General features: G+C 37.8%; 53 protein-coding genes and 1 pseudogene (2 of these 54 running past the window's edge). 31 read left to right on the top strand and 23 right to left on the bottom strand.

What is annotated here, in order from left to right:
• Positions 1–326, bottom strand: the 5' end (the start) of a protein-coding gene (gene typA, locus ND811_RS05520; protein WP_265351606.1) for a translational GTPase TypA. The gene continues 1,483 nt to the left of window position 1, outside the view; the window shows 326 of its 1,809 coding nt (coding positions 1–326); it begins with the start codon at positions 324–326; the stop codon falls past the left edge of the window.
• A 118-nt stretch (positions 327–444) separates the two neighbouring features.
• On the opposite strand from typA, the gene rplU reads away from it, so the two are divergent.
• The 10 genes from rplU (at position 445) to rsfS (ending at position 7,316) form a co-directional block, all read left to right on the top strand.
• Positions 445–753 carry a 50S ribosomal protein L21 gene (rplU, locus tag ND811_RS05515; RefSeq protein WP_135640794.1) on the top strand — a complete coding sequence of 103 codons (309 nt, stop codon included), beginning with the start codon at positions 445–447 and terminating at the stop codon, positions 751–753.
• A complete protein-coding gene (locus tag ND811_RS05510) occupies positions 754–1,083 on the top strand; it encodes a ribosomal-processing cysteine protease Prp (protein WP_265351114.1) in 330 nt (109 codons plus the stop codon). It abuts the gene before it with no gap.
• A 3-nt stretch (positions 1,084–1,086) separates the two neighbouring features.
• Complete coding sequence (gene rpmA, locus ND811_RS05505) at positions 1,087–1,344, top strand: 50S ribosomal protein L27 (protein WP_012388759.1); 258 nt, start codon at positions 1,087–1,089, stop codon at positions 1,342–1,344.
• 76 nt (positions 1,345–1,420) lie between these two features.
• Positions 1,421–2,446 carry a GTPase ObgE gene (gene obgE / locus ND811_RS05500; RefSeq protein WP_265351113.1) on the top strand — a complete coding sequence of 342 codons (1,026 nt, stop codon included), beginning with the start codon at positions 1,421–1,423 and terminating at the stop codon, positions 2,444–2,446.
• A complete protein-coding gene (gene proB / locus ND811_RS05495) occupies positions 2,433–3,299 on the top strand; it encodes a glutamate 5-kinase (protein ID WP_265351112.1) in 867 nt (288 codons plus the stop codon). Before obgE ends, proB begins: the two co-directional genes overlap by 14 nt.
• 3 nt (positions 3,300–3,302) lie before the next feature.
• Positions 3,303–4,568: a glutamate-5-semialdehyde dehydrogenase gene (locus ND811_RS05490; RefSeq protein WP_238754586.1), complete on the top strand. Its 1,266-nt coding sequence runs from the start codon at positions 3,303–3,305 to the stop codon at positions 4,566–4,568.
• A 2-nt stretch (positions 4,569–4,570) separates the two neighbouring features.
• Positions 4,571–5,179 carry a nicotinate-nicotinamide nucleotide adenylyltransferase gene (locus ND811_RS05485; RefSeq protein ID WP_265351111.1) on the top strand — a complete coding sequence of 203 codons (609 nt, stop codon included), beginning with the start codon at positions 4,571–4,573 and terminating at the stop codon, positions 5,177–5,179.
• Positions 5,179–5,802, top strand: coding sequence for a bis(5'-nucleosyl)-tetraphosphatase (symmetrical) YqeK (yqeK, locus tag ND811_RS05480; protein ID WP_265351110.1), 624 nt, complete (start codon positions 5,179–5,181; stop codon positions 5,800–5,802). The genes ND811_RS05485 and yqeK overlap by 1 nt, the downstream gene beginning before the upstream one ends.
• Positions 5,792–6,949: a LytR C-terminal domain-containing protein gene (locus ND811_RS05475; RefSeq protein WP_265351109.1), complete on the top strand. Its 1,158-nt coding sequence runs from the start codon at positions 5,792–5,794 to the stop codon at positions 6,947–6,949. The genes yqeK and ND811_RS05475 overlap by 11 nt, the downstream gene beginning before the upstream one ends.
• A gap of 1 nt (position 6,950) precedes the next feature.
• Positions 6,951–7,316, top strand: a complete 366-nt coding sequence (gene rsfS, locus ND811_RS05470) for a ribosome silencing factor (RefSeq protein ID WP_135569416.1) — start codon at positions 6,951–6,953, stop codon at positions 7,314–7,316.
• Here the strand turns inward: rsfS and ND811_RS05465 are convergent.
• On the bottom strand, positions 7,303–9,366 hold the full coding sequence (locus ND811_RS05465) for a thioredoxin domain-containing protein (RefSeq protein WP_265351108.1): 2,064 nt from the start codon (positions 9,364–9,366) through the stop codon (positions 7,303–7,305). The genes rsfS and ND811_RS05465 overlap by 14 nt on opposite strands.
• 250 nt (positions 9,367–9,616) lie before the next feature.
• Here ND811_RS05465 and ND811_RS05460 point away from each other — a divergent pair, with 250 nt between their 5' ends.
• From ND811_RS05460 to ND811_RS05450, 3 genes are all read left to right on the top strand, one after another.
• Positions 9,617–11,179 (top strand): TolC family protein, encoded by a 1,563-nt coding sequence (locus ND811_RS05460; RefSeq protein ID WP_265351605.1) that lies wholly within the window; start codon positions 9,617–9,619, stop codon positions 11,177–11,179.
• A complete protein-coding gene (locus ND811_RS05455; RefSeq protein WP_265351107.1) occupies positions 11,176–12,354 on the top strand; it encodes a M20 metallopeptidase family protein in 1,179 nt (392 codons plus the stop codon). The genes ND811_RS05460 and ND811_RS05455 overlap by 4 nt, the downstream gene beginning before the upstream one ends.
• A gap of 74 nt (positions 12,355–12,428) precedes the next feature.
• Positions 12,429–13,187 (top strand): enoyl-CoA hydratase/isomerase family protein, encoded by a 759-nt coding sequence (locus ND811_RS05450; RefSeq protein ID WP_265351106.1) that lies wholly within the window; start codon positions 12,429–12,431, stop codon positions 13,185–13,187.
• Positions 13,188–13,204: 17 nt separating this feature from the next.
• On the opposite strand, the gene ND811_RS05445 is transcribed toward ND811_RS05450, so the two are convergent.
• Genes ND811_RS05445 through ND811_RS05430 form a run of 4 tightly spaced genes read right to left on the bottom strand, consistent with a single transcriptional unit; the run spans position 13,205 to position 17,175 of the window.
• Positions 13,205–13,663 (bottom strand): MarR family winged helix-turn-helix transcriptional regulator, encoded by a 459-nt coding sequence (locus tag ND811_RS05445; RefSeq protein WP_265351105.1) that lies wholly within the window; start codon positions 13,661–13,663, stop codon positions 13,205–13,207.
• A 34-nt stretch (positions 13,664–13,697) separates the two neighbouring features.
• Positions 13,698–15,017, bottom strand: coding sequence for an aminopeptidase P N-terminal domain-containing protein (locus ND811_RS05440; RefSeq protein WP_265351104.1), 1,320 nt, complete (start codon positions 15,015–15,017; stop codon positions 13,698–13,700).
• Positions 15,014–16,075: a lipopolysaccharide heptosyltransferase II gene (gene waaF, locus ND811_RS05435; protein WP_265351103.1), complete on the bottom strand. Its 1,062-nt coding sequence runs from the start codon at positions 16,073–16,075 to the stop codon at positions 15,014–15,016. Before waaF ends, ND811_RS05440 begins: the two co-directional genes overlap by 4 nt.
• Positions 16,075–17,175: a thiolase family protein gene (locus ND811_RS05430; RefSeq protein WP_265351102.1), complete on the bottom strand. Its 1,101-nt coding sequence runs from the start codon at positions 17,173–17,175 to the stop codon at positions 16,075–16,077. Before ND811_RS05430 ends, waaF begins: the two co-directional genes overlap by 1 nt.
• 78 nt (positions 17,176–17,253) lie before the next feature.
• On the opposite strand from ND811_RS05430, the gene bfr reads away from it, so the two are divergent.
• Genes bfr through ND811_RS05410 form a run of 4 tightly spaced genes read left to right on the top strand, consistent with a single transcriptional unit; the run spans position 17,254 to position 20,366 of the window.
• A complete protein-coding gene (gene bfr / locus ND811_RS05425; RefSeq protein ID WP_100717537.1) occupies positions 17,254–17,730 on the top strand; it encodes a bacterioferritin in 477 nt (158 codons plus the stop codon).
• Positions 17,712–18,860 (top strand): THUMP domain-containing class I SAM-dependent RNA methyltransferase, encoded by a 1,149-nt coding sequence (locus ND811_RS05420; RefSeq protein WP_407658877.1) that lies wholly within the window; start codon positions 17,712–17,714, stop codon positions 18,858–18,860. Before bfr ends, ND811_RS05420 begins: the two co-directional genes overlap by 19 nt.
• Positions 18,857–20,002 (top strand): acetylglutamate kinase, encoded by a 1,146-nt coding sequence (locus tag ND811_RS05415; protein WP_265351100.1) that lies wholly within the window; start codon positions 18,857–18,859, stop codon positions 20,000–20,002. Before ND811_RS05420 ends, ND811_RS05415 begins: the two co-directional genes overlap by 4 nt.
• 10 nt (positions 20,003–20,012) lie before the next feature.
• Positions 20,013–20,366, top strand: a complete 354-nt coding sequence (locus ND811_RS05410; RefSeq protein WP_265351099.1) for a DCC1-like thiol-disulfide oxidoreductase family protein — start codon at positions 20,013–20,015, stop codon at positions 20,364–20,366.
• Here ND811_RS05410 and ND811_RS05405 read toward each other — a convergent pair.
• Genes ND811_RS05405 through ND811_RS05395 form a run of 3 tightly spaced genes read right to left on the bottom strand, consistent with a single transcriptional unit; the run spans position 20,353 to position 23,224 of the window.
• Positions 20,353–21,030, bottom strand: a complete 678-nt coding sequence (locus tag ND811_RS05405) for an iron-containing redox enzyme family protein (RefSeq protein WP_265351098.1) — start codon at positions 21,028–21,030, stop codon at positions 20,353–20,355. The two genes, ND811_RS05410 and ND811_RS05405, sit on opposite strands and share 14 nt — an antisense overlap.
• Positions 21,027–22,022: a D-alanine--D-alanine ligase family protein gene (locus tag ND811_RS05400; protein WP_265351097.1), complete on the bottom strand. Its 996-nt coding sequence runs from the start codon at positions 22,020–22,022 to the stop codon at positions 21,027–21,029. Before ND811_RS05400 ends, ND811_RS05405 begins: the two co-directional genes overlap by 4 nt.
• Positions 22,019–23,224 carry a KamA family radical SAM protein gene (locus ND811_RS05395; RefSeq protein WP_265351604.1) on the bottom strand — a complete coding sequence of 402 codons (1,206 nt, stop codon included), beginning with the start codon at positions 23,222–23,224 and terminating at the stop codon, positions 22,019–22,021. Before ND811_RS05395 ends, ND811_RS05400 begins: the two co-directional genes overlap by 4 nt.
• An 82-nt stretch (positions 23,225–23,306) precedes the next feature.
• Here ND811_RS05395 and ND811_RS05390 point away from each other — a divergent pair, with 82 nt between their 5' ends.
• The 3 genes from ND811_RS05390 to ND811_RS05380 all read left to right on the top strand — a co-directional run bounded on the left by ND811_RS05390 (position 23,307) and on the right by ND811_RS05380 (position 26,054).
• Complete coding sequence (locus tag ND811_RS05390; RefSeq protein WP_265351096.1) at positions 23,307–23,951, top strand: HAD family hydrolase; 645 nt, start codon at positions 23,307–23,309, stop codon at positions 23,949–23,951.
• A gap of 34 nt (positions 23,952–23,985) precedes the next feature.
• A complete protein-coding gene (locus ND811_RS05385) occupies positions 23,986–24,804 on the top strand; it encodes a GerMN domain-containing protein (RefSeq protein WP_265351095.1) in 819 nt (272 codons plus the stop codon).
• A gap of 101 nt (positions 24,805–24,905) precedes the next feature.
• Positions 24,906–26,054, top strand: coding sequence for a GGDEF domain-containing protein (locus ND811_RS05380; RefSeq protein WP_265351094.1), 1,149 nt, complete (start codon positions 24,906–24,908; stop codon positions 26,052–26,054).
• Between the two features lie 182 nt (positions 26,055–26,236).
• Here the strand turns inward: ND811_RS05380 and mqnC are convergent, their stop codons facing one another.
• A complete protein-coding gene (gene mqnC, locus ND811_RS05375) occupies positions 26,237–27,346 on the bottom strand; it encodes a cyclic dehypoxanthinyl futalosine synthase (protein ID WP_265351093.1) in 1,110 nt (369 codons plus the stop codon).
• Positions 27,347–27,469: 123 nt separating this feature from the next.
• Here mqnC and ND811_RS05370 point away from each other — a divergent pair, with 123 nt between their 5' ends.
• The 4 genes from ND811_RS05370 to ND811_RS05355 are packed head-to-tail and all read left to right on the top strand — an operon-like array spanning position 27,470 to position 33,346.
• Positions 27,470–29,572: a (Fe-S)-binding protein gene (locus tag ND811_RS05370; protein ID WP_265351092.1), complete on the top strand. Its 2,103-nt coding sequence runs from the start codon at positions 27,470–27,472 to the stop codon at positions 29,570–29,572.
• A gap of 22 nt (positions 29,573–29,594) precedes the next feature.
• The gene (locus tag ND811_RS05365) at positions 29,595–30,488 is read left to right on the top strand and encodes a FecR family protein (RefSeq protein ID WP_265351091.1); all 894 of its coding nucleotides are present in this window, start codon (positions 29,595–29,597) and stop codon (positions 30,486–30,488) included.
• Positions 30,485–31,429 carry an LBF_2017 N-terminal domain-containing protein gene (locus ND811_RS05360; RefSeq protein WP_265351090.1) on the top strand — a complete coding sequence of 315 codons (945 nt, stop codon included), beginning with the start codon at positions 30,485–30,487 and terminating at the stop codon, positions 31,427–31,429. The genes ND811_RS05365 and ND811_RS05360 overlap by 4 nt, the downstream gene beginning before the upstream one ends.
• Positions 31,430–31,432: 3 nt before the next feature.
• Complete coding sequence (locus tag ND811_RS05355; RefSeq protein WP_265351089.1) at positions 31,433–33,346, top strand: PP2C family protein-serine/threonine phosphatase; 1,914 nt, start codon at positions 31,433–31,435, stop codon at positions 33,344–33,346.
• Between the two features lies 1 nt (position 33,347).
• Here the strand turns inward: ND811_RS05355 and ND811_RS05350 are convergent, their stop codons facing one another.
• On the bottom strand, positions 33,348–34,937 hold the full coding sequence (locus ND811_RS05350; RefSeq protein WP_265351088.1) for a peptide chain release factor 3: 1,590 nt from the start codon (positions 34,935–34,937) through the stop codon (positions 33,348–33,350).
• Positions 34,938–35,066: 129 nt separating this feature from the next.
• Here ND811_RS05350 and ND811_RS05345 point away from each other — a divergent pair, with 129 nt between their 5' ends.
• Together ND811_RS05345 and ND811_RS05340 are read left to right on the top strand one after the other, a co-directional pair.
• The gene (locus tag ND811_RS05345) at positions 35,067–37,100 is read left to right on the top strand and encodes a 6-bladed beta-propeller (RefSeq protein ID WP_265351087.1); all 2,034 of its coding nucleotides are present in this window, start codon (positions 35,067–35,069) and stop codon (positions 37,098–37,100) included.
• The gene (locus ND811_RS05340; RefSeq protein ID WP_265351086.1) at positions 37,081–39,117 is read left to right on the top strand and encodes a tetratricopeptide repeat protein; all 2,037 of its coding nucleotides are present in this window, start codon (positions 37,081–37,083) and stop codon (positions 39,115–39,117) included. Before ND811_RS05345 ends, ND811_RS05340 begins: the two co-directional genes overlap by 20 nt.
• Here ND811_RS05340 and ND811_RS05335 read toward each other — a convergent pair.
• On the bottom strand, positions 39,074–39,670 hold the full coding sequence (locus tag ND811_RS05335) for a hypothetical protein (protein ID WP_265351085.1): 597 nt from the start codon (positions 39,668–39,670) through the stop codon (positions 39,074–39,076). The two genes, ND811_RS05340 and ND811_RS05335, sit on opposite strands and share 44 nt — an antisense overlap.
• Here ND811_RS05335 and ND811_RS05330 point away from each other — a divergent pair.
• The gene (locus ND811_RS05330; protein WP_265351084.1) at positions 39,661–40,131 is read left to right on the top strand and encodes an SRPBCC family protein; all 471 of its coding nucleotides are present in this window, start codon (positions 39,661–39,663) and stop codon (positions 40,129–40,131) included. The genes ND811_RS05335 and ND811_RS05330 overlap by 10 nt on opposite strands.
• On the opposite strand, the gene ND811_RS05325 is transcribed toward ND811_RS05330, so the two are convergent.
• Positions 40,108–40,563, bottom strand: a complete 456-nt coding sequence (locus tag ND811_RS05325) for a methylglyoxal synthase (RefSeq protein WP_265351083.1) — start codon at positions 40,561–40,563, stop codon at positions 40,108–40,110. The genes ND811_RS05330 and ND811_RS05325 overlap by 24 nt on opposite strands.
• Positions 40,564–40,614: 51 nt before the next feature.
• Between ND811_RS05325 and ND811_RS05320 the strand changes: the two genes are divergently transcribed.
• A complete protein-coding gene (locus tag ND811_RS05320) occupies positions 40,615–41,421 on the top strand; it encodes an FcpA-related putative periplasmic flagellar protein (protein ID WP_265351082.1) in 807 nt (268 codons plus the stop codon).
• Here ND811_RS05320 and ND811_RS05315 read toward each other — a convergent pair.
• The 3 genes from ND811_RS05315 to miaB form a co-directional block, all read right to left on the bottom strand.
• On the bottom strand, positions 41,418–42,248 hold the full coding sequence (locus ND811_RS05315; RefSeq protein WP_265351081.1) for a hypothetical protein: 831 nt from the start codon (positions 42,246–42,248) through the stop codon (positions 41,418–41,420). The genes ND811_RS05320 and ND811_RS05315 overlap by 4 nt on opposite strands.
• A 71-nt stretch (positions 42,249–42,319) precedes the next feature.
• Complete coding sequence (locus ND811_RS05310; RefSeq protein WP_265351080.1) at positions 42,320–43,912, bottom strand: LptF/LptG family permease; 1,593 nt, start codon at positions 43,910–43,912, stop codon at positions 42,320–42,322.
• Positions 43,905–45,281 (bottom strand): tRNA (N6-isopentenyl adenosine(37)-C2)-methylthiotransferase MiaB, encoded by a 1,377-nt coding sequence (gene miaB, locus ND811_RS05305; protein ID WP_265351079.1) that lies wholly within the window; start codon positions 45,279–45,281, stop codon positions 43,905–43,907. Before miaB ends, ND811_RS05310 begins: the two co-directional genes overlap by 8 nt.
• 63 nt (positions 45,282–45,344) lie before the next feature.
• Here miaB and ND811_RS05300 point away from each other — a divergent pair, with 63 nt between their 5' ends.
• Positions 45,345–45,944: a J domain-containing protein gene (locus ND811_RS05300; RefSeq protein WP_265351078.1), complete on the top strand. Its 600-nt coding sequence runs from the start codon at positions 45,345–45,347 to the stop codon at positions 45,942–45,944.
• Here ND811_RS05300 and ND811_RS05295 read toward each other — a convergent pair.
• The 3 genes from ND811_RS05295 to ND811_RS05285 are packed head-to-tail and all read right to left on the bottom strand — an operon-like array spanning position 45,941 to position 49,710.
• Positions 45,941–47,077, bottom strand: a complete 1,137-nt coding sequence (locus tag ND811_RS05295; RefSeq protein WP_265351077.1) for a DUF1574 domain-containing protein — start codon at positions 47,075–47,077, stop codon at positions 45,941–45,943. The two genes, ND811_RS05300 and ND811_RS05295, sit on opposite strands and share 4 nt — an antisense overlap.
• A 1-nt stretch (position 47,078) precedes the next feature.
• The gene (locus tag ND811_RS05290; protein ID WP_265351076.1) at positions 47,079–48,503 is read right to left on the bottom strand and encodes an MBOAT family O-acyltransferase; all 1,425 of its coding nucleotides are present in this window, start codon (positions 48,501–48,503) and stop codon (positions 47,079–47,081) included.
• A gap of 25 nt (positions 48,504–48,528) precedes the next feature.
• Entirely contained in the window at positions 48,529–49,710 is a 1,182-nt protein-coding gene (locus ND811_RS05285; RefSeq protein ID WP_265351075.1) for a class I SAM-dependent rRNA methyltransferase, read from the bottom strand.
• A gap of 55 nt (positions 49,711–49,765) precedes the next feature.
• Here ND811_RS05285 and ND811_RS05280 point away from each other — a divergent pair, with 55 nt between their 5' ends.
• Together ND811_RS05280 and ND811_RS19605 are read left to right on the top strand one after the other, a co-directional pair.
• Complete coding sequence (locus tag ND811_RS05280; protein WP_407658868.1) at positions 49,766–51,625, top strand: 7TM diverse intracellular signaling domain-containing protein; 1,860 nt, start codon at positions 49,766–49,768, stop codon at positions 51,623–51,625.
• A 33-nt stretch (positions 51,626–51,658) separates the two neighbouring features.
• Entirely contained in the window at positions 51,659–52,297 is a 639-nt protein-coding gene (locus tag ND811_RS19605; RefSeq protein WP_407658867.1) for a tetratricopeptide repeat protein, read from the top strand.
• Here the strand turns inward: ND811_RS19605 and ND811_RS05275 are convergent.
• The 4 genes and pseudogenes from ND811_RS05275 to panC form a co-directional block, all read right to left on the bottom strand.
• Complete coding sequence (locus tag ND811_RS05275) at positions 52,272–53,111, bottom strand: undecaprenyl-diphosphate phosphatase (protein WP_265351074.1); 840 nt, start codon at positions 53,109–53,111, stop codon at positions 52,272–52,274. The two genes, ND811_RS19605 and ND811_RS05275, sit on opposite strands and share 26 nt — an antisense overlap.
• Positions 53,112–53,117: 6 nt before the next feature.
• Entirely contained in the window at positions 53,118–53,789 is a 672-nt protein-coding gene (locus tag ND811_RS05270) for a lipoprotein LipL31 (RefSeq protein ID WP_265351073.1), read from the bottom strand.
• A gap of 100 nt (positions 53,790–53,889) precedes the next feature.
• Positions 53,890–57,240 (bottom strand): annotated as a pseudogene (gene mfd, locus ND811_RS05265) (transcription-repair coupling factor); the annotation flags it as partial.
• A gap of 78 nt (positions 57,241–57,318) precedes the next feature.
• Positions 57,319–57,671, bottom strand: partial view of a pantoate--beta-alanine ligase gene (gene panC, locus ND811_RS05260; protein ID WP_265351071.1) — the 3' portion only. It continues 502 nt past the right edge of the window; 353 of the gene's 855 nt are visible here — the last part of the coding sequence; its start codon lies beyond the right edge, outside the window; its stop codon occupies positions 57,319–57,321.

The following is a 57,671-nucleotide window of genomic DNA, read 5'->3' as shown; positions in this document are numbered from 1 at the left end:
ACAAAACGCGTTTGTGGCATCGGTCCATCAAATGCATCGATCAAAAGGAGAGTACAGTCTGTCATGGACAGAACTCGTTCTACTTCTCCTCCGAAGTCAGCGTGTCCTGGAGTGTCTACGATATTAATGCGTGTGCCTTTGTACTTTACCGAAGTGTTCTTGGCAAGGATGGTGATCCCTTTTTCTTGTTCCAATGCGTTGGAATCCATGAGTCTTTCTCGGTCTTCTTTTGCGGTTACGGCGCCCGTATGGCGAAGGATACTATCTGTAAGTGTCGTCTTACCGTGGTCAACGTGTGCGATGATGGCGATGTTGCGAATTTCCATTGTTTTTACCAGAAATTCTAATCCAGTTAGGCTGTAAATGGGGATTTCAGTTTGACAAGAGGTGCCCATTAGAAATCCTGGTAAGAACTACATTCGAGAAAGAGATTAGGATAGTTATATGTTCGCCATCATTGAACTTGGAGCCAAACAATTTAAGGTTTCTCCTGACCAGGTATTCGTCGCAGAAAAAACAGGAAACTCGGTTGGAAGCACAGTAGAAACGAAAGTCCTACTCCTTTCCGATAATAACAAAGTGAACATTGGTTCACCAGCACTTTCTGGTGCGAAAGTGACTTTGAAAGTATTAGAAGACTGTAAGGGTGATAAAATCCACGGTTTCAAATACAAAAAGAGAAAAAACTACAAAAAGTCTTGGGGTCACAGACAACAACTCCAAAAACTGCAAGTAGTTTCTATCAGCGGTTAATTGATTTATAGTATAATTTTAAAAGATTTAGGAGGGAAAATCGCAGGAATCCAACTGGAAGGACATTCTCCCAAGGACTTAGGTTCGAAGGGCGAAAATCTTTTGTGTGCTGGGGTCTCCACTCTGGTTCAGAGTGCACACTCTTACTTGGCATCACAAGGCAGTTTGGAATCGGAAACAAAACGAGACGGGTATTTAGAATTTTTAGTCATGAAGGACCAAAGAGAGGGTTACCAAAACCTACTTTCGATGGTTGCATTTGGATTAAAAAGTTTAGCGACCAGTCATTCCCATGCGATTTCCATCCAGGACGAAATAATAAAGGGGTAAACAATGGCTACAAAGAAAGGTGGTGGATCCACAAAGAACGGTCGTGATTCGGTATCGAAAAGACTAGGTGTAAAAGTTTATGGTGGCCAACAAGCAATTGCTGGAAATATTATTGTTCGCCAAAGAGGAACTGAATACAAACCAGGGAAAAACGTAGGAATTGGTCGTGACCACACTCTTTACGCACTCGTCGACGGAATTGTAACTTTCGAACATGTAACAAAAGAAAGACAACAAATCTCCGTTTACCCGAAAGTGTAATCCTCTCATACATTTGAGAGGCAAAACCCGTTTTAGGATCTCCCTTGAACGGGTTTTTTTTTGACCAAAGGAAACTATGAGCGGATTTATCGACGAAGTACCCATTCAAATTCGAGCCGGACACGGAGGGGCAGGTTCTGTCCATTTCCATAAAGAGAAATTTGTCGAATTTGGAGGCCCGGATGGTGGTGACGGTGGCAAAGGGGGCGATGTGATCTTCGTTGCGGAAGGTCGTATGATGACTCTAGAAAATTACCTGCCTGACCGTATGTATGCGGCACAGGACGGAGAACCAGGCCTTGGGCAAAACAGAAATGGAAAAAATGGAGAGGACTTAGTCCTAAAAGTACCTGTAGGAACCCAAATCATTGACCAGGTCACTATGGAACTTCTGTATGATTTTAATGTAGATGGCGAAAGTTTTACCATTGCTACGGGGGGTCGTGGTGGAAAGGGAAATACATTTTTCAAAACATCTGTACAACAAGCACCCCGGTACAGCCAACCAGGAGAAGAAGGTGAAGAACTTTCTTTAATATTAGAACTAAAGTTACTTGCCGATATTGGAATCGTTGGACTCCCTAACGCCGGTAAGTCGACCCTGCTCGCAAAAATTACCCATGCGCATCCTAAAATTGCAGGTTATGCGTTTACTACACTCTCCCCTAACCTTGGTGTCGTACATAGACATGAAGATTTGTTTCGTTATACCGTAGCAGACATTCCTGGAATCATTGAGGGAGCATCTCGTGGTGTAGGCCTTGGGATTAGTTTTCTCAAACATATTGAAAGGGTCCAAGGGATTTTGTTTTTATTTGATGGTGGTAACCTACAGCTCGAAGAAGAATTAGAAATGTTACGAAGTGAACTTGGGAATTACAACCAAACTCTTCTAAACAAAAAATTCCTAATCGTCATCAACAAAATGGATATTTGGGACAATGACCCAACCTTCACAAAAGAAATTCAAAAGAACTATTCTCATTTAGGGGAAATCATTTGTATTTCTGCTGACAAAGAATCTAATTTGGAATACTTACTAGAGCGAATTGACAAAGTATTCTTTCCTGAAAAAGCAAAATTGGTTTATGAAAACACGTAAGGAATTTTTAAACTCAATTCAAAAGGCAAAACTAATTGTGATTAAAATCGGAAGTGCTCGTGTTTCCGGTGAAGAATCTAAAATTAATGATTTTTTATATGATCTTGTGGGTGACATCCGTTCCTTACGGGACCAAGGAAAAGAAGTAATCCTTGTTTCCTCAGGTGCCATTGCCCAGGGAAAAAAACTTCTAGTGGATCAAATTGGATCTGCATCACTTCCCAATGGAAAAACGAGTCTCGCAGAAAAACAAGCTTTTGCTGCGATGGGCCAAAACAAACTTCTAAATTTATATGAAAGTTTTTTTAGTCGGGTCAATATCCCCATTGCTCAAATCCTTTTTGGAAGAAAAGATTTAAACGAAGAAAATAGTTTTACTAATCTCAAACAAACCTTTCGCCAACTTTTGGGTTGGGGAATTCTTCCTATTGTAAATGAAAACGACTCGGTATCTACAGAGGAAATCAATTTAGGAGATAACGATATTCTTTCTGCGATTGTTGCCTCCATCGTTGGTGCAGACCTTCTTCTCATTCTTACCGGTGTCGATGGATTCCTAAACGGGAAGGAAAAAATTGATTTGTTTACGGAAATTACAAAAGAAACAGAGGCCCTCGCTACAGGACCCTCTGGACCAGGCACCGGCGGTATGTTTACTAAAATCAATGCTGCCAAACTTTTGTTGCCTTACGGTATCAAAACAGGAATTGTCAATGGGGAAAAAAAACATGCCATTTCACAGTTTTTTGAAACTGAAAACTTTGGGACGTTAGTTGCCAACCATTCCTTACCTCACCGAGTTCCGAATGCCTCCGAAATCCAATCTCATTTTTTTTCCTTTCAGACGGAGTAAATTATGGCAGACGAAAACACAAACTATGCAAGATCATTAGCCACCAAAGCCAAGTTAGCTAGTAGAGGCTTAAAAGGTTTAACCACTTTAGAAAAAAACTCAGTTCTAAAACGAGTAGAAGAACTTCTTTTCGAAAATGAATCTGCGATTATCGAAAAAAATAAAATCGATATGAAAAATGGACAGGAAAAAGGATTATCTTCTGCCATGATGGACCGCCTTCTACTTGATTCCAAACGAATTAAAAATATGGCAAAGAGTATAGAAGAAATTCGTAATTTGCCAGATCCAGTGGGTGAAGTCGTGAGAGGAACCATTCTTCCCAATGGACTCGAACTTCTCACAAAACGTGTTCCCATTGGTGTGGTGATGACAATTTTTGAATCCAGACCCAATGTGATCATCGATATTGCTTCTTTATCTTTTAAATCCGGGAATGCTTGTATCTTACGAGGTGGTTCGGAAGCCTTTCATTCTAATTTAATCCTTTCTTCTTTATTCCACCAAGCGATCGAAGAAAAAAAATTGCCAGCTGTGACAAAAGAAGTGGTAACCTTTGTCGAAAATACAAATCGAGAAGCGATGGTTCCCTTTTTTCAATTGGATGATTTAATTGATGTGATTGTTCCCCGCGGTGGTGAGGCTCTCATTCGTTTTGTCTCCGAAAATAGTAAAATCCCTGTCATTAAACACGATAAAGGTGTTACCAATCTTTATCTTTCCCATCAGGCAAATCCAAAGATTGTCCTTCCTATTTTACTGAATTCAAAAGTGCAACGCCCTGGAGTTTGTAATGCTTTGGAAAATCTTTTGATCCACAAAGACTATCCCAATATAAAAAATTTACTGGAATCTTTAGCCACAAATGGAGTGCAAATTTTAGGAGATGAATCCATCACCAAAATATTTCCTTCCGCCAAACCTGCGACAGAGGATGATTTTTATACGGAATTTTTGGATACAAGGCTTAGCGTAAAATTAGTGGGTTCTGTATGGGAAGCTATGGAGAATATTCGAAAGTATAGTTCTGGTCATACGGAATGTATATTGTCTGAAGATATAACTGAAATCCAAACCTTTCAGAAGGAACTCGATAGTGCTGCCATTTTTGTGAATTGTTCGACAAGGTTTCATGATGGTGGCGAGTATGGGCTTGGGGCTGAGGTAGGTATTTCTACTGGCAAACTCCATGTGCGTGGCCCTATGGGACTTATCCACCTAACAACGACCACAACGTATGTAACAGGAAGTGGACAAGTCCGCACTTAAAAATGGAAGAAGTTCTGTTTTTTGGAGGAAGTTTTAATCCACCTCACATTGGCCACAGGCATGTGATCGAAACGATTTCAAAATCTTATCCCGAAGACCTTCTTTATATCTGCCCTAACTACGTCTCACCTTTTAAGGAAAACGGAAAAGAGTTTACTTCTTCTGAAATCTGGGAACTTTGTCTCTCTGAATTTGAACCATTCCTCTCTGAAAAAATCATTCTTTGGGATGAAGAAATAAAAAAACAGAACACAAGTTACACGATAGATAGCTTACTTACTCTTCAAAAAATTCATCCTAGTTCCGAACTTTCCCTTGTTTTGGGCGAGGACAATTTAATTCACTTCGACAAATGGAAATACTACCGGGAAATTATAAAAATTGTAAAAGAAATGATTGTGGTCAGAAGAGAAACGGCTTACCCGAAAGAAGTTTTTATACCATATTTTTTGTCAGATGCTAAGGTCAATGTACTGACAAATACAATTTTACCAGCAAGTAGTACTGAAATTCGTGAAATTCATTATCAAATTAGGTCAGCCGAATATCTTCTCCCAAAAACCAGAGAGCTTGCTATCAAGTTTTTGTCGTCCAAAGGAGATTCAAATTGATGAATCAAATTCCGAAATCAAATAACTCTTTAGATGATTGGATTTTATTTTTTTCAGAAGAAGTGCCAAAACACGTTACAGAAACTCGTTATGCTCATATACTGAGAGTCGCAAATTATGCAGAAGATCTTGCCAAAAAACATGGATATGAGAACCCAAAAAAAGCATATCTTGCTGGACTTTGCCACGACATCACCAAACAAAAGAAGTTGGAAATCCATTGGGGACTGTTTCAAGAGTTTTCACTCGATGTAAAGGGTGTTCCAAGCCAAGCCCTACATGCGTATTCTGCACCCTTATGGTTAGAAAAAGAATACCACTTCTTTGATCCCGAAATCACAAAAGCAATATCTTCTCATACGTTAGGGAACGAATCTCCAACACTTTTGGATAGGATCGTTTATGCGTCCGATTTTCTGGGTTCGGATTATGCATTTCGTAAACCAGAACTTTCTCTTTGGGTAGAGAAAACTATGGAAAACCTGAATTATGGTGTTTTTATGAAAGCCTTTCAAACCATATCCTTTTTAATGGAAAAACAAGAAGTCATTCATCCCTATACGTTTCAGATGTACAACCTATCCGCAAATTTGATCAAGGAAAACCAAATCGATGTTACGTGAAGCTCCAAAAAAACAGCCAATCCCAGCCAAAACCCTTCTCATTGCGGCAGGGGCCTTCTTTCTTTTTGCTTTATTATTTTTAGTATTACGTTCCAAGGGAGGTTTTTCATTAGATCAAAAATTTTCCCAAAGCAAACGCCTTCCCATTCTTTTTTCTGTACTTGGAGATAAGGATGAATATCTTTTTTCTCTCTATGCAGAATTTTATCCGAATGAAAAAAAAGCTGCTCTCTTCTTCGTAAATCCCAAAACCAGTTTTGATGATGGAGACAAGTCACTCAAAGAGAAAGGAAGTTCTGCACCTTCGTATGTGGAATCTGTTTTAGAAGACACTTTGGATTCGAGTATACCGTTTAAAATTGTTTGGACCAAAGAACAATTCCAAAATTCCATTAATTTACTTGGTGGATTAAACCTATTTTTTGAACCAAAGTCTCTTCACATAACAAAAAATTACGCAAGGAACAAACAGACATATGTTCTAGATGGTGAAGATACTTTTGATTGGATGAGTTCTCTTGCAGATGAATCAATGATATCCTATATCCGTCGTTTGGAGATACAAGAAACAGTTTTTTTAACTGTGCTTGAGGCCATTCATGAAAAAAAAGACTTACTAGGAAAACAACGAGTTGCCTATTTACATTCTCAGATGACGACCAACTTATCTATTAAGGAATGGGAAACTTTTATCGAATTTCTAAAAAAAGAAAAAATTCATTTTGGTGTTTCCGAAGTTCCAGGAGAACCGATGGGTCGACCTAAATTGCGAGATGAGGTCTTAAAAGCTAACGAAGAAACAGTAAAGGTCGCTTTTCATAAATTTGCCAGTGAACTTCGCTCTCTGTCTTTCAGTGAAGGCGAAAGGGCCAGAATTGAAGTACTCAATGGAACGCCAAAAAATGGACTTGCCAGATACGGTAAGGTGCTTCTGAATGATAAGGGTCTGAAAGTTCTCTCCGTTGACAATGCTTGGGATTCTAGTTTTAAATCCAGTATCATCTTAAATCGCTCAGGAAATACGCAGTACACTGATCTTATCTCGGATACCTTCCAGGGTCGAAGGGTTTTCTTCGCACTTCGGAAAGATCTGGGACTTGATGCCACTGTGATCCTCGGAGAAGATTTTCAAAATTCCAAGGACTAAAATGCCAAATATAAGTGCCGAAACATTAGACCATCTAAAAAAAATTAAACAGACGTTAATTGACAAGAAGTGTGAGAACATACAGTTTTTGGATCTAAAAGATGTTCACAGTTATTTATCTATCTTTGTATTAGCCACTGTCAAAACAGAAACACAAGGAAGATCTTGTGCCAAAGATATTGATAAATACATGAAACCGCTAAAACTTGCTGTGAAGAGACAAAATCTTGCCGATCTTCCAAAAGATGCGACAGGTTGGATTCTTTTGGATTATGGTGAAATTTGCGTACATATCATGACTGATGAAATGAGAACCTACTATTCGTTAGATAGACTTTGGGGGGACGCTACTCCTATTGTTGTATAAGAGTAAGAGTTTCTTCCCAGTTGTCTTTCGGTAATTCACAAGAAAAATTGCGACAAACATAGTATAAAATACCGGAGGAACCAGCGCCTCTTCCACTTAAGAGTTCGAGCTCTTTCGTCAAAGCCTTTGCTTTAGATTCCTCGATAACCAACCATACTAAGTTAGGATCTTTTAGTGATGCTAATTTAGTTTTTATTGTTTGTATTTCTAATGCTTCTTTATCTCTATAAACGACAAGAACTTCTTTGGATGGGTATTGGAATTTTTGGAATGCCGAAATCATCGAGGGATAACTTAAAGAGTTTTGAGTTAGTTCCGGCAAAAAGTAAGCAAAAATCAAATCCGCTTTTTTTCCGAGATTCCATTTGTTAAAACCCCAAAAATGAAGAAGATGAAACAAATGTAAGATGGTGGAATTACCGGAAGGCTCTACTCCATCATATCCTTCAATGGTACGTACAATCAAATCCTCATTACCATGAAAAGATTCGTAAAAAGGGCCAACCTTAGATTCAAAATTAGAAATTAAATATTCTAAAGATTTTATTCCGATTTGATAGGCTTCCATATCCTCCTCCAACTGGAAAAGTTTAAAAGAAACCCAGATGAATTCAGCATAATCAGGAAGAGTTCCAAAATATTTAGCTTCCCCTTCTCGAAACCTTCGCAATATTGAGCCATCGGAACTTACTAATTCTTTACAGATAAACTGATAATTTTTTTTGGCATCGTTTAGATATTCATATTCTCCTGAAACTTCATAAGCATTCAAAAGGGCTCTGATCCAAAGACAGTTCCAAGAAGTCAAAATTTTATCATCTCGGAGAGGACGAATTCTATTTCTGCGATGAGTTAATAACCTATCTTTTGCTTTCTCCAATTTTTCAGAAAACTCTTGTGTTAAATGGATTCCTTCAATGTAAGGATTTTTCCCCCTCCAATAAACATTTAAGATGTTTTTGTGTTCGAAGTTCCCTTCTTCTGTGACATTCCAAAATCCTTGGATATCTTCTTCCGAAACGATTTGATTAAATTCAGAATGATTCCAGAGATAAAACTTTCCTTCTTCTCCCTCTGAGTCTGCATCTTCAGCACTGGCAATCCCACCCGATTCTAAAGTCATATCCCTTCGGATGTAACTGACAATCTCTCGAATGACATCTAGAAAAAAAACTTCCCCCGTTGCTCTATACAATACAGAAAGTGCCTCTACAAAAAGAGAATTATCATATAACATTTTTTCAAAATGCGGAACTAACCATTCATGGTCTGTTGCATAGCGGCAAATTCCGCCGCCAACCTGGTCATAAATCCCACCAAACTTCATAGCATATGCTGTATTAAAGGCCATCTCAAGGGCACGGGGTTCTTTTTTTAATAAATAAAATTCCGTAAGGAAACGGAGGGCCATACTTGGAGGAAACTTATTTACCGAATTTGTTTTGAAGCCAAAAAATTCTTTATCGTAAACTTGGAGATATCGTTCAAAGTTTTTTTCGATGATCTCTTTGCCGGGAACTTTACCTTCATTTGGTCTTGTTTCATTTTCTCGCAAATATTGTGTCAAATCCGATGCGGCTGTCAGCAATTCTTCTCTTTGATTTTTCCATGCCTCTGAAACTAACCGTAACACCTCTTTGAAACTTCGTTTTCCGTAGCGGTTTTCAGGAGGAAAATAAGTTCCTCCAAGAATCGGTTCCTTTGTGGGTGTAAGAAACAAATTGAGTGGCCAACCGCCTTGGGTGCCCATCGCATGGAGTGCATCCATATAAATTTTATCTATGTCTGGACGTTCTTCTCTGTCTAACTTGATGCATACGAAATCACGGTTTAAAACTTCTGCTGTGGAATCATCCTCAAACGATTCACGCTCCATCACATGGCACCAGTGGCAGGTAGAATAACCAATGGACAAAAGGATGATTTTATCCTCTTTTTGGGCTTTTTCGAAAGCTTCCATTCCCCAAGGAAACCAATCTACGGGATTGTGTGCATGTTGTAACAGATAAGGACTTTTCTCATGAACCAAACGATTCGGTTTTTTCGACATATTTGCCACAATGCACTCCCAGAAACGATCGTTTCTCTACGTAGTATTTTACATTTTAGGTTGATTGACAACATTGATTTTTTCATCTTGTCTGTGTAAGGGGTTTAAGAAGTTTCCATTGAATCATAATATTTTAACAACCCCAGGATTTTTCATAAATCCTCGAAAGTTGACCAGTTGGTTAATATCTTTAAGTTTACTCAGCGTCCCTATTTTTGCGGATTCTGATTTTGATGAGGATGTAAAACGAATGCAGCTTTCCCAATGGGAAAATGGCAATACAGTTCCGGAATTCCTTGAACAAGGAAACAGTCCGAAAAAACTGCGACTTACCATTTCACAAGCCATTGAACAAGTCATCGAGAACAATACTATTGTTCAAAACGCGAAGTTAGAGATTGTAAAAGCAGATAGTCCTGAATGGAAAAATGAATCCAAGTATACTTGGAAAGCTTTGGCCAGTATTCAGTCCTCCAAACAACTATTTCCAGAAAACCGAAACAACATCTTTGCGGGAACGATCCGGTCCCAGGATAAAATCTCTGCAGGAATTGAAAAACAATTCAAAACAGGGACTTATTTTAAATCGGAAATCAGCACCATCCGTTATGATGTAAACGCCTTTGAAAATCCTAATGCCCAAACAGCAGCCTTCGGAAGTTTACTGGCAGCGCCACCTATGTATACGGGAGCACTCTCCGTCACTCTTTCGCAAGAATTACTCAAATACGGATTTGGAAAAAACGAAGAAGATAAGGAAAAACTTCTAAAAAACCAAACTTTACTAGTTCGTGAAAATTATATAAACATTCTTACCCAACTTGTTGTAAAGATTTTGGTGGATTACTGGTCCTTAAGCATAGTAGATTCGCAAATTGCCACTTATGAAAAGGTTTCCAAAAATACGGAGGAGATTCGTCGTCTGACCTTGCGTAAAACTGGTCTTGGGCTTTCCGAAGGATTTGAAGTCAATCAATGGAATCAGGCCTACCTCAAAACTCAATCTCTATTAGAAAAAGCAAAAGTCGATCGAATCGAAGCAGAAAGAAATTTAATTCGAATTTTGAATGTTGATACAAAATCATCAATTGAAGGAGTCACTGATTTAAGTGAAACTCTGCCAACAGGAATCAATTTAAAAGCAGACAAAGAATATGCTCTTTCTCGTAGAACAGACTATCTTATCTTAAAAAGAGAAAGAGAAATTGCAAAACTGGCATTAAACACCGCTCTTGCCGAGGATGATCCGTCTTTACTTGCAACCTTAACGTATGGTTCCCTTGGGCAGAATTTTCTTTCCCCACAAGAGAACTTTATCGCAAGACAAAGAGGTATCACTTCTTTAAACTACCCACAAATTTTAGCAGAATTAAAAATGTCTTACCCACTTTGGGATTTAGGAATCAAAGCAGGAATTCGCGATGCGGAAACAAATCTCAAATTAAATGAGCTAAAAATCCAAAACCTAGAACAAGAAATCTCTCAGGAAATAGACAATCGATATGAAGCATTGATTTCAAGTCATGCTCTACTCAAAGACTTAGTCAAAACACGGAAAGAAACAGAGATTTTTTACAATGGACTGATGGAACGTTTTCGACAAGGTCGTTATACTGCTGTTAACGTAAAGAATGCTTTAGATAGTTTGGCAAACGCAGAACTTGCTGTTACACAAGCAAAGATCAATTTTAATATCAATTTAGTACGTTATGAACTGGCAAAAAACTCACTTTTTGAAAAGTACGGACTCGATTTGTATTCCATCTTAGAAGCAGTTGAAAAAAGAGCAAAACAAGAAACTGATAAATTATGAAAGTTTATCCTTCTAATAGAAAAGAGGAAATGGTTCGGTATAGACGAACCTTTCACCAGTTTCCAGAACTCAAATATGAAGAAAAGGAAACTGCCTCTTTTGTGCAGGCACATTTAGAATCCTTAGGTTTTCAAGTGGAATCAGGGATTGCAGAAACAGGTCTTGTGGCTTTATTTGATTCGGGGATTCCTGGGAAAACCATCCTCGTCCGAGCGGATATGGATGCCCTTCCGATTCACGAAGAAAATCATCACGAATATAAAAGTAAAAACCCCGGGAAGATGCACGCTTGTGGTCATGATGGTCACACAAGTATCCTTATGGCACTCTCTTCGGAGTTAAAATCTTCGTTCAAAGAATTTGTCCCGTGTGGTAGAGTTCTTCTTTGTTTCCAACCCGCAGAAGAAGGTGGATCTGGAGCAGACCGAATGATTGCCTCAGGAATTTTAGACAGATACCAAGTAGATTCTGTATTTGCCCTCCATGTCTGGAATCACATTGATCTAGGGAAAGTGGGAGTCGTCAACGGAACCATGATGGCTTCCGTTGATGAATTTAAAATTACAGTCAAAGGTACTTCTGGCCACGGAGCCATCCCCCAACACACGGTCGATCCAATTGTAGTCGGATCCCATTTAGTGACAGCCTTACAGACCTTAGTCTCTCGAAATGTCGATCCTTTAGAACCTTGCGTTGTAACTGTCGGTTCTTTCCATTCAGGAAATGCCTTCAATGTCATCCCGGAAACAGCAATCCTTCATGGAACAGTTCGCACTTATTCCAAATCTGTTTATGAGATGATACCCAAACGAATGGAATCTCTCGTGAACCAAATTGCCGCTGGATTTGGTGCAAAAGTTGATTTTGAATACAATCGAATCGACAAACCAACCATCAATGACCCCAAAATGGCGGATATCGTTCGAACTGCAGCAAAGAATGTTCTTGGTGAGAACTGCCTGACAGAAGAAAACACGAGAACTATGGGAGGAGAAGATTTTTCTGCCTTTCTTTTGGAACGCCCAGGTTGTTATTTTTTTATTGGTTCTAGGAACGAGGCCAAGGGTTATATCCATTCCCACCACAGTTCTTTTTTTGATTTTGATGAAGATGCCCTGCCCATTGGTCTTTCGGTAATGAAAGAAGTGATTAGAACCTACCTATTAAATTCCTAATTAACAAAATAAATCTTGCCTGTTTTTATGCCTGTTTTATTAGTTAGACATCTAACCATTTTCTGAGGATTCCAATGATTTCATTTGAACAAGTAGACGGAATCGGTTTTATCCGATTAGGCATTAACGACAAGAACAGCTTTTCCAACGAATCGTTTTTGGAACTAAAAAAAGCGATTCATACTGCAAAAGAATCCAATTCCAAAGCTATTGTTTTAAAAAGCGAGTCTGCTGGAAGTTTTTCACTCGGATTAGATCTTACAACAGTCAGCACAATGGATCTCTCCAAAGATCTGGCACCCTTTTTAAATTTGTTTTATGAAAACCTGAAAGATTTGTTTACACTTCCTGTTCCCACCATTGCAGAGATATCGGGACATGCTTTAGGATATGGGGCCATGCTTGCACTTGTTTGTGATTACCGTTATGCAACTGAGGATATTCGATTTGGTTTACCTGAAGTAAAAATAGGAATCCAAGTTCCTTCTTTTATTTATGCACTACTAGGCGAGGCTGTTGGATATGATGCTGCTAAACGCCATGTTCTTCTCGGTGATGCTTTTAAAGCAAAAGAAATGCCTTCTTTGTTTGAAGAAATTGTTGCGACAGAAGAAGACGTTAAGAAAAAATCAAAATCTCTTCAAACAAAACTAAAAAAGAATTCTTTGTCGGCAATGAAGGATACAAAATTAGGAATTCTAAATGTTCAGAAAAACATTTTATCGCTGATTGAAACTGACATAAAAGCAACTATTCAAAGTATCCAATCTAAAGATGCCCAAGAAGGAATTTCTGCTTCGGTTCAAGTAAGAAGACCAGTTTTTACATCCTAAGATAAACGGAGAATCCTTTAACTATCTTTTTTATTTCGGATGTGTTTGTAAATCACTTCGAGGATTGGATATAAAGTATCTTCGTTTTCCTTTGAAATTCCCCAAGTTTGTAACGAAAGAAGTTTAGCAGAGATAGTCACTATCTTCTTTCGTATTTTTTTTCCATCCTTTGATAAAAGGAGCGCCCACTCGCGTCCATCACTCGGAGAAGGATTTCTTTCTACTAGGCCTTCTTTCACCAAACGATTTACAAGTACAGTACATGTCGGTTTTGTTTTTTCTATGGTTTTGGCAATTTGTGTCATATTAATCGGAACTTTACTACGCAAAAGAAATGTTAAAATCTCAAAATGGGAAGTAGTCAAACCAGGATATCCCAACTTCTCCATCTCACTCCGAACAATATCTGCAATTTCCGAACTGATTCGATCAAAATACCGGACGGACCGAAATCTTTTGGGAAGCTCTCTACTCATCAAAATACAACTAACACCAAAAAGTTGGAGTACATTAACTCTTCAATGCTTCAATTTCAGAAATTTCTTTCGGAATGGATTCGGTTAAATTGACTGGATTTTTTCCTTGGATTAGAATATCATCTTCGATACGAATTCCTATCCCTCTAAATTCTTTGGGTATGGATTCATCCATTGGGTCAAAATACAATCCAGGTTCTACAGTCACGACCTGACCATCTTTTAGAGGTCTAGATTTTCCTTCTAAAAAATATCTTCCGACATCGTGTACGTCCATCCCCAAATAGTGACCTGTCCGGTGCATATAAAATTTTCTGTAAGTGCCCTTTTCGATAATTTCTTCTAAACTTCCCTTGAGAAAGCCCATGTCTCTTAGGCAATCGCTTAAGAAACGTACGGTTTTTTCATGTACTTCATTGAAAGGAATTCCTGAAATAGAATTACGGATCGCATTCTTTTGCGCATATAAAACAATTTCATAGATTGTTTTTTGGACCTCTGTGAATTTTTTCCCCACTGGAAAAACACGAGTCACATCAGCAGTATAATAATTCCACTCGGCTCCTGAGTCCACAAGAACCAAATCCCCATCTTTTAGAATATCATCATTACCCACGTAATGAAGGATACAGGCATTTTTTCCTGCTGCGACGATATGACCATATCCTCCGCCAATAGATCCGTATTTTAAATACTCATGATCAAGTAGAGCTTCCAATTCATATTCATACATCCCAGGTTTACTCTCTCGCATAATGCGCATATGGCCAAGTTTCGTAATTTCTGCCGCATTTTTTAAGAGAACTATTTCTTCTTTAGATTTGTTTAGTCTTTCTTCATGTAAAAAATTTGGGTGTTCGATTCTATGTGGGCCGAACTTTCCTTCCCTAGCGCGATCAGATAGATTTTTACATTCCGAAATCAGTTCCCGATCACGGTCAGGGTTTTCTCCGAAAAAATAGTATAAAGTATGGTTTCCTATTAGAATGGCAGGTCTTTCTTTTTCCCAATCGCTTAAGTCATAAGAGAAATCCAAACCTAACATGGATTTGATTTTTTCTTTTCCCAGCCGAATCCCTGTCCAAATTTCTTTTTCTTTGTCTTTGGGCAAACAGAACATACCTGAAACATCTTTGGTGATGACAAGGATAGAGTCTTCTTCTGTAATTCCCGTTAGGTAATAAAAATCAGAATTTTGGCGAAACTTGTATTCTACATCCCGGTTTCTAATTTTATGATTAGCAGCAAAAAGTAAAAAAATTTCCCCTTTTTTTAACTTTTTCTGAATGTTCGTTATCCGACTGCGGTATAATTTAGAGTTGTATTCTTTTGTTTTTTTATCAGGTAATTTCATATTTTAATGATTTCCTCAAGAGCTTCGAAGATTCGGACAGGATTTTGGTCCATCATACAACGGAAGTGTCCCTCAGGACAAATTCTACCGCCATGAATTCCGCAAGGCCTACAATTTAGACCTTGTACTTCCATAATTTTATGTTTATCGGAAAGACTACCATACCCAAAAGCGGGAATCGTTGCACCATAAAGCATCACTGTGGGAGTATTAAAAGCAGAAGCAAAATGAATGGGGCTCGAGTCATTTGAAATAATAGCTTTGGCGTTTTGGATCCAAACCATTAATTCTTTTAAATTCGTTTTTCCTACTAAAGAAATCAAACGACTTCGCTCGCGAAGCTGCAAAGGTTCGGTTTTCATTAATCGAAAGATTGTATTTTCAATTTCTAAGTCTGCCTTGCTTCCAATTAAAATAACTGTTTCTTTTCGTTTGCGAAGGATTTGGGTGATGACACTGACAAATTTTTCTTCTGGCATTCGTTTGGTTTCCCAAAGTGAAGAAGGAGCCACTAAAATGTAACCTTCTTCATTGGTTAGAATCTCTTTTTTCGCTTTTAAAAAGGATTCTTCCTCGAATGCACCAGGAAATAGATATGGTCTTCTTTCCCTTCCACTAGGATAATCATATTCTTCAAATAAAAGGGAAAATAGTTTTTCTACTTCATGAGGACCTTGTTTTGGTCTTTGTACCGTCTTTGTGTGTAAAAAAGAAAAGCCAGATTCTTTATAACCAATACGAATCGGAGCCCTTGTTAGGTATGATAACAAACTCGAACGAAATGAAAAATGTGCCGAATATACTTTGTTAAATGATTCTTTTTTTAACAATCCGGCAAAATGAAAAAAGGCAAAGGGATTTTTTTTGATTCGTTTTTTATCAAGTGACCAAACCTTTGTTAAATCCGAATTGTTATCCAAAACAGTTTCCGTACCAGCATTCACTAACACATGGATTTCCGCTCCGGGATGTTCTGTTTTGACCGCATGGAAAAACGACGTGGATAGGATCAGGTCACCTAAAAATGCGGTTTGGATGATGAGTATTTTTTCGGGCATCAGACTCTTTCTAATATCGACACAAAGTTGTTTGTAGCAAGTCCACCTATACTTTGCGCTACTGCCAACCGCTTTTCCGGCCATTCCTCAAAGAAGCGGCAAAGTTCGACAATTTGTGCCAAGCCCGAAGCTCCCACCGGATGGCCTCGGGATTTGAGTCCACCAGAGGAATTGATCGGAATTTTGCCCTTGGGATGGGTAAGACCTGCTTTTACCTGAAATAAGGCCTCTCCTCGTTTGAAAAAACCTGCATCTTCGGCACCGACTAGTTCGAAAGGAGTAAACGCATCGTGTAATTCTGCAAAATCTATATCATTTGGCCCCACACCAGCTTCTGCATAAGCCTTCTCAAAGGCAATTCGGTTGGCAAGAAAACTGGGATCCGCTGAAGAAAGGAAAGGAGCGGTTCCCGAACCCATCCCTTTGACTGAGAGGGCACTTGGCTCTTTGGAAAGGATGAGGGCTGCCGATCCGTCGGAAAGTGGTGAGATATCATACAAACCTAAGGGACTTGCGATCTTTGTTTGGTTTTGGTATTCTTCTAGGCTTAAATTCTTTTTGATATGTGCTTTTGGATTGAGTAACCCGTTGTCGTGTAATTTCTTTGCGATGGCAAAAAGGTCTTCTTCTTTGTATCCATAATCATTTAAATACTTTCGGGTGATCATAGCACCACCTTGTGCCATAGACATTCCTAGTGCTCTTTGTGATTCAGAAAGAACAGAACCTAACAAAAGATTACTCTCTTCTCGGCTGAGTTGGCTCATTAGTTCCGTTGCTACAACAAGTCCGTGGTCAAACCTTCCACTGAGAATTAAATTCACCCCCAATTGAAAGGCAGCAGCGCCTGAAGAAGAGGCAGTTTCCATACGTATGGAATAAACATCGCGAATTCCTAATAAACCAGGGAGTTTTGCAGATAAATGGTATTCCTTATTATAGGAATCAGGTGAAAAACTTGCGTAGATGATGAATTGAATTTTGTGAGATTGAAACTCATGTACAGATTGTTTTGCGGTCGCAAAGGATAAATCAAGTTGTGATCCTTTGTGTTTTCCGAATACACTCAATGATGGATTGTGAATGTAAACTTTCTTCATTAGAATATACTTTAAGCTTGCCTATTCTATGAAAACCAATTATCTTTCCATTTGAAGAGAGAAAATGAGGCTACCCATATGAAGGGAAAAAAAGAAGTAATCGACATTTTAGCGGAAGTTCTAGCAGCAGAACTCACAGCCATCAATCAGTATTTTATTCATGCAAAAGTCTGTAAAAATTGGGGGTATTTGGAACTTGCCGAATACCTCAGAAAAGAGTCCATCGAAGAGATGAAACATGCAGATGAAATCATCGAGAGGATTCTCTTCTTTGATGGAACTCCTGACCTACAAAAGTATCTAAAAATCAATGTAGGGCAAACGGTTCCTGAGATGTTAGACCATGACTTACAGTTAGAATACAATGCCGTAGAAAGACTCAACCGTGGCATTGACATCTGCGTAGCCGCCAAAGACAATGGAACAAGAGAACTTTTGGAAAAAATCCTTGTTTCTGAAGAAGAACACATTGATTGGATTGAAACACAAAAATCCATTATCGATTCGATTAGCCTCCCTAACTACTTGGCTCAAAAATTAGGAGACTCGGAATAAAACCTACTCACCCCACATACCATGCGATTTGCGGAGAGGGACTCTCTCCGCTTTTGGAATCAGAATTAAAGTCGTTTCATCTTAAAATCACCAGTTCCAACCGAGGTGGAGTTTTTTTTTCCGGAAAAAAAGAAGATGTCATAAAGTTTGCCATTCATACCAAGTTTGCCTCAAGGATCAACTTACAGTTATTACATGATAATGCAGACACTTACGATGAATTTTATGCCAAAACAAACGAACTCCCTTGGGAAAAATACATTGGCCCGGATGTGAGTTTTCGAATAGATGCAGAGACCAAAGATAAATTAAAGAATTCAGAATTCACCATGCATCGAACAAAAGATGCAGTCCTCGATCGTTTACGAAGTAAAAAAGTACCTCTCCCTGAAATTGAAAAACGAATGGCAGACATTACCATTGTTGTGAGATCTCATACAGACCGCTTTAGCATTGAAATCTCTCTTTCCGGTGATCCCGTGGGAAGACGAGGGTATAGGCTCTTTGCTGGGACTGCGCCTGTGAGAGAACCCATCGCACAAGCAATGCTCGAAGTCTCCGGTTGGAAAGAAGGAAATACCTTAGTGGATCCTATGTGCGGATCTGGAACTATCCTTATCGAAGCGGCTCTCAGGGAACGGCTCTATGGCGAAATCAATCGATTTCTTTTTGCGGAATCTCCTGTATTCCAAATCCTATTTCCTACGTATGTGTTTTCCGAAAGAAAAATGGAAAAACCGACATCTCCCCATATTTTTGGATTTGATGTAGATCCGGAAGCGGTTCGCATCGCTAAAGAAAATGCATACGAAGCTGGGGTAGAAGACTTTGTTACGTTTGAAGTCGGAAACTGTTTAGATCTCAAAAACAAATTTGGAGACAAAGGTCACGTGGTTACCAATCCACCTTATGGGGATCGGATTGGAAAACCAATGGAAGACCTAAAGGAGATGTATTTCCAATTTGGAAAGGTCATTAAAAATGAATTTGGCGGTTGGAAGTTTACCGTACTTTCTGGAGATTTCTCTCTGCTTGGTAAATTTGGACTCAAAGAAAACGCACATTTAAGTTTGAAACATGCCAACCTCAAAGCAAAGATTGTTGATTATGAAATCCGAGGGGGGAAATGAAATCCAAAGACGTACTCAGTCGGGTCTTTGAAATCACAAGAGATCCAAGAGATGGACTACTTTTCTTAAAGGAATTCCAATCTCTATCACCTGAATCGTTTGCGATTCTTTATGCGGATTCAGAAACCATTTTTGATAGTTCGGAAGCCTTATTTTCAGATCTAAAACTACTCTACCAACTGGATCTTTTTCCCTTTGTCATTTTGGAAATAGATAGTTTCCAATACTTAAAAGTTTTTTTCCCACTGGAACAAGTGAATGCAGATGGCGAAAGAAGCCTTGGTTTCTCCTACCAAGTGGTGGATCGAAACCAACCTCTAAAAGAAGAAGTCACAAAAAGTATCGGTCAGAAAAAAATCCCAATTTTACTTTGGGATGATGAAAAGGAAAAACTTTCCGCACTTATTGACCGTTGTCGTTCTATCCTGCATTCCTCCAAAGTTATTTATGTATCCATTGATGGTCCATTAAAAGACCCAAATACAAGTAAGGTAAAATCTATCTTACAAAGTGATTCTCATTTGTCTCTTCCGGAAGGGATGACACTTTCTCGGTCGCAGGAAGAATTCATCCAACTTTCAGAAGACTTATTGTCCAAAATGGAAGATCCAAAATTTAGCATTGTTCTCACTTCCCCATTCACTCTACTCACAGAACTTTTTACCGTCAAAGGAAGTGGAACTCTCGTTAAGCGAAAAAACAAAATCAGGGTTTGTCATTCTACTGAGGACGTTGATATGCCAAGAGTATTCCAACTCATTGAAGAATCATTTGGTAAACCTTTAAAACCAGAATTTTACAAAACTAAATTTGATGTTTTATTTTTAGAAGAGTCATACAGAGCCTGCGCTTGGATGCAAAAAACAAAACATGGGTATTTGCTTTCTAAATTTGCAGTGAATGGTGTGGCAAGAGGTGCAGGTGTAGGTCGCGATATCTGGGATCAAATCTTAGAACATTGCCGACCACTGTTTTGGCGAAGCAAACCAGACAATAATATTAACAAATGGTATATGTCTGTCGCACAAGGCATTGAAAAGGATGAAAGTTGGTATTATTATTGGTTGGGACTGGACCAATCACTCATTCCTGCGACCATCCAAATATTAAAATCGCAACCGGAAGATTTTTATCCAAAGTAATCCAAAACCAATGTTATCTAAAAATTCAGTCTTAGTTTATGATGGGAACTGTGAGTTTTGTACCCGACTGGCAAAATCCATTCGAGAAAAAACAAAAGATCAAGTTGACATTATTTCCTTTCATAAGCTCACAGACGAAGAACTTCAGTCCCTTCATAAACAACTAAACAAAACCTTATGTGCGGGGGAAGTCCAACTCATCGAATCAGGAAATCGATATCCAGGGTTCTTTGCCGTAAGGCAACTTTTTTGGAAAATGGACAAATACAAATACTTCAGTTTCCTTTTGTATTTGCCCCTAGTTCCATTTTTCGGAATGGGGGTTATGTTTTTTTTGAAACGTTTCCGAACTAAACTTTTGTAAGGTGTTCCTCATCCAAACGAGAGAGTCCTTTGTAAAATTCTTCCCTTGCCAAAAGGGCCAGTTGATTACCTTCGATCACTTGGTTCTTTGCTTCGTCTGTGATTGCAGTTTCTTCAATCAGTTCAAACATACGTTGGCTATGGCCTTCATCCGCTTCCAAATTTACCTGGAAAAATTTACCTTCGGGAAGTACCATTTCTGTTTTTAGTTTTTTATATGCTTCAGAGATCTGCGAATATTCTAATTTCAAAAGGTATTCATTTGCCGGCCCGAGCGCCCCAAGCCCATAAAAAAATCCTTTTGCAATGATGGACTCCATTTTATCCAAATAAGTTTTTGTTTCTGGCAAAATTGTATGGTTTGTAAAATCAAAGTTAAGTTTTGTTAAAAATTCTATGAGAATCGAAACATGGGTGTCTGCGATATTTCCCTCTCCAAGTTCTCCCCAAATATTTTCCACAAGAACAATTTTTGCATTTTGGTTTCTTGTTTTGGCAGCTACTAACAAAAACCAATCCACAAAGCCAATCGATACAAAGTATTCTTGGCTTAACCATAAAATTAAGTCATTAAAACTCATTGAGGTACTACGTTCCAACAACCATTTTGATCTAAGGATGGGATGAGATTCTACATCCTTTTTTAAAGTTTCCACGATTTTCATAGGTTTTTATCCTTTGCATATTGATAACGATGATGGTGTTTATATTCCTGAAATCCTAAATCCAAAACATAACTTAGTAGTTCAGAGTAAGTTTTACCACTTTTTTCCCATAACAATGGCAAGGTGGAATAGACAGAAGAAAAACCCGGTGTGGCATTAACTTCCAAAAGATATGGCAGATCTTTTTCCAATTTAAAATCGATCCGAATATAACCAGAACTTCCGAGTAAACTCGCAATTTTCAATGCATAGGTTATTAGAGACTCAGACAAATCTTTTGGCACAGTAAAATCCAATGATTCAACAAAGTTTTCTTTGGATTTGACAAGATCACTGTAAACAGAACCTGGATAATCAACAAAGGCTGGGGCTGTGGTAGTATACTCACCCTTGTTTCCAAATACTGCGATCGTTAGTTCCCTTCCTGAGAGGTAGGATTCCGCAATGACGGAATGGAATTTTTCTACCAAAGCTGGCAGAACATTCCTCCATTCGGCAATATTCTGAATTAGATTTTTTTCGTTAATACCAAGACTTGAACCTTCTCCATTTGGTTTGACGAATAAGGGAAAGTTCCCCTGCGGTGTTTCATTTTTATCTTCCACAAGCCATGAATCTGCTGTGGGAATTCCAAAGGATCTTAAAAAAAGTTTCGTTTTGTATTTATCTAAAGTTAGAGTTTGGACTGCCGCAGAGCTTCCCGTATGAGGCACGGCTAAATATTCGCATAACGCCGGTATGTAAGCTTCTCTGTTTGGGGACTGGTATCCTTCCACAAGATTCCAAACGATCCAATTACGTCTCTCATCCAAGGGAATGTTACTGAGAACAGAAGTGATCTCTGTTGGGTTTGATAAAACCGCTACATCATAACCTAAATCCAGGATGGTTTGTTCCATCTTTTGTATGGATTCTTCCGATTCCCATTCCTGAGAAAATTCGGGGGTGTTCGCATCATATACATCGCAAGCGAGGATCACAGTGCCTTTCATAATCCCAGTTTCTCCAAATCAGCATCACTGAGAACAGGGTAATAGGATTCTTTGGTGGAATCTACAGGTTCGAAGGATAAATGTATTTTTTTTGTGACTGCTGATCGAAATACATGTTGGCGGGTTTTGGGAATATACCCCAAATACCAGTTAGGTGAAATGGTAATTTTGCCACCTCCACCAGGAAGGTCATTCACAAATTGGGGAATCCCCATCCCTCCAATTTTACCTCTCATGTATTCTACAATTTCTATCCCACGGGCAAGTGGAGTTCGAAAACCCCGAGATCCAGGGATGAGCTCCGGGTCATAAAGATAATAAGCACGAACTCGCATTTCCAAAAGTTTTTTATGAAGACTAAGCATGGTCTCTTCCTCATCGTTAATCCCTTTTAAAAGAACAGACTGGTTCCCGACTGATACACCTACTTTTAATAACCGAAGGACCGCTTCTTTAGATTCTTGGGTGCATTCTTTTGGATGATTGAACTGAGTGTTACAAAAAATAGATAGTTGCTCGTTGTTATATTTTTCAATGATTTTGCATAAGGCTTCAGTGATCCTAAATGGTAAAGTGACTGGGTTTCTTGTGCCCAATCTACAGATTTTTACATGTGGGATCGAGTTTAACTCAGAGAGGATCCATTCGATTCTAGCATCGCTTAAGTTGAGAGGATCTCCACCGCTGATGACTACATCTTCTATCTCAGGATGGTTTCGTATGTAATCAAATGCCCTCTCCAAATCCGCTTTTTCCATTCTTTCTTCATTGGAAGAAACCTTTCGGCCTCGCATACAATGGCGACAATACACACTGCAGGAATGGTTGGAAAATAATAGTACCCGATTGGGATACATATGAGTCAGCCCACGAACAGGGCTTAGCCTTTCTTCATCCAAGGGATCACTACTTTCTTCCGAGGAAAGGACTGCCTCTTCTGATCTGGGAACAATCATTTTTCGAATCGGACAACTCGGATCATCAGGACTCGACAAAGACAGGTAATATGGAGTGGTAGAAACATGCAAACGAATGGTTTCTTTAATTCCGATGATTTCCGATTCCGTGAGAACAAAATAACGAGATAAGTCCTCTCCTTTCACACGATTCTGTAACTGCGAGGTGTGATCCGTCCAATTCGTCCGAGTATACAACTCTTCGCGCGCCTTAAGAACTTCTGATAAACTGCTTTGCACGAGCATAACTTCCAATTCCTTACTTGCCAAGAGACCGCCAAATTCTTTTCTGGTGGTAATGCAAGAAAACCGCCTGGGGGAAATCCGCATGGTCGCCTTCGATGTCGATGGGACCTTATTTTCCTCAGAATCCATAATCTTTAAGACCTATGTGCAGGCAATCGAAGAGTTTGCACAAAAGACGGGAAAAATCACGTCCTTGCCGAGTCATGACCAGATTATGAATGAGATTGGGAAACCAGTTCGCACCATCTTTAAAAATCTATTGCCAGACCTTCCTGAATCCGAACGAGACCAGATTTCTGGAAGAGTACTAGATTTACTCTGTGACTCCATCCGCAGTGGTGGTGGTGATTTTTATGCGGGTGTCGGCTCTACCATCCATTATCTCAAAGAAAAGGGATATACCATTACTTGTGCCTCCAACGGAAGAAAAGCTTATATTGAAACCGTTTTGGATACAGCAGGAGTGTTACAATACTTTGAACCAATTGTTGTCATCAACCAAGACACAATCCATACCAAAGGTGAGATCCTTGCAGAGTATGTTCGTAAATACAATTTAGAACCAAGTGCCATTGCGATGATTGGAGATAGGCATAGTGACTGGGAAGCGGCAAGAGAAAACGGATGCCCCTTTGGTTTCTGTACCTACGGTCACGGCCTTCCCGGAGAAATTCCCGATTTCGATTGGAAATTCGATAATTTAACCACTTTAAAAGATTTTTTTTAAATTCGAAACTCTCTACTTTTCCGACATTGATACTGTGGCGGTACATCCCCAAATTCAAGAAGACAAATGGAAATCATTACGCTATTTGATTGGCGGAATCTTTCTTGTACTGGTACTCATCGAAAAGTCGATGGGATTTGATCCCAAAGCCACTGGAAGTTTCCTTCCCAAACAAGGATTTCGCAATATTGGAAAGTCTCAAGAAAGGGCTAAATTTGCAGAACCCTCTGATCCATTTACCAAAGAAAATTGGGAAGATGATTTAAACTGGGAGGAAGAAGTCCTCACGCAAACCTTTCCGGATACTTTGCCAAAACCAAAACCACAGACAAAACTAATGGATGATACCATTCCAGAAATCACCCTTCCCGAAGATAGGTTTCCTGGCCCCGGCAAACGCCTGCAAGCGGATGCTGGTTATTTGTCAGTGTATTTTTTAAAATTTTACGGAACTGGTAAAAACAGCCAATCGCAATTAGTCAAACTTAGCCGGGAATTTCCGGGTGGAGATCCGATTCCTTTTTTATTCCAAGAATTAACCAAAGGACCAAATCCAGAAGAAAAAGGAAAAGGCGTTCTTTCAGCTTTGTCTAAAAAAATTCGTATGGAACCTAATTATCGATTGGACAACGGAATCCTCCACCTCTCCATTTCGGAAGACATCGGTTATGGCGGAAGTATGGAGATATTAAAAGACAGACTAGACCAAATAGCCTATACCATGATTGGAAATTTTGGAATCAAAGGGGTAATTCTATATTCCAATGGTGAAAAGATTCGAACATTGGGAAGTGATGGATTGACGATTCCCGAAGTCCTTGCCAAATCTCAAAGAAAGGTAATTATTTTCTAGTTCAGGAAATGGTTTACAGATCTTAGATTTTCTGTATTTTTAGTTCTGGTTCGTACATGCGCAGGCATACATTCAAAAGATACTTCTTTGTATTTCGTAAAATGTTTTTACGAACCTACCATCCTAGTTTCACCGCCACAAATATTTCCGACATAGGCTCTTCGCTACAGATTTTTAGTGTGATGACGGCCTTTACAGCCATCATCTCTCTTCTGTTTGTCGATTCCCTCGTGCGAACCAAAGAAGCTAGTTTCTGGATTGCTTTTTTCAGAATCTCGTCGCTTGCTATTTGTTTTTTTGTTTATCTCTTTGGAAAAAAGAGGGTAAAACTTTTCCAAAGACATATTTACGGGATTACAAGTCTTGTACTTATCGGCCTCATTTTACTCTATATACCCATGATGGTCTATGATAAACCGAACCATGCTTATTATCTATTTGGTTCGGCCATTGTCATCGCCAGTGCCTCGATCCTTCTATGGATTGAACCTTTCCGAATTCTACTTCTTTCCACCTTGTACATTGCTGTCTTCATCCCCTTACATTTAAATTTTTCGCGAATCCAAGGTTTTGATCGTTTTGTCTTTTATCAAGATGTGCTGATAGTTTCCTTTTTACTAGCTTTTGGATTTGTGGCAAACCTCCTCATCAACTACTGGCGGTTTGAAGAATACCGGGTAAAGGCAAGATTACGGATCACTGTAGGGAAATTACTCCGTATCAATCAAAAAATAGAAGATCTCTCCCGGGTGGATTCGATGACTGAACTATTTAACAGGCGTCATCTGCTAGAACAGTTTGATCTCTATAAAAAAAGATCCAACCGAGAAGGGTTTATCATCGGACTTGTGATTTTGGATTTAGACCGTCTCAAAGCAATTAATGATAAATACGGTCACAAACAAGGAGATCTTGCCATCCAGGCATTTGCGAAAACGGTAAAATCCAGGACAAGGATCACAGACATTGCAGCGCGGATAGGGGGAGATGAATTTTGTCTTCTTGTATCCCCCATTGATAAAGAAGGTCTGCAGGTTCTTGCCGAATCGATTCGTGAAAAACTAGAGCGACTACAAATCCCGATCCACAACCAACCTGGCGAATTCCTTACTTTAACTGTATCAATTGGAGCCACACTTTTTCGTCCCGAAGATGATCCCAGTTTTGACGAACTATACCACAAAATTGACACGGCTCTCTATACCTCGAAAAATGAGGGGAGAAACCGAATCACACTGATAGAATCTTAAAAAAATGATAGACAAGATATCAAAAATCTGGAGTATTAAAATTGAGACTGATTCTCAGTTTATGTCCATAACGGATAAGGTGTAAAATTCCAAAGATGGGTGAAAGCCCGTCTTTTTTTTTGCCTCCTCTACTTTCTATTAGCTTTAAGCTAAAAAACTACAGGTTGCAAGGGATTGACAATTTATTCCACTCCGGCTCGATTGCCTTCGTATTCTTCTTCGTACATTAAATTCCTTCGGATGGGCTGGAATCCTCCTTCTTTTAAAAACTTACGTGCTTCCTTTTCTGTTTTTAGCCCGAAGGAACGAAGTACATTTTCTTCAATGACAACAGAAGAAATATCATCTGCCCCGGAATAGAGTGCCAGTTGCCCCACACCTTTTCCAAGAACCATAACGGAAGTTTCGATATGTTTGATATTGTCTAGGAAGATCCGGCAGATCCCAAGAACCTTTAAGTATTCATGAGTGGGAACGGGTCTTACTTTGAACCTTTTGGTCTGTGGTTGGAAGGTCCAAGGGATAAAAGATAAAAATCCACCTGTGCGGTCTTGGAGGTCTCGAACGACAGATAAGTGTTCGATCACCTCTTCCTCTGTTTCTTCCGATCCAAATACGACATTGGCAGATCCAAGAAGTCCCACTTCGTGACAGGTTTCCATCGCTCTTACCCATTCTGATACACTGGCTTTTTTTGGAGAAATGATTTGGCGCATTCTCTCTGTGAGAATTTCAGCCCCAGCCCCTGGAACCGAATCAAGGCCTGCTTCTTTTAAAATGAGTAATACTTCACGTAAAGGTTTACCCGTAATAGTTTCTAAATTGATCACTTCCACAGGAGAAAAGGCACGGATATGCATCTTTGGGTATTTTGCTTTTACGGTGCGAATCACATCTAAATAATATTCGAAAGGAAGGTTTGGATAGACCCCCCCTTGGAGGAACATTTGGTCCGCCCCTTCTTCTACAGCGTAATCCATTTTTTGTAGGATCTCTTCTTTCGAGAGTACATATCCTTTTCCATTCCCTATCTCGTCCATAAAGGAACAAAAATTGCACTCTACATTGCAATAGTTGGTATAATTGACTACCCGAAACATTGTGTAACTGGCTTCTGAATGAGGTCTCACCTTCTCCCGAAGAAACCGCGCCACCATTTGGATCTTTAAAAAATCGCCTTCTTGGTAAAGGATGAGGGCTTCCTCAGGAGAGATGCGTTTGCCCTCTGCCGCACGCAAAAGGATGGCATCACTAGGGTCTTTTGGGCTAAATGAAAACGAGTCTAAGTTCATGATCTCTACCTACTTGGACAGGAAATCTGCTGACAGATCCCTGTAAAAACCGAATTTTCCTGGACATTCATTTTTCTATACAAATCCTAGGAAATACCAAACACCTTAAGGGCATAAACATAAATGGATATCGGAAGAATTCTCTTTCACCTATTATTCACAGCATTTTTCGTCGTGGCAAACATTGTCTTTGTCCGCGCCATCCTTTATAGGCTCGGACTGATCTTCAATGGTCGTCCTGCTTTCTTCAATGAAGATGCGAAAAAGAACCTAAATATTGGATTTCGTCTCAAAAGTTTTTTAATAAACGTTGTCCTACAAAAGAAAAATTTCCGGGAACCAGTACGCGGTATCATGCACGCATTTGTGTTCTACGGATTTCTAGTGTATACCATCCACACAACAAGCCAAATGGTGGCAGGTGTATTTGGTTATGTTATGGAAGATCCTTACAAATTTGCTCTTCCTGAATTTCTTTTTGGTGAATCAGCAAATCATATCTATGAACAAGCGGTAAACTATGTTTCCATTCTTGTACTCACAGGTCTTGGTTTCTTTGCTTGGAGACGTTGGATCAAAAAAGCAAAAGGTCTTGATGTTCACTCTCCTGCTTCTGCAGTAGTGATCAGTATGATTGCAACCCTTATGGTAACCACCTTACTGGGAAATGGTGCAAAAACCGTTGCAGCAACTTACTTTTCTCATGCAGGTCTTATTGATGGTGCGATTGGATCTGTTTGGGAATCGATTGGTGTTGCCAATTCTTCTGCTGATACTGTTTTCCAAATCATGTGGTGGGGTCATATCCTTACCGTGTTTGCTTTTATGTTGTATGTTCCAACTTCCAAACACGCTCACTTAATTTTTGCTCCGTTTAACTACTTCCTTGCGACTGACACTCCGAAAGGCCAACTTTCTAAACTCAATTTAGATGATGAAAATGCAGTTTGGGGTTCCAACCGTGTGGAAGATTTTCCTTGGCCAAACCTACTCGATGGTATGTCTTGTATCGAATGTGGACGTTGCCAAGTGGAATGTCCTGCCAACCGAACAGGAAAAGTCCTAAACCCAAAAGCTATCATTGTAGAACTTAAACACCAAATGTTAGAGAAAATGCCAGAAGTAGCAGCTGCACGTGCTGGAAAAACTCCTGAAGAAGCAGCAGAAGCAGTGGCTGCCCTAGAAACAGGAGTCATCAACTCGCACGAAGGTTTAAGTGAAGAAGCACTTTGGGGATGTACTACTTGTTATGCGTGTGTAGAAGCATGCCCTGTAGGAAATAACCAAGTGAACGCCATCATTGAAATGCGCCGTCATCTAGTTCTTGCCGAATCAAAAATGAGTCCTGAACTTCAAAAAGCCTTCACAAATATGGAAAACAATTCCAATCCTTGGGGTGTGGGTGCTCATACAAGAGCAGACTGGGCAGAAGGCCTTAATGTAAAAGTTCTTTCAGAAGCAGAAGACAAAAACGTGGACGTACTCTATTGGGTAGGTTGTGCCGGTGCTTTTGATGAAAGAAATAAAAAGATCTCTCGTGATTTTGTCAAAATTATGCAAAAAGCAGATGTTAACTTTGGAATCCTTGGAACGGAAGAAGGATGTTCGGGAGACTCTGCTCGCCGCGGCGGTAATGAATATTTATACCAAACTTTGGCACAAACAAACGTAGACACAATCAACGGTTATGGAATTAAAAAAATCGTAACTGCATGTCCACATTGTTACAACACAATCAAAAACGAATACCCACAATTTGGTGGAAACTTCGAAGTCATTCACCACTCAGAGTACATCAACCAACTTTCTAAAGAAGGTAAAATTGATGTGAAAGTGGCTGATGATGCTAAAACCGGGAAATACACCTACCACGATTCTTGTTACATAGGTCGATATAACAACAATTACGACAATCCTCGTGATGTTGTGAAAAAAGTGTCTGGTGGAAAAATCGAAGAAGCAGTAGATCATCACTCCAAAGGACTTTGTTGTGGAGCAGGTGGTGCGCAGTACTGGATGGAAGAACATGTGGATGAATCCAATCCGGAAAGTATGCGTGTGAATAGTAAACGTACAGGACAACTTCTTGATACTGGTGCTACGACCATTGCTACGGCTTGTCCATTCTGTATCACAATGATTACAGATGGTGTAAAAGCCGCTGAAAAAATTGATTCTGTAAAAGTAAAAGACATTGCAGAATTAGTTGCTGAAAACATCGACTAACAAGTCAGAGTTGCGAGTGAAAATGAAATTTCTAAATTTCCTCGCAACAAATTTAGTTGTTCTTTGGAAAAGGTGGAGGGAAACTTCCACCTTTTTTATGGGAAGAAAAAAGTATCTTTTTTCTATTTTGTTTTTTGTATTATTTTGTTTATCGAATTTAACATATAAATCACTTTCCGCTGAATCCAAACAGGTCATCCAGCCACCGGATGGAGATGGAATCACCATCATAGTAGAAAAAGGACAAACTCTAAGTATCATTTCTAAAACTTACTTGGATGATCCAAGAAAATGGAAGGAACTACTCAAATCCAATCAAATAGATAATCCCAATCTCATCATTCCTGGGATGAAATTATGGATTCCAAAAAGTTTGGGAAAAAAACCACTTGCAGATCTGCAAAGATACTCGGGAAAAACAGAAGTTTTGAAAGTTTCTAGGAAAAGTTCCGACTGGATCGGGGCCACCATTGGCGAAGGTCTTTATGTCAAAGATGAAGTGAGGACTTTCAAAGATTCAGAAGCGCAATTTCTTTTGTTATCGGGATCAAGATTTGAAATTACCGAAAACAGCCATGTGATAATGGAAAAAGGGAAATCAGATATAGAACCTGATGAACTTTACCTTCGCAAAGGAAGGATTCGCTCCATCATTCAGAAAAAACCATCAACAAACCAACGTATGTTTCTTTTAAAGACAGAATCTGCCGTTTCAGAAGTAAGAGGAACCGATTTTCTTACCGAGGTGGATCCTTCTGGAAATACAATCTTAAGTTGCTATGAGGGGCTTGTGGCAGTTACCGCACAGAATGTAACAGTAAACGTTTCTTCAGGATTTGCTACCTTTGTTGAAAAAGGCAAACCTCCCTTAAAACCATTCAGCCTTCCTGATCCGCCAAAACCAAAAGAAGAATGAATTCTTTCCGTCGTTTCAGATCATTCATCGTTTGGATTGTTTTTTTCCTTTTAGGATTCTTTTTTCCCATATTTTCTGAATCAAAAACCATACGTTTTACTTTAGAGCCAGATAGAGATGATATCATCCAATATGAATTTGAACTTTGGAAAGAACCTAATTTAGATTTGGAAATTCCTTTCCGAGTGGTTGCAAGTCCGGGAAAAATTCAACTCTATATTCCCAATGGATATGAATACTTTCGAATTCGCGCCGTGGCTAAACGCCAAGTGCGAGGATTTTGGACGGATTTGTATGCAGTAAAATCTTTTGGAAAACCAAAACCAAAAGAACCTAGTAAAATCATAGCTCGTAAAACCGCCACAACAGATGTATTGGTACCTATTCAAAAGGGAAAAGGAATCAATCATTTTTATCTCACAGAAAATAAAATCCAAGTAAAACCCATCTTAAGCCAACCGATGAAAACTTCTGTTCGTTACCGAGTCAATGGTGGATCTTGGATGGTAACCAACCAACCAGAGCTTACCTTTTCGAATGATGGGAACTATAAACTAGAATACCAAGTGACAAACGAATTAGGAATATCAGATTCTATGCAGGTTTGGGAGTTCAGCGTGGATAACACTCCACCTACAACGGAACTTCATTGGGAGCCACCTCTATACCAAAAGACTTCTTCGGCATTCGTTGGACCAAATACTAGACTAGAGCTCAAATCGTCAGATTTAGGTTCTGGATTAGATGTGATACGATTCCGAACAACTTGTGGAAACAATGTGCCTTCTGAGTGGTACCATTGGGATATCCAAACGTCCTTTGAAAACATAGTCAATTCTTGTTCGGAAGATTTGGATTTAGAAATTTCAGCAACGGATAAGTTAGGAAACGAAGAAATTCCCAAAAAAATCAAAATTCAAAGAACAAAAAAAGGAAACTAAGAAGTGTACTCTGGATATAGAGTTCGCGAACTTTTCGATCATTTTCTATATGTAATCAAAACTAAATCCTTTTTAAAATTATTTCTCTCCATCATAACATTCTTAATTTTTCCATATTTTCTCCTCGCCTCGTCAATGATTTATTCCAGATACAAAGAGGCATTGGACTGGAACCAAAGATATCAACTCATTCGAATCCAACTCCTTGCTATTGATTTAGAAAACCAAATTAGAGATCAAATTGGCAAAGATAATTTCGAAAAAAAGGCTGTAGGAATTATTCCTGCCAAAGAAATTTATAAAATTCAAAATCATTGTCTTCCGTCTCTCACCGACTCCTTTCACGTAGAAGAAATTAGCCTGTTACAATGTGATTGGGGATCTGGTAAAAAAACATACCTCTTCGTTTTAGATGGAAAAAATATTTCTATCCATTCAGCAGAGTTTTTAGAAGAGGCTCTTTTAGATTCACCCTACAGTGATCCTAATGAAGGTCTATTTCTACTTGGAGATGAGGGAAATTTTGGAATCTCAGGATTTATCGAAAATGAGTTTTTGGTTTCTGAATTTTGGAGATCAGATGTAAAATCTTCATTACAAACTCATTCTAGTCTACCTTCCCTTCGTGAAACCAAAAAAGATGAGATGGATTATTTTGTTGCCAGTTACCCAATGTATGGACTCCCATTCCATTTATTCATTGTTAGCCCAAAGGATTTGGTATTAATACCGATAAAAGAATCCTTAAAAAAAAACACAGTCATATTGATTTCCTTACTTTTTTTATCTTTTGTTTTTTCAATTGCCATTTCTCTAAAGGAAATCGAATCAAAACAAAAGTTAAGATTACTTTTACAAGAATTTCCCCATGCGGCTATCTTATATGATTCAAAAGGAAAAATCCTTTTAGAAAATCCGGAAATTGAACCAAATCTACTTGTCACAAATCTATTTCGGGACCAACTTTCCGTCAAAGATTGGATTGAAAAGGAAGTTAGTTTATTCTTACAAGACGTATACATTTTACAGAATGAGCATACTAAACTAAGAAAAGAAGAATCTGAATTTTATTCTTTTGACGGTTCCATTTATTTGTTAGAGTTTACTTATCAACTCTGGTTTTTGGAACAGAAATATCGTTTCGCTAGCGGTGCCCTTGTATTGATTCAAAATGTTACAAAGAAACGTTTGGAATTCGAAAAGGAAATGGAATATGCTAAAGATTTACAAAAGAAGTATCTACCCAACCGGATCATCTTTTTACCTAATTTAGATTATGAAGTTTTGTACAAACCACTGATTCAAGTGGGTGGTGATTATTACGACTATATTGATTTAGGGAACAACCGTTCTATTTTTGCTTTAGGTGATGTCATAGGGCATGGAGTAAAAGCGGCAATGATGATGACAGTCCTACGTGTTCTATTCCATCAAATTGTAAAAACAGAATCGGATCCAAAACAAATTCTAAAGAAAATGAACGAAGGTATATCCAATCATTTTCCAGATCCATACGCATTTGTACCTTTTCTATTTCTATTATTTGATTTTAATCAAAACATGGTTACGTATGGAAATGCTGGCCATCCAGGTATGTTATACGTCTCTGGAAATGAGATCAGTTGTCCTGAAAAATTAAACCCAATGTTCGGAATGCTTCCCAGTATAGAACCGAAAGTGTTAGAATACCCGATCCAGAAGGGTGATCGTTTTTTTCTTTTTACGGATGGGTTGAAAGATGTTGAAAACTCCAAACAGGAAAAAATATGGGAAAATGAACTTACTGAGTTTTTTATTTCTATGAAATCGAAACACATGTCCCTTATCAAACAGGAACTAGAATTAAAAATCAGGTCCTATTCCGAAGGAATCCCTTTCCTAGATGATATCACTTGGATCGGGATTGAAGTCATTTAGATCAATCTTCCAGAGGTGGATTCTCCAAAAGTTCGATACCTTCGTTATTTTTGTGAAAATAATTCATATCCCATTCTGTATCAAAAAGAAGAGCCATATTACCGAATAAATCTTCCACGAGTCCTGCATTCGATGGGATCTTTGGTCTATCTTCTTTTTTTACCCAACGAGAAATTCCATAAGGCAAGATATGAATGGTTGTGTCGGCTCCATACTCATCTTTTAGGCGACGTTGGAACACCTCAAACTGAAGTTTTCCCATAGCACCGATAATGGGAACACCCCCACCAATGGTTCGTGATGTGAAGAGATGTAAAATTCCCTCTTCTGCTAATTGGTCTAATCCCTTTTTAAAAGATTTTAACTGTAAGGTATCTTTACATGAAATTGTGGCAAAAAGTTCTGGCGCAAAACTGGGAAGTGGTCGGAGCGGCGGAGTATTCCCTGTGGATAATACATCTCCAATTTTATAGGTCCCTGGATTCACAAGTCCAATGATGTCACCGGGATAGGCTGTATCGACTGTATTCCGATCTTGGCCAAAAAATGCAAAACTGGAAGAAAGTTTTACTGGTTTGTCCAAACGGTTATGATTTACGTTTAGGCCCCGTTCAAAAACACCTGAACAAATTCTTAAAAAGGCAATTCGATCCCTATGGGCCTTATTCATGTTAGCCTGTACTTTAAACACAAATGCACTAAATGGGGCATTCACTGGGTCCAAATAGTTTCCATCTCTAAGAGGTATATGATCAGGTCCTGGAGCTAATTCTAAAAACTTATTTAAAAAAAGTTCTATTCCAAAATTGTTGACCGCCGAACCAAAGTATACCGGTGTTTCCTTTCCCAGTAAAAAGGAATTTTTGTCAACTTGCCCAATTCCGCTTTCGACCAAATCTATTTGTTCGCGAAATGCCGATACAATTTCTGCATCGAATTGTTCATCTAGACTAGGATCATTTGGTCCTGCCATACGAAAAACCGCTTTCTGTTTTCCCCCTGGAGTACGATCAAAAAGGTACAGTTGCTCTTCTCTTAGGTCATAAACTCCTTTAAAATCAAAACCAGTACCGAGAGGCCAAACATCAGGGACGGCCTTAATTCCAAGGACTTTTTCAATTTCATCCAAAAGCGCATAAAGGTCTTTTGTAGGACGATCCATCTTATTGATGAAAGTGATGATAGGAATTCCTCGGTCCCGACAAACTCGGAAAAGTTTAATGGTTTGCGGTTCAACGCCCTTACCAGCATCAAGAACCATAACCGCAGTATCAGCAGCCATAAGGGTACGGTAGGTATCTTCCGAAAAGTCTTCGTGGCCTGGAGTGTCCAAAAGGTTTAGAATGTTATTTTTATATTCAAACTGGAGTGCTGCTGATGTGATCGAAATCCCTCTTTCCTTCTCCATTGCCATCCAATCAGAGGTGGCTGACTTCCCTTCTTTTTTTGCCTTCACGGCTCCAGCAAGTTGGATGGCACCTCCGTAGAGCAGTAACTTCTCGGTGAGAGTGGTCTTACCCGCATCGGGGTGGGCAATGATGGCAAAGGTTTTTCGGCGACGGACTTCTCTTTCTATCAGTTCGGGAGACATAACTTGAGTTCCATCCTGTCTAAATTTGAGATTCTGTCGAGAATAAAGAGAAATACCGGTTACCAATCCCAAGGAAGGGGTTGACTTACAAATTATGTCCCATTAGATTGGGGTTAGAGGGAGTGTCTTTTGAGAAAGTTATTATCATTTTTCTTTCTATTCGTAAGTACACAAGTTCTCCCTCTGGACTTTCCCAACTTTTCCTTAGGCGAAGAGAATGCCAAGGAAGAATTCAAACGCGGACTGACTTACAAGAATTTAAGAGAATACTCTGCTGCAAAAGAACGATTTCAAAGGGCTGTCAATTTAAAAAAGGATTTTCACCTAGCCCGCCTTGAACTCGCAAATAATTACTATTTGTTAGGTGAATGGGAAGAAGCACTTGATGAGTTGGAAATTCTAACTGCAAAAGCAAAAAATGATCTATTAATTATTAACAAAATCGAAGCTCTACGATTAGCCATCGCAGGCGGAGTCTCTGATAAAGAAAAAATTTATTTCAAAACGATAGAAGGAGATTCCATTCGTGGATACAGGTTTCGGAATCCTGTTGACATAACTTTTGATGAAGATGGAAATTTTTACGTCGCAGGTTTTGACACTTCTAATATTATTAAATTCAATGCAGCAGGATCTCCTATTTCCAACTGGCGTGGCGGAATTACAAGAAAACTTGATCGTCCTGTATCCTTAGCGTATTACCAACAAAAAATCTATGTCGCTGATTTTGCCCGGGACGAAATCCTTATCTTTGACCTTTCTGGAAGTTTTCTTTCTTCCTTTGGAGGTTCCGGAAAAGGGCAAGGTCAATTTAGAGGCCCATCTTCACTTTATGTAGATTCGAGTGGGAATATCTTTGTAGCTGATTCAGGAAATGCAAGAATTCAAAAATTTAATCCTGCCGGAAAGTTCATATTAGAATTCCAAGGTTTCGGAAATTCCAAATTAGCAAATCCTTCAGGCATTACCATCCACGATGGTAAAATTTATGTAGTAGATAAAGATAATCTTCGTGTCATCCTTTTTGATAGTGATGGAAACACTCTCAACGTGATTGAAAAATCTGAATGGAAAAAACCAAGAAGTATTCGAATTTTAGATAATCAAATTTTTCTTACAGATGAGTTAACCGGAATATGGACCTACTCCCTGTTAAATGGTGAGTGGAGACAACTAAGTAAGTTTAGAGACAAAAAGGGAGTATATAGAGTATTATTTCGTCCCTTTGCCACTAATATGGATTCCACTGGTAGTCTCTATTTTGTTGATTTTGGCAAACATAGAATTGATATTTTTTCTCAAAAAAACCACCTACTTTCAAACTTAGACCTTAAAATCGAATCCATTGATACATCAGGATTCCCTGATATCCATATTTACACACGAGTTCGGAATCGTGCGGGAAAAGAAATAGTAGGCATAGACCGTTTGAGTTTTCGAATATTCGAAAATGATAATATGACCCCCCTTTTCTCGTTAGCAAATAAAAACAAATTAAATAACAAACTAACTGTTGCCATGATTTTTGAAAATAGCGAAGGATTAAAAAAAGGAAAACTTTCCATTGAAGACGGGCTTTTCCCATTCTTTCGTTCTTTACATGATACGGATAAAATTTCGTTGTATCGTGCAGGAAAAGACAGTAACTTAATTTTACAAGAAACAGTTTCCCTCCGAGATATCCTTGCAAAAATAAGAGACAGTGTTCCAGAAGAAAAATATAATTTCGGCAAAGCAAGTATAGCTGCTTTACAAAAACTTTCCTTAGAAACAGGACCTAAAGCCTTGGTTTATTTAGTATCTGGCGAAAGCAGAGAAGATAGTTTTTTACAATACCAAAAATCTAGAATTGTTGCTTTTGCCAAGGCTCATTCTATCCCAATTTACGTTTTGTCGGTAAATCCAAATCTTAACCTAGAGGAATCCTGGTCAGATATGACTGGGCCAACAAATGGTCGCTATATTGTTTTAGATGGTGAGGGTGAAGAAAGAGAATTATATAAAAAGTTAAAAGCCCATACTGACTATCGTTATATACTTTCTTATAAAACAGATACAAATCCGGAGCTCATCAACCGATATATCAAACTGGCAATCGGTGTGGAACATAGAGGGGTTAAAGGTCGCGATGAAGGAGGTTATTTTGTACCGGAACCTCGCTAAATCTTTATTTTGGTTATTTTTTCTTTTTTTGGGATTTGTTTCTGTATCTTTTTTAAGCGCAGAGACAAGTGCTTTGGAAGACATTGCTGAAGGGAAAAGGTATCAATCGGATAATAATTGTAGAAAGGCGATTCAACTTTATCAATCAGCCCTTCAAAAAAATAGAAACTCCATTGAGGCAAAACTGGGAGTTGCAGACTGTAGTTTCCAACTGGGAGCACTTCGGGAGAGTAAAAAGTTTTACAAGGAAATCTTAGATCGTGAGCCAAAATTTATTCCAGCAATCATTGGTTTATCAGAAATTTATTTATCAGAATCGGATTTTAGTTCGATCGAGAAGTTGACAAGTCCCCTACTTATAGAATTTCCCAATCATACGGGTTTACGAATCACAGAAGCAAAATCCTTACAAAAACAGGGGAAACTAGATTCTGCGATTTTTAAAATCAAAACATTAGCAAAACGCTTAGAGGATCCATCGGACTTATTGTTAATGTTGGCAGAATTGTATTTCACAAAACAAAATTACACAGAATCTTTTAACGCAATAGATTTATATACAAAAAAGGAACCAAATGATCCAGAAGGTTTTGCATTTAAAGCTAAAGTTCTTTTATATCAAAGCTACTTTTATCCGAATCAGCTAAAAACAGTTTTACCATTAGTAGAAGAATCCATTCAGAATTCAATTAACTTGGATTCCAAGGGAGAACATGCCAGATTTTATTCAGTTTATCATGATATCATACTCTCTAACTTAACCGGTGAAAAAGATATTAAGAAACGCGCATTTCGAACCATTTATGAATTAGCAAGAGAGTTTCCGGAAAATCAGCTTTATCATAGTTTGGAAGCAAATCTTGCATGGGAATTAGGCGAAACAAAATTTGCCACATATCATTATCGTAGAGCACTCCAATTGGATGATTTAGATGAGATTCTACGTTTCGAAGCGGAAGAATACTCTATAGCAAATGAAAAAGAGGAATCTAAATTAAGACGCGAATTGGGAGATTATAGAAGAGATAGATTTTATTCCGAAAAACATTCTTTGTATCATAAAAGTTCTTTGTTCCATCTCAAGCGTGCAAAAGACCTTAGTCCACAAACGCCCACAGTTCGAAAGGAAATATTGGAATTTTATAATCAGACCGGAGAAACTGCAAAATATACAAATTTGTTACTTCGGCTTAGAGAAGAAGATCCTAATTCTTTTAAACTCCAAAACAAATTAGAGTTCTCTATAAAAAACTTAAAAGAATCATTAGAATTTCGAGAAGGATACATCCAAATTGATCCGAATGTAATTCAGGAAAACATCCCAAGATTTAGTCCAGAGGTTTATGTTTTTGATTTAGAGTCAAGTTTACCATTTCCATATCACTTACAAGCAGGTAGGTTACTTGCGGAAGCATTTCGATACAACTTAAAACAGATGCAATCGGTTCGTGTTGTGGAAGGAGATGAGTTTAAATTAATTCGCAATTTACTAAAGGATATGAGTTATCATCCCTTCTCCCAAACCATTCCCTTTACTGTTGATAACCTTCACCTGCTTGACTCAAAAAGGAAAAACGCAACAAAAATTCGTTATGTGGTTCATGGACGATACCAAATTAAAGATGGGGACATTCGGCTAGATGTTTCTGTTTATGATAGAAATAGTTTGAGAGATATTGCTACCTGGTCAACCAACCAGAGAGGAAGGGATAGTCTTCCCACCATCATTCATCGCGTTGCAGAACGAATTAGAGATTTGTTACCCAAGGAAGGGAAAATATTAAAAGTAAAAAAGGATGAAGTCATTGTATCTCTTGGTAAGGACGATGGATTACTAAAAAATTCTAAGTTGGAATTTCAAAGAAAAGGAAAAACACTATTTTCTGGTGAAATTATCGAACTAGGAAAATCAATTTCTTCGGTGAAACCCAATGCCAGAGGATGGGAAAAAGAACTGGCAACGGGAGATGATGTTATTCTTTCCACGGACTCTCAAACAGAGAAGAAAAATAAGTAAGAATTTCCATAGAAATTTTCTCTTCCTTCTCTTCTGTTAAATTTAATATTTCTAGTTGGCAAACATTTCGATGGAGATAAACTGATCGTACGCCTTCTCTTTGAAAACATTCTGACAAAATTGTACGTAACTTAATAAAATCTTTTTCTTCTAAGTAGATTCGGTCTTTGGTGAATTCATAATTGGAAATTAGTTTATGAATCTCGGAGCGAGGTGTCTTTTCCCATACCAAATCCACATTCGGATAAAAAAAGAATTTTCCCGATTCAAATTGAAGTTCACCCAAAGAAAGAAGTCTCTGAACTGTTTGGTTCTGCCAACGCACCAAACCAAGATCCGAAGTTGTTTTATCAGTGAAGCCAACAAGAACAGAGCCCAGTCCGTTTTGGTCACGTTCTAAGTTTAGGAGTAAAACCTGGGGTTTGCCTTGTTTTTCCGATTCTACTTCGATTCTTTTTTTAGCTTCTAAAGAAATTGTTAAATCTTGTTTTCTTTTTTTAAACGGGAGCCACATCATTTTTAAATTATTACCTTCTAATGTGTATGAATACATTCATTTACAGATCTAGTTTTCCTATAAAAAGGGAGGATTTGTTCCAGTTTCACGAAGATCCAATCGGTTTTGAAACTTTAGTTGGCGGAGCAAACGGAATCAAAGTCATAAAGGCACCGAATTCTCTTTTAGCTGGTGAAGAAGTGGTTTTAGAAATAAACATCTTACCTTTTTGGAAAAAGATCTGGGTCGCAAAACACATTTCCTATCAAAAAAATGAATTTTTTACAGATAACCAAGAGAAAGGTCCTTTTTTAAAGTTTGAACATACACATCGATTTTTAGATGGATCTGATGGTCGTTGTATTCTCTCTGAAGAGATTCAAATCGACTTCCACTTTTGGACCATTTCTCGTATTCTCTTATTTCCCATCCTATTTTTTATGTTTCATAAACGACATACTCTTACAGGAAAACACTTCGGTGTGCGACCAAAACTAATTCTTTGTAGGTATTCTTGATCCATAATCGATCAATTGACGACTGTATTCTCTTTCCATCAAGGGAGAGGATATCAAAAAATCGGCGCTAGACCGATTACAAGCCATCGGAATATTATACAATACAGCAATCCGTAATAAAGCTTTGACATCAGGATCATGCGGTTGTGCAGAAAGGGGATCCCAGAAAAATACCATAAAATCAATTCCATCCTCAACGATTTTTGATCCTATCTGTTGATCACCTCCGAGTGGCCCTGAAATGAAGCGAAACACAGGAAGTCCGATTTCTTCATGAATTAATTTTCCCGTAGTGCCAGTGGCAGAGAGATGATGTTTACTTAAGGTCCCTTTATTGTACTTTACCCAGTCAAGTAAATCTTCCTTTCGATTGTCATGCGCAATTAGGACGATCTTTTTTGTGATCTCCATTTTTCTTTGAATTAGTACCATAGAATGATAGTTCTTGCCAATATCTAGGATTCAAGGAAAGTTTCCCTGTAAATGAAATTTCCCATCCTATTTTTATGGATTTCTTTAATTTTACTGGAAACAATTTCCCTTAACGCCAAAGACATTAGTCAAACATCGGCAAAGGAAAATCGGCTAGAATCCATATTGCCCACGACTCCGGAATCAGGTTCACCCTGGGGGGATAGCTCAGAGAGATTGGATTCAATCAAAGTTCTGGAATTAGTGGATGAAAAAAATTCCGAAAAACGTTGGCAAGAAGCAAACAAAGAATATGCAACTGCTATCGACTACTTCGAATCAGGTAGAAAAAATATCCAAAAGCGGAAGGATGATTCCAAAAAGGAAATTTACTACGAAGATCGGTATGAATGGCAAAAACAGATTAGAAAAGAAAACAAAGAAAAGGAATTTCAGAAATTACTCTTTGATTTAAGAACACAAACAGTCGCCCGATTGATCAAAGGAATGAACCTTTTGGACAAAATTGAAAATCCAAAGGTGAAAGAAAGTGATCCTTATCTTGATCTAAAATCTGGAATCTATAGAGAATATATCAAACACCAGGAAGCATTTAAAAATTATTTACAAGTAATCGATTTTACACATCGCTATATTGGCTTATCTTCTAAAAATGAAGCTGAGGCGGAACCCCATAGATTATTAGCTCTTTCCTATGAAAAAATGGAACAAACTGCAATGAAATCTAAAAACCAAGAACTCTATTATGAGTTCAAAGAACTAAAGAAAAAACATCTGTTACGATTTGCAGAAATCCACTATGGTCGCGAATCTAAAGAATATGCAAGCATAGAAGAAAAAGTAGGAAGAGATTTTTAAATTAAACCTAGTTTCTTTTTTAAAGACCGATTTTCTTCGACCAATTCTTTAATCTCTTGTTCGGTATATTCAAAAAGTCGATCCTGGGCTCGTAAAATTTTATCTAAATTCATCTCTTCAATGCGAGAATAATTTAACACTTGTTCTGTTGCCTTTTGTAATTCTAGTGCTTGTTTGAGTTCTTTTTCGCGAAGTTCATCCAACTTTTGACTTGCCTTTACACGTTCATGAAGTTCTATTAATTCCTGGTTTTTCATATCATTCACTTTTTCTAAAGCAGTGCTGATACCAGCTTGCGAACGTTTCACTAGCTCTTCATATTGTAAAATGGATCGTAAGGCCTCATTTTCCTTTTTGGATTCTTCGTATTCTTGATGCGCTAAGGAAAAAACTCCTTCAAAAAATCCTACGTTTTCTAAACAAGAATTTCCAATATCAAGAGCAGCAGCTTTGTAAGATTCTGATTGGATGGTACGATCCAGAATCATTCTTAGTTCCCTTACATGAAGCGGATTTTCTAAAACTAAATATTTCGATTGGTTTTGAACTGAATCCTGGATTTGGTCCACTCCATCTTCAGAGGATACCAAAATCAAAGATACAAAAGGATTTGTTTCAAACGTAGAAACGATTGTTGGTTGGATTTGTTTCCACTCTGCCAATGACACTTGGAGGAATAAAATATGAATATCATTCGGAGTAATCGAAATTCGGCCCAATTCTTCCAACTGCATTTGGTTGACTTGAACCTTGATCTTTGAATGTTTCCAAAGTTCTACCGGAAAAGGTCGCCCATTAGAAATATTCCAAATGTAAGAAGTTTTCAAACCAGATCTCCTGCACTAAACTGCTGATTCTATAGGACTGTAGTAAGTGGAATTTTCTAGCAAATTTTGCCTTATTTGGCTTTTCGGAACCGATTTTTTATCAGTTCCATTCTTTCCTCGAGAATGTCCCGAAACCGGAAGTAAAACCCAAGACGGCTTCGAATGGATTCTGGTAATTTTGCATCTGTACGAGAAATCATGATATAGATGGAAAGTGTAGCTATTACGATATTAGCAGACCAAGGTCCTACCCAATCAGGGACGTTCTCTTTATAAGAAATACCTGATCCAAATATAAAAAATGCATAATAAATCAAAAGAAAAATGACAGCTAAGGTAAAACTCATCCCTTTACCGGACCTTTTGACGACTAGTCCTAGAGGAAAAGATAAAAAGAAAAAAATCTGACAGGATATCGGAGTTGCAAACCGTTTGTGAATCTCTACGTTAAAACCGGTAAGAGTTTTTTTCGATTCGTTGAGTAGTTCGGAAAGTTGAGTGAAGAGTGCAAACTTTTGTGCCATGTCTTCTTGGTTTCCACTACTTGCCCCCATTAAAAGATCGTATTTAAATTGTTCGACCATTTGTTTTAAACCTCCCACACCTTTGATAGAAAGTCCATATTCTTTCAAAATTTCTAAACCCGGAATGTTTTCGAGTCCCTCTGATTCAATTGCATTGCGAATCTCAAATAACATTGGTAAGGAAAAGGTATCTGGCTTTACATTGATACTCATAGTCTTAGTATCTTTTTTAGCTGGGGTATTATAATCCATCTCCCCGTCCATAAAATTGGTGATACCAATTGCGTTAGTTTCAGGATCCCACTCGATCACATATCCTTTACGAAGCCGCACTGACTTTTCAAACTCGCCAGCTAAGTTCTTTTTTTCAACTAACATACCTTCTCTGGCGTTAATAATCTGCAACATACGAGACCCGCCCATAGGCACTGCCAAATTATTAACCATGATAAAATCATTTCCGTCAGCAGAAATGGACCATTCTCGAATTTGTACATTGCTTAAATTTCCGTCGGTATCAATACCACCAGAATACATGGTTCTTCCCTTCTCGGAAAAAAAATCCTGAGTTTTATCTCCGGAAAACTGACCAGGTTGGATGGCAAGAAGCGGATTATAAGTCGCAATCCAATTATCAAAATCCTTCATCTTACGAGTGTTTTCTGGTCCTAAATAAAAATTCAAATACCCTACAATCAGGGTCATGACAAACCCGAATACAAGGAAGTTAGAATATATATACGGAAAAGAAACGCCCGAAGCCCGCATGGCAGTAATCTCAGAATCACCTGATAAACGACCTGCAGCCATAATACCTGACATAAGACAAGCCATTGGAATGGTCATTGGTAATGTATTTCCAAATACATAACCCATATAATCTAACAATCGGAAGAAATCAACACCCTTACCCACAAAAAGACCAATCATCTTTTGAATGGCAACAGCCATATAGATCATAGTAAAAAAAGAAAGGGCTACAAGGAATGGACTTAGAATTTCTTTTAGTATATAAATTCTTAAAATAGAAGGTTTAAACCGTTTCCACTTTCCTAAACGATCCGTATCCACCATAAAATCTGGTGGTAAATCGTCTTTTGAGAAAACCCTTACGGTTCTAAGATCGACTTGTTTAGCCAACGAGTTTTCCTTTCAAAGTGGCACTGGTGGCAGATTCCACCAAAACATTTACTGTTTTTCCAATCCAATCTGTTGGGTCTTTTGACTCACCTTCCGGAATTGGGAATACAATCATTCGACCGCAATGGGAACGACCACATAACTCAAGTTTGGATTTTTTGGAAGTGTTTTCAATGAGAACAGAAAACTCTTTTCCTATTTTGGACTGATTTTTTTCATGAGAAATTTTGGTTTGAAGTTCCACAAGTTCAATGAGTCGTTTACTTTTGGTTTCTTCTGAAACATCATCGATAAACTTACGTTTTGCGATTGTTCCCTCACGTTCGGAATATTTAAACATATACGACATGTCAAATTTCACTTTTTTTACGACTTCCAAAGTCTCCTGAAATTCTTCCTCTGTTTCCCCAGGAAATCCAACAATAATATCAGATGTAATTCCAATATCCGGAATTCTCTCTTGAATGCTTGCTACTAGATCCAAGTATTCTTCTTTGGTATAACTACGTTTCATATCTCGAAGCACCTTAGAGCTTCCTGCTTGTAATGGCATATGAATTTGAGAAGAGAAACGTTCTTCTTTCGCCATAAGCGAAATCAGGTGGTCTGGAAAGTCTTTTGGATGCGGGCTTGTGAACCGCACGCGTTCAATCGTAGTTTCCGCTAAAATCTTTTCCACAAGGGCGCAAAAGTCAGTATTTTCAAACGAATAACTATTAACATTCTGTCCAAGAAGGGTTACTTGTTTTACACCCATTTCTTGTAACTGAATAATTTCGGCTACAATAGAACCTGGTTCTCTACTTCTTTCACGACCTCTAGTATAAGGAACCACACAAAAAGTACAAAAATTATTACAACCTCTCATAATCGTAACAAAGGCTTGGATTCCATTTACTACTTTTGGTTCTAATTCATCGTAAGTTTCAGTCCGAGAAAGCCTTGTTAGTTGGACATCTCGTTCCCCTTCCCGGATTTTTTGAATGAGCTCTGGTAATGTTCTATAATTATCGGGACCAACAATGAGGTCTAGTGGTAGTTCCTGGTGAAATAAATCCTCTCCTAAGTTTTGTGCCATACACCCAAGTACACCAATAACTAAGTTTGGATTTTTTTTCTTTAAATAACCAAGTGATTGTAATCTACCATAAATTTTTGCGTGTGCATTTTCTCTAACGGCACAGGTGTTTAAAAAAATGATGTCACTGTCTTCCACTGAGTCAGCTGCTTCATAATTTTCCTTTCGAAACAGCTCCTTGACGATACCTGAATCATATTCATTCATTTGGCATCCGTAGGTTTCCACGTATACCTTTCCCAAGTGAACGGGACTCTCTAGGGTTGGAATTTCAGTCAAGGATGGGTTCATAATGATATGTTTTTCCAGAAATTTTCCTTGTAAAGCAAAGAAGATGGGGGGTAAAAGGAGTATATGGCTCGAACGAAAAGGGAGACTTTCTATGGAATCCTTGGAGTAACAAAGGAATCCGCAAAAGAGACCGTAGAAGCTATTTATTCAAGAGAATTGGAATTTTGGCAAAAACTCGACAATGCCGGAATTCCGGAAGCTAAGGAAAAAATTTTAGAACTTACCCGTGCCTACTTCACACTCAGTGATCCCCAAAAAAAAGCCGAATATGACAAACACCTAGATTTTGAATTTGTTCTTTTAGATGGAAAGGCAAAAGATCCAGAGATAGAAGAAGCATATGATGTTTACCGACTTAGCCACCAAAAATCTTACCAAGAAATTTTAAAAGAATTTACTAAGTTCAGAGAAGAAATGGGAGATACCCTCTGGATCCTAAAAAAAACAACAATTTATATGGTCTTCAATCTTCTTGTATATTCGGGCTTTATCCTTTACCATTCATTCTTAATTGAAACAAAAGAAAATGGTAAGTTGTGGTCGGACGTAACTTCTAATTGGGGGTCAGGAATTTTTCTTTTTCTGAGTGGTCTTGGGTATCTATTCTTTCGCTTCCGTTTTCTAAAAAAAGAATTAGAAAAACGGAAGGAAAAGAGAAATTAACGAACTTCTTTTGGAAACAAAATAGGAAGTAAGTTTGGAAAACAAGCACCACTTAAGTGAAGTGAATCTACAAAATCTTTACAAACCCAACGAGGATCTGTATTGGGATCTATCACAAAGAATTTAGAATGCGGAACTTCCGATGCACGAGAAACAGCTTTTTTAATTTCAGAATTGAATTTATCAAGCAAACCGTCCGTTTTCATTCTTCTCCGCAATGCATCCGAGACAGCAGGAAAATATACGATCACAGGAATATCTTTTCCCTTTAGTAAGTCCAAAATTTTGTGAAAGAAATAAATTTGTGTGGGTGCAAGTTTGGTTCCACGCAAATACTGATTGTACATCGCCTCTGCATCTCTTTCCAAAAAAACATCCATATTGGCAAATTTAATCTCATTAGGAAGGGCACCAAACTTTACACGGTTCACTAATTTGATTTTATCAATATAATTTCTTTTATGTTCTTTGCCAGTAATCCCAACAGACATTCCAGGGAAAAAACCAACTTCAATTTCCTTATTATTTGCTTTGATTGCCGTTGGATCTAATGGGTATTTATATAAAGCAAACAACTTTTTTAAGAAATAGACTTCTGCTTCATCCATAGAAAATCCATTTGCCTGTGTAAGCCAAGGATCCTTTGTTTTTGTGCGATAGAAATCAATTTGTTTTAAAACATATTCGTTATCATAAGAGCCATTTAAGGAATAATCAATTGCCGATTGCGAGAATAAAAGTGGATCAACTTCGATTAACACATAACGGATTGGAAGTTTTGCCTCAAGGGTTCTTTCTAACCAATATGCCTGAAAACTAGGTGGTCCAAAAGGAGCGGCAAAATTAAAGGAATTTGTATTGGGGAAAAATGATTCCAACATTTCGGAGTCAAATTCTCCGGAACGAGAGCTACCTAAAATCAAACCAATTTGTTTTTCTGGATGTTTGTTTCTCTCCTCAAGCATTACAAGAAAAAGGTCTTCTTTTAATTCGTAAAACTTTCGTTCAATCTTTTTCCAGCTATACGTGTTTTCAACTACGATCGGCAAAAAAAAGATTTTATCCAAAAGAAAAAGACAAGCGGCTAAAAGAATCGGATAGATTACTACAGGAAATTTATACTTTAACTTCATATTAAAATTGGAAATAAATAAATTCCGTTCCTCCTGGAGCAAGATAACCTAACAAAATGGTAATTACTAATGAAAACAACAATAGAAAACCAAAAGAAAACTTCGTAGACCAATTTGGCCTTGGAAAACTTGGTTTTGTTTGCAAATAATTTAGAATAAACGTTACTATTAAAGTATAAAGAATTAATTCTAATTTATTAGTTCTGATTCCAGCACCACCAGTAAACGCTTTTGCTAACATCGTAAGAGAGTTTGGAACACTCGATCCATTGAAAAAAGCAATGGTAAATGAAAAAAAACTAAAAGCATAGAGAATACCCAAAAACTTCTTCCATCTTGCAACTTTTTGAGTTTTATCAGGTTTCCGAATTAACTCTATTTTTCTCTCTACACTTAGCATAACCCCATGAAGAAATCCCCAAATAATAAAAGTAAAATTGGCTCCATGCCAAAAACCGGCCAAAGTAAAAGTAACGATTAAATTTAGGTAACCGCGAAATTCAGAAACCCGAGATCCACCTAACGGAAAGTAAATGTAATCTTTGATCCAAGTTGCGAGTGTCATATGCCAACGGGTCCAAAGTTCCCGCACAGACCCAGATAAAAAGGGGGCATGAAAATTTTCTGGAAGGTTAATCCCAAGTAACTTTCCTAAACCTCTAGCTAAATCAGTATACCCACTGAAATCACAATAAACTCTAGCAGAATATCCAAACATCGCAACAAAATTGGTAAACCCGTCATATAACTCCGGACTCTGAAAAACTGGTTCAATGACGGGAGACAAATTGTCCGCAAGGACTACTTTCTTAAAAAGTCCAAGGAAAACTAAATAATACCCTTCGAAGAGTTGTTCTTTTTTAGCGTTCCAAACTTCCAATTGATAAAAGAACTCGCCATGCCTAACAATGGGACCTGCTACCAACTGAGGAAAGAAAAAGATAAAAAGGGCAAATTGTAAAAAACTAGGATTTTCTTCTGCATTACCACGTTTGATATCAATGGTATAGGCCACCATTTGAAATGTATAAAAACTAATGGCAAGAGGAAGAGTGATGGAGTCTGCACCAAATTGAGAATTTAGGAAACTTTGAATAGACTCAGGTGCAAACCAAATACTTCCTGTTAGTTGAAACAAAACATCCCAAAGAAAGTAAAAATATTTAAATAAAAACAAATTTCCAAAATTAACAAACAGAGAGACAGGATACCAAAAACTAGATTTGTTTTTTAGAATTTGTTTATTAAAAAAATGATTTAATAGAACAATTGAAAGAAAGTGAAAAGCAAAGGGGATCGACCAGGCAGCATAAAAAGCAAAAGAAGCCAAAAACAAAAAGCCTAATCGAAATTTGCCACGAATCATCCAATGTAGACAATAGATGACAAGAAAAAACAAAAGGAAACTAAGGGATGTAAATTTCATTCTAAGATTTCACCAATATAAGAATTCATGTATCTCCATCAACCTGAATCACAAGGCCTTTTAGGTATTCTCCTTCCGGATGGAAAACAGAATAACCATGATCTGGACTCTGGGTTAAATGATGCAAAATTCTAACTCTTTTTTTGGCATCCTTTGCTGCCCCGAAAACAATTTTTTTGAATAAATCAAAAGAAATATGTTGAGAACAGGAAAAAGTAAAAATTAGTCCACCCGTTTGGATTTTTGACATAGCTCTCATGTTGATGTCTTTGTACCCTCTGCTTGCTTGATTTACGGTTCCAATACTTTTCGTAAATGCTGGGGGATCCAAAATCATCATGTCATAAAAATTTGACTCCATCGACTTTAAATATTCAAAACTATCTAAAACCAAACTTTTATGTCGCCCCTCTCCAATCATTGGACTCAATCCATTTAAATGGAGGTTTCTTTCACAAATTTCGATCGCTTGTTTAGAAATATCTAAACTATGGACAATTTTTGCACCAGCTAACAATGAATAAACCGAAAAGGCACCCGAATAAGCGAAGGTATTTAAAACGGTGCGCCCAAAAGCATATCGAGAAACTAAGGCCCGGTTATCCCTTTGGTCTAAAAAAAAGCCCGTTTTTTGTCCTTTTGTTATATCTGCGATGAACTTAATTCCATGTTCTAAAAATATAGGCTCAGATTCGGTTCCTTTATGAAAGATTACGTTTCCGGAAGACTTATCTTCAAGTTTTTCACCTCTTTCTAAAATTGTTTCAAATCCTTTATTGGATAAAAAAGACACTAACCATTCGCGGAGATTCTGGGCCCCAGGGGTTTTTATTTGCAAAACAGCCGTTTGGTTATAACAATCAACGACAATACCTGGGACACCATCCCCTTCTGAATGAAAAAGTCGAAAGCCTGTTGTATCTTTCGGTAACAATTTTTTTTTCGATTCATAAATGGAATTCCATTTAGAAGACCAAAATTTCTCCTGAGAGCCATCTTCCGATAGTGCAAAAGAGAACAAACGAATTCGGATTTGACTTTTCGGATCATAATGTCCCCAAGCAAGGAAATCACCCGCGATTGATTCCACTCGGACGATACTACCTGCAACAATTCCTGATTCGCCGGAAGCAATGGCTCCAGAAAATATCCAAGGATGAAAATTTAATACAGCTTTTTCTTTATTCTTTTTTAATCGAATGACCATTTTGCATCCATTTGAAAATATAACAGAGTTATAAACCTTTAGGGTTCGTTTATATATGATAAAATCGACACTTCTTTTTCTTGTCTTTTCTTTTTCCCTACTCTATTCACAAAGCCTACCAAATTCAGCTACAATCACTGATCCAGAAAGGCCTGTGTCGCTAGACACAAACAAATCGGATCCAAACTCGTTTTGGTACATGACAAATAAAGAACTAAGTGATTCCGATATCCGATCGCTAAACGAATCAAATTTTTCAAAAATACCTTGGAAACGAATTGTTGTCCCTGGTAATTTATACTCCGACAAAAATGAATATAACTCCAAAAAAACGGTATTACTTGCCAAGTGGATTCAATTCGCAACTGACCCTTCTACTCAATACAGTTTGCGATTGGGTGTTATCAATGATAGAGACAAAACATTTCTGAACGGCGAAAGTGTAGGAAATACTGGCAAGTGGGGATCCGTGGACCCACAAGCCTACGACAAATTAAGAATTTATCATATTCCATCGAACCTAATTCGATACGGAAAACCAAATTTACTAATAGTTCAGATCCAACCATATTTTTCAAATTCCGGTGGAATTGAACAGGACGAAACAAGCCTTGGGCCTTCGGACAAAATCCTAAGACAATTTTATAAAGATGAATTTATTAAATTAATTTTTCTCACTATCTATATCACTGTAGGAGGATATTTTCTTTTTCTTTTTATTCGAAGAAGAAAAGATAGAGAGAATTTATTTTTTGCATTATTTTCCTTTTCTTTTGTAGTATATAACTTTTTAAGAAATCAACTTAAGTATGAATTTGGATTTCCTTTTTTAGAAATGAAGAAAATGGAATATATGGTGATTTTACTACTCATTCCATTTATGTATCATTTCCTTCGTACACTATTTGAAGAACGATATAGTATCTTGGCTAAAACTTTCGATACCTTGCAGTTACTATTTTTTCTGTTTTTTGCAATTACAAACAATATAGAAACATTTAGTTATCTACTCACAACTTTTGTCCAACCGACTTGGATCGTATATGTAATCATGATATTTGCGATTCTATATAAAAATCTAAAGCAAAAAAACAGAAGGGCTTTTTACATTACAATCGGTATTACATTTGTTCTTATTGCAGCTCTGATTGACACAGCTACCAATCGAAACTATTGGGTGTTTCCTCGTATTATGGGTTACGCTTTCCTTATCTTCAATATTTCTCTTGCGATCATCCTTGCGAATTCCTTTGTGAGATTAAACGAAGAGGTAGAAGACTTAAACAAAAATTTAGAGAAGAAGGTAGAAGAAAGAACAGACGCCTTAAATGATTCATTAAGCCAATTACAAATATTAAAAGAAAAACAAGATGGAGACTATTTTTTAACATCTCTACTTATACACCCACTCGCCCGCATTGAAAACAAAATTGCAGAGATAAAAATCGAATCTTATGTAAACCAAAAGAAAAAATTTCAATTTCGAGGAAAAGATGGAGAGATAGGCGGCGATATTTGTATTGTAGGGACGGTTCAATTAGAATCGGGAGATTTTACTGTTTTTGCTAATGGTGATGCTATGGGAAAATCCATCCAAGGTGCAGGAGGAGCTCTTGTACTTGGAGTCGTTTTTCAAGCTGTTCTCTCCCGAGCAAAATCCAGTTACACAAAATCAAGACCACCAGAACTTTGGCTAAAAGATCTCTATGTTGAACTTCAATCTGTTTTTGTAAGTTTTGATGGTTCTATGTTATCTAGTGTAGTCCTTGGAATGATTTCAAAAGACGGATTTGTTTATTACATCAATGCGGAACACCCGTGGAGTATTTTATATAGAGATGGTGTTGCCTCTTTTATAGAAACAGAACTATCGATGAGAAAACTTGGGTTTCCCAAAAACGATCACTACTTCTAAATCAAAACTTTTTCGTTAGAAGCTGGTGACACTTTGTTAATTGGATCTGATGGTAGAGATGATATTGCTTTGCCCTCCGAAAATAATTTACAAAGATCTATCAACGAAGATGAAACTTTAATTTTGCGCTTTGTAGAACGCTCAGAAACCAACCTACCTCGTTTGGTTACCGAAATTGAATCCAGCGGAGAAATCACAGACGACATTTCTTTTTTAAAAATTGAATATTTTCCAAATAATCAGAGGATTTCATTTCCAGAAGTGGTAAGAACAGAGTATTTAGAAATTAAAGCCAAGTCAAAACAAGGCCACTTCCAAGAAGCTATCAATAAACTACTTCCATTGATTGAAAAATACCCACATCCGTCGTTTCATGCTTTAGCTGGAAAATTGTTTTACCAATTAAAAAATTGGGAAAACGCAGTGATAAACTTCAAACTGGCAACAAAAGAAAATCCGGCTCGGGAAGAATACCTTTATATGACCGCAAAAACTTTGGTGAAACAGGGAAAAATTTCGGAAGCTGTGATTTGGAGCGAAAGACTTTTCTTAAGAAATAAAATCCACAAGCAGAATACAAAACTATTTATGTATCTGCTTGATAAAACAAACAATGTAGATAAAAAACAATTCTATTTAGAATTCATCAACCACGAACAAAATACAATATAACAAGGATACCAAGTAATATTCTATATATTCCAAAGGATAAAAAACTTCTTCTACGAATAAATGCCATAAACAATCGAATGATAAAGTAGCATATAACAAAGGAAACGATACTTCCAAACAACAATAGGCCTATCGTTTCCGAATTTAAAATGCTACGATGTTTATAAAGTTTGTAAACACCCGCAAGGGTTAATACAGGGATTGCCAAAAAAAAGGAAAACTCTGCGGAATCTTTTTTAGAAACACCTAGAGTTCTAGCAGTAATAATAGTGGCAGCTGATCTTGAGACTCCAGGAATCAGAGCAAAACATTGTAAAAAACCAACAATGATAGACTCTTTCATTCCTATGATCCTCCCATCCGACTCATCATAATGTTTCATTTCAACAAAAACCATTATGAGGCCACCAATCAACCAGGAAAGGCCAAGGATGAGTAAAAGATCAGGTCTCATTTTTATTTGATCTAGGGTATTTTTAAAAACGAAACCTAAAACTAAAATTGGTAGGATACCAACCATCAAATTTCGGTAAAAGTGGAATCCTGAATTGTCTGTTGTCTTTTTAATTAAATACAAAGATGCAGATTTTGTATGTTTCCATAAAACTTGGAAATACAACACAACTACTGATAGAATTGCCCCGGTTTGAATGAATATATCAAACAAATCTTCAAAAGCCTCATGATCCACTGTGAGATGATTGAATGGGAAAAAATAACTAAAAAGGAAAAGATGACCTGTTGAGGAAACTGGTAAGAATTCCGTGGCAGCTTCAATGATGCCACGGAGAAACGCGTTTAAAGTATTGTCCATTCCGACTTATTTTGGTTGGTTGTTTTGTTCTTCCACTTTTTTCTTTGGTGCAAGATAAGCATCCAAATCAAATTTATCATTACGTTTTATGGTTACCTCTTCCTTGATTCTCTCCACAACTAGTGGAAGTTGTTCTCTGGTCTGCAATTGTTTTAGTTGTGCTTTTGCAAATGTAAGACATTTATCAATGGTTAAGTTTGCAATATTTCTATCCAATCCACGAAGTCTTTCACATTCCGCTTTAGCTTGTTCGTCAGTAATTTGGATTTTCTTCTCAACTTGCTCAGAAACATACATTTGAGCAATGGTTTGCATCTCCACTTGTTTGATTACTTCAGCAACATCAGGACGAGAGATATAACCGTTTTTCTCTGCCACAAGACGCGTCATGATCATTTGACGGTATGTTTGGTAGAAATTTTTCTTTTGAAGTTGGTAGTTCAAATCTTGGAAATTTTGTGGTACTTCGTTGATATCTTTTTCAATGAATTCTAAAAGCGTTTTCTTTTCGATATTTTGTAATCGGCTGATTGAATCAAGAGCCGTATCGTAAGCTGCTTCAAAGTCTTTTACGGTAATTTTATGGTTATCCAAAGTTTCGATGACCGGAGACGAGTCCGAACACTGAACGAGGAAAAGGGATGCCAAAAAAACAAACAAAGGAAGGATTTTAGTCATATTATTTTAGTGCCTGAAAGGATTTGTGATGATGGTTTCGTGAATTCCCGCAATGTCCATCCTTTTTTAGCAAAACTAGCTTGATTCCAATGCTTAAAATTTAAGCGGCAAGGAATTCCAAAAGCGAAAGCAATTTTTTGATTTTTTGCAGGTCTTCCCTTTCTGGAATCGTATAACGTAATACAGATGGCTCTTGTGGGGCAATGGTTAGGCCTTTGAATTTACTCATGGCCTGAATCACTCTGTCCGGATTTCCTCTGAAATAGGTTCCACATTTGAATAGGATTTCCTCCGATTTTTCCGTAACAAATTCAAAACCAAGGTTTGAAGCCAAAGTTCGGATTTTTTCCAATTCCACAAAAGTTTTGGCAATCTGCGGAAGTTCACCAAACCGGTCTTCCATCTCGAGCGAAAGTTCTTCAATTTCATCTAAATTCGCGGAACCTTCAAACCGTTTGTAAAATTCTATTTTTTGTTTCGTATCTGGAATATAATCATCCGGTAAATAGAAGTTGGTTTTTAAATTGACTGCCGTACGAACCTCGACTCGGACCTCCTCACCCTTAATTCGAGAAATTGCTTCTTCCAACATCTTAACATAAAGATCAAATCCAACTTCCATAATGTCGCCAGACTGCTCTTTCCCAAGCAAATTTCCAGCTCCACGAATCTCTAAATCACGCATGGCCACTTTAAAACCAGATCCTAACTCTTGGTATTCGAAAATCGTATTTAATCTCTTTTCGGCAAGTTCTGTGATTAGTTTTTTGGAAGGATAAAACATATAAGCATAGGCCTTCCGATCCGATCGACCCACACGTCCCCGAATTTGATAAAGTTGAGAAAGACCAAACATATCAGCTCGTTTTACAATCAGTGTGTTTACATTGGGCATATCGATCCCTGACTCAATGATTGTAGTCGTAACCAAAATATCATATTTTCGTTCATAAAAATCAACGAGGGTTTCCTCAATTTCATCCTCGGTTAATTGGCCATGTAAAATTCCCACTGAAATCTCAGGGACAAGGGAACGAATGTAAGCCGCTTCTTCTTCAATCGATTCAACTCGATTATAGAGATAAAAAACCTGGCCGTCCCTTTCTATTTCTTTTCGTATCGCTTCTTGGATGAGTGTATCATCTTCTTCTAATACATACGTTTCTACACTTTGCCTGTTTTTAGGAGGTGTTGAAATAATAGAAAGCTCACGAATTCCAGTGAGTGCCATATGTAAGGTTCTCGGAATTGGTGTTGCTGTAAGAGTTAACACATCTACCAGGTTTTTAAATTTTTTGATGGCTTCCTTATGAGTTACACCAAACTTCTGTTCTTCGTCAATAATGAGCAGTCCAAGATTTTTGGGTTTTATTTTAGAGGACAAAATTGCATGAGTTCCGATAAGCATGTCTATTTTCCCATCGGAAAAATTCTTTAGGTCTTCTTTTATCTCAGCCGCGGTTCGAAACCGTGACACAAAAGCTATTTTGATTGGGTAATTTTCGTATCTTGATTTAAATGTATTAAAATGCTGCAAGGAAAGGATGGTAGTGGGAGTAAGGAGCATTACTTGTTTACCCGCCATGATCACCTTAAATGCAGCCCGAATCGCAACCTCGGTTTTACCATAACCTACATCCCCGCAAACCAATCTGTCCATTGGTCTCACCGATTCTAAATCTTGTTTCACTGCCTCAATAGCAGAAATTTGATCAGGTGTTTCTTCAAATTCAAAAGCAGCTTCAAATTCTTCCTGCCAAATGGTATCAGGAGGAAATGCAAATCCATTTAGTTTAAGGCGATTGGAATAAAGTAATACCAGTTCTTCAGCAAGTTTATCTACTGATTCTTGAACGCGATCCTTAGCCTTTTTCCAAGAATTCTTTCCAAGAGTATCTAACTTCGGAGTGTCAGTGCCTCCTATGTATTTTTGTACCAATGAAATCTGATCAAGGGGAACAAATAAACTATCACCCCCAGCATATTCTAATTTTAAAAAATCTCTTTCTTTACCGTCAGCTTTCGTTCGTTCAATTTTAATGAAACGACCTACACCATGATTGACATGGACAACAAAATCGCCTTCTTTCAAATCAATGAAAGATTCGATCATTTGGGATGCTTGTTTTTTATACCGTGTTTTACGTTTGTATTGACGCCCAAACAAATCATTGTCCGTAAATATATAGACATGATCCTCAACTATATGGAATCCACGTTTGAGGTCTGAAATGACTAAGTGAATGCCTGGATTTACGGATTGCAGTGGTAGCGGAAGCGGATCTTCTGAATCAGAGTGAACCGTTTCCAACTCACCTTCGGAAAAAAGTCCTTTCAGCCGCATCATTTGAGCAGAAAAGGAAGAAGTAATAAAAATTTTATTTCTCCTATCTTCTGCTAATAATTCAAGAAAGTATTCCTTTGCCTCTCTGATTTTACCGCGAAATCCCCTAACCTCTCTAATTGGGTCATAGGAAAAATTTTTCTTATTGTCAGGCAGTAGGGAAAAACGAATGCCTGGAGTATCCTCTGAAGTAAGACTCTCCCATTCTATCCCAAAGGAAAGTAATTCTTCCGGTTTTAAACAAAGTGATTCTTCTTTTTTTTTCTCATACAGTGTATTGTATTCTCTTTCCATCCCATAAGAACGTTCTTTTGTATCAAAAAATCGTGGAAAGATAAGGATCGGCTTTTTAGGAAAGAAATTTAAAAAACCTTCATGTTCTCTGATTAAAGGTAAATGTTCCTCTATTATTTCTAATTCAGAATCAATTGGGAGTCGTTTATCCTTATGATTTGTTAATATCTCTTGGTATTTCGATTTTTCTTCACGACTTACAATGGTTTCATTTGCGGCCGTAATGATAATTTCTTGGATTTTTGAAATTGATTTCTGTGTATTAGGATCAAACGTCCGAATCTCATCAACTGTATCACCAAAAAAATCAATACGAACAGGATTTGACAAATAAGGAGTGTAAATATCAAGAATTCCCCCTTTTAAACTAAAATGTCCAAACTGTTCACAAACCTCCTCTCTGTGATACCCTAAATTGACTAACTCAGACAATAATTTGTCTAAAGGAAAATCTTTGCCTAATTTTAATGTAATCGATTTACCCTTTAAACTTTCTTTAATTGGCAACTTTCGTAGTAGAGCAGAAACAGATGTAACCACCAAACAGCGATTTCCTGATAAAATTCTATTAACGGTGAGGATTCTATCCCTTTTCCATTCCATTTGCCATTTTGTATATTCGTAAGGAATATTCTCCGGTCCTGGAAAATAAAAAATTTGCTCTTGCGGAAGAAAACTCAATAACTCCCTAGAAAAACTTTCAGCGTCTTGGTTTGTAGGAAGTACAACTAAAAAAGTAGATTCGGCACGTAGTGTTTCGTATAAGGATGCTGTGGTAAAAGAATGGGCTGACTCAGGAATTCCACTTAAATTAACTAAGGAAAATTTTGATTCAGCTAATACTTGTTTGGGATTAAATTTTGAATCTTCTATTTCTTTTGACATGAATATTTAATTAGGAATTTCTATTACCTGATTGTCGATGAGTCTAACTTCACCAACAAATACAGCTATCGCTAGCAAAATTTCACCCTCTAATTTTTCTTTAGGCTGTAGTTCTATTGGATCTACTACCTCTAAATAATCAATACGGAGAGATGACCCAGTAAGCAAAAAATCCCGAAGAATTTCTTTCCAAAGTTTTATATCTCTTTCTCCAGCTTGAATCGTTTTTTTTGCTAATGCAAACATTCTAGGTATCAAACTGGCAGTTTCCCTTTCTTTTGTAGACAAACGAACATTCCGTGAACTCATAGCCAAACCATCAGTTTCTCTACGAGTCGGAACACCAACAATGTCTAGCG

This window comes from Leptospira soteropolitanensis (genome assembly GCF_026151655.1).
Taxonomy (GTDB): Bacteria; Spirochaetota; Leptospiria; order Leptospirales; family Leptospiraceae; genus Leptospira_A; species Leptospira_A soteropolitanensis.
The sequence above is the reverse complement of the archived record's forward strand: the minus strand, read 5'-3'. Positions and strand labels throughout refer to the sequence as shown.

Bases quoted from the DNA above. Each gene is read 5' to 3' on its own strand.
- ND811_RS05395 (WP_265351604.1), bottom strand. From the start codon at position 23,224: ATGCTCGTGCAAAGCAGTTTATCAGAAGTTCTTAAGGCGCGCGAAGAG.
- proB (WP_265351112.1), top strand. From the start codon at position 2,433: ATGAAAACACGTAAGGAATTTTTAAACTCAATTCAAAAGGCAAAACTA.
- ND811_RS05415 (WP_265351100.1), top strand. From the start codon at position 18,857: ATGAAATCCAAAGACGTACTCAGTCGGGTCTTTGAAATCACAAGAGAT.
- ND811_RS05270 (WP_265351073.1), bottom strand. From the start codon at position 53,789: ATGACTAAAATCCTTCCTTTGTTTGTTTTTTTGGCATCCCTTTTCCTC.
- ND811_RS05295 (WP_265351077.1), bottom strand. From the start codon at position 47,077: ATGAAGTTAAAGTATAAATTTCCTGTAGTAATCTATCCGATTCTTTTA.
- ND811_RS05430 (WP_265351102.1), bottom strand. From the start codon at position 17,175: ATGAAGAAAGTTTACATTCACAATCCATCATTGAGTGTATTCGGAAAA.
- ND811_RS05445 (WP_265351105.1), bottom strand. From the start codon at position 13,663: ATGAGTAGAGAGCTTCCCAAAAGATTTCGGTCCGTCCGGTATTTTGAT.
- ND811_RS05350 (WP_265351088.1), bottom strand. From the start codon at position 34,937: ATGTCTCCCGAACTGATAGAAAGAGAAGTCCGTCGCCGAAAAACCTTT.
- ND811_RS05465 (WP_265351108.1), bottom strand. From the start codon at position 9,366: ATGTCGAAAAAACCGAATCGTTTGGTTCATGAGAAAAGTCCTTATCTG.
- ND811_RS05490 (WP_238754586.1), top strand. From the start codon at position 3,303: ATGGCAGACGAAAACACAAACTATGCAAGATCATTAGCCACCAAAGCC.
- ND811_RS05290 (WP_265351076.1), bottom strand. From the start codon at position 48,503: ATGAAATTTACATCCCTTAGTTTCCTTTTGTTTTTTCTTGTCATCTAT.
- ND811_RS05405 (WP_265351098.1), bottom strand. From the start codon at position 21,030: ATGAAAATCGTGGAAACTTTAAAAAAGGATGTAGAATCTCATCCCATC.
- ND811_RS05455 (WP_265351107.1), top strand. From the start codon at position 11,176: ATGAAAGTTTATCCTTCTAATAGAAAAGAGGAAATGGTTCGGTATAGA.
- rplU (WP_135640794.1), top strand. From the start codon at position 445: ATGTTCGCCATCATTGAACTTGGAGCCAAACAATTTAAGGTTTCTCCT.
- miaB (WP_265351079.1), bottom strand. From the start codon at position 45,281: ATGAACCCATCCTTGACTGAAATTCCAACCCTAGAGAGTCCCGTTCAC.
- ND811_RS05280 (WP_407658868.1), top strand. From the start codon at position 49,766: ATGATAAAATCGACACTTCTTTTTCTTGTCTTTTCTTTTTCCCTACTC.
- ND811_RS05320 (WP_265351082.1), top strand. From the start codon at position 40,615: ATGAAATTTCCCATCCTATTTTTATGGATTTCTTTAATTTTACTGGAA.
- ND811_RS05475 (WP_265351109.1), top strand. From the start codon at position 5,792: ATGTTACGTGAAGCTCCAAAAAAACAGCCAATCCCAGCCAAAACCCTT.
- rsfS (WP_135569416.1), top strand. From the start codon at position 6,951: ATGCCAAATATAAGTGCCGAAACATTAGACCATCTAAAAAAAATTAAA.
- mqnC (WP_265351093.1), bottom strand. From the start codon at position 27,346: ATGAACTTAGACTCGTTTTCATTTAGCCCAAAAGACCCTAGTGATGCC.
- ND811_RS05360 (WP_265351090.1), top strand. From the start codon at position 30,485: ATGAATTCTTTCCGTCGTTTCAGATCATTCATCGTTTGGATTGTTTTT.
- ND811_RS05370 (WP_265351092.1), top strand. From the start codon at position 27,470: ATGGATATCGGAAGAATTCTCTTTCACCTATTATTCACAGCATTTTTC.
- ND811_RS05390 (WP_265351096.1), top strand. From the start codon at position 23,307: ATGGTCGCCTTCGATGTCGATGGGACCTTATTTTCCTCAGAATCCATA.
- ND811_RS05300 (WP_265351078.1), top strand. From the start codon at position 45,345: ATGGCTCGAACGAAAAGGGAGACTTTCTATGGAATCCTTGGAGTAACA.
- rpmA (WP_012388759.1), top strand. From the start codon at position 1,087: ATGGCTACAAAGAAAGGTGGTGGATCCACAAAGAACGGTCGTGATTCG.
- ND811_RS05460 (WP_265351605.1), top strand. From the start codon at position 9,617: ATGCAGCTTTCCCAATGGGAAAATGGCAATACAGTTCCGGAATTCCTT.
- ND811_RS05450 (WP_265351106.1), top strand. From the start codon at position 12,429: ATGATTTCATTTGAACAAGTAGACGGAATCGGTTTTATCCGATTAGGC.
- ND811_RS05335 (WP_265351085.1), bottom strand. From the start codon at position 39,670: ATGTATTCATACACATTAGAAGGTAATAATTTAAAAATGATGTGGCTC.
- waaF (WP_265351103.1), bottom strand. From the start codon at position 16,075: ATGCCCGAAAAAATACTCATCATCCAAACCGCATTTTTAGGTGACCTG.
- yqeK (WP_265351110.1), top strand. From the start codon at position 5,179: ATGAATCAAATTCCGAAATCAAATAACTCTTTAGATGATTGGATTTTA.
- ND811_RS05410 (WP_265351099.1), top strand. From the start codon at position 20,013: ATGTTATCTAAAAATTCAGTCTTAGTTTATGATGGGAACTGTGAGTTT.
- ND811_RS05380 (WP_265351094.1), top strand. From the start codon at position 24,906: ATGTTTTTACGAACCTACCATCCTAGTTTCACCGCCACAAATATTTCC.
- ND811_RS05330 (WP_265351084.1), top strand. From the start codon at position 39,661: ATGAATACATTCATTTACAGATCTAGTTTTCCTATAAAAAGGGAGGAT.
- obgE (WP_265351113.1), top strand. From the start codon at position 1,421: ATGAGCGGATTTATCGACGAAGTACCCATTCAAATTCGAGCCGGACAC.
- ND811_RS05440 (WP_265351104.1), bottom strand. From the start codon at position 15,017: ATGAAATTACCTGATAAAAAAACAAAAGAATACAACTCTAAATTATAC.
- ND811_RS05325 (WP_265351083.1), bottom strand. From the start codon at position 40,563: ATGGTACTAATTCAAAGAAAAATGGAGATCACAAAAAAGATCGTCCTA.
- ND811_RS05285 (WP_265351075.1), bottom strand. From the start codon at position 49,710: ATGGTCATTCGATTAAAAAAGAATAAAGAAAAAGCTGTATTAAATTTT.
- ND811_RS05400 (WP_265351097.1), bottom strand. From the start codon at position 22,022: ATGAAAGGCACTGTGATCCTCGCTTGCGATGTATATGATGCGAACACC.
- ND811_RS05365 (WP_265351091.1), top strand. From the start codon at position 29,595: ATGAAATTTCTAAATTTCCTCGCAACAAATTTAGTTGTTCTTTGGAAA.
- ND811_RS05485 (WP_265351111.1), top strand. From the start codon at position 4,571: ATGGAAGAAGTTCTGTTTTTTGGAGGAAGTTTTAATCCACCTCACATT.
- bfr (WP_100717537.1), top strand. From the start codon at position 17,254: ATGAAGGGAAAAAAAGAAGTAATCGACATTTTAGCGGAAGTTCTAGCA.
- ND811_RS05275 (WP_265351074.1), bottom strand. From the start codon at position 53,111: ATGGACAATACTTTAAACGCGTTTCTCCGTGGCATCATTGAAGCTGCC.